Consider the following 57671-nt stretch of genomic DNA (forward strand, 5'->3'; position numbering starts at 1 on the left):
TGTCGGGCAGCCGCAGGCCATGCTTGTGGGGTGGCCTTTCGGGATGGGAGGGGCCTTTGGCCACACAAAGGCCCTTTCCCCGCCGTGCGGAAGCGGCAGGAAAATCATCATCCGCGTCAGCGGATACAGAACCTATGTGTTCTTTAAGATAGCCATGCGCAAGGTCGCGCAAATTGTGAAGATGATGGGGATTGGTCAGACAGGGCATCGGATCAGCACAGGACGGCTTCCCCTGCCCTACCACAGCGTAGACAAAAAAAGGGCCTGGGCAATATTGCCCAGGCCTGGCTTGATGCACGATTAAAGCCGCAGATTGCAACGGGACAGACTCACTCGCAAACCCGGCGCCACCGGGGATGCCCTATCCACTATGCAAACACCGTGCCAGCTTTTTTCCATTGATTTCCAGAGTATTTCCAGCCCATCGCCAGCCATTTCGTGCTGCATCGCACCAAAATCTGGCCGTAGCTGCACCGAATTCAGGATTTCCTGCACAACGCTGCAGCATGATTACGCTATGATTAGCGCATGAATACGCCTGCCAACACCAGCAAACCTGTGCCGCAGCCCGAAGCCGAACTGCGCGCCCCGGAAAACGAGAACACCCTCGCCACCCTGGCCATGCCGCTGGGTGAAACGGTATTGACGCTGACTGCCAGCGGGGTGCCCATTTACGGCATTCTGCACCGTAGCCGCGCCATGACAGGGCAGTCCGATTTCTTCCGCCTGCAGTTCCGTGGCTTTGCCCGTACCGAAGGCAACCAGTGGCTGCATTACGCCAATGACGACGCCCGTTTTCACACCAGCTACAACTGTGCCTGGGTGCGGGTGGACCATCCCAGCCGTTCGGTCACTTTCGGCCCGAAGAGCGGTGTCAACTGCGTGGAAGCCTTTACCGGACTGGGACTGGATACCTTTCTGTTTGCCCAGACCATCAGCTGGGTCAAGGGTGCCTACCCAGACTACGCCATCAGCCCGGGCCTGATCGCCATGACCGGTAATGTCAGCGAAGAAGAAAAGCTGCGGCGCAATGCCTTCTATGCCAGCCAGGGTTTTCAGTTCGACTGGCAGGATGCCGCACAGCGTACCGGCCTGTATTTCAAGGACAAGGTCAGCCGCCTGCTGGGCGTGTGGGACAAGGAACACATTCAGGAAGTGGGTGGCGAAGCCATGCTGCAATCGCTGGCACTGCAGGATGAAACCCGCGCCGCACTGGAAGAGAAGGTCAACCGGCTGGAGTCGTCCTGCAGCAGCATGAAGTCGGCCTTGCAAAGAGAGCGCAATACCTCGCAAATCCTGATGGGCGTACTGATTATTGGCGTGATGCTAGCCTTATGGGCCTTGATTTAAGCTGATTACCGTTTAATCCCTACCGGTTTTTTAAGTTAAATTCTATAAAAAGACATAGGCATGCCCTAAATCAAACTTCGATCAGGGGCCTGCCCTTACCATTCCGGCATGGCGGGATGGCCGATGAAGCCACAGTCAGCGGCAAGGGGTGTTCAGCGTGGCAAAGAGATCATGCAGCAGGCACTCCCCTGCCGGCGGCCAGCTTCGCGGCCAATAACAAAGAATAAAGACAGGGCTGTTTCTACGGGCAGAAGCAGCAAGCGGGGCAAAGATGAAACAAGAGAAACAAGGTATTGCCGGGCTGTTCCAGCACGGTCTGGGCAGATTGAGCCTGGAATGGGTGATTCCCTTATTCAGCCTATTCCTGATCGCCATGATCTGGAGTGCGGTGCTGTGGCAGGTCAACACTGACCAAGTCCGCAGCCGACTGGAAATGCAGCGGCAAAGTGAAAACATGGTGCGGGTGTTCGAAGAACACATCTCGCGCACCATTCGCGCCGTCGACCAGTCGGTGCTCTTCCTGAAATACCAGTACGAGTCCGAAGGCAGCAAGATGGACATTCGCAGCTATCTGGACAAGGGCATTATCCAGAGCCAGCTGTTTGTCGGGCTGTACATCATTGGTCCGGACGGCATGCTGGAGCTGTCCAGCGTACCCAATAGCAAGCGCATGAACCTGGGCGACCGCGAGCACTTCAAGGTGCATATTGCCAAGGATAGCGGGCAGCTGTTCATCAGCAAGCCGGTGCATGGGCGGGCCTCGAAAAAATGGTCGCTACAGTTCACCCGGCGTATCAACAAGCCGGACGGCAGCTTTGGCGGCGTAGTGGTGGTGTCGGTCGATCCGTTTTACTTCACCAGCTTTTACAAAGACCTCGATCTGGGCAAGACCGGCGTGGTGACGCTGGTAGGCCAGGACGGCATCGTGCGCGCCCGTACCAGTGCCAAGGATACCGGCATCGGCATGGACATCAGCAGCAGCGGGCTGTTCAAGCAATGGCCCGGACATGACCACGGCGCCTACCAGCAGCTGAGCAGTATCGACAAGGTGCAACGCACTGTCAGCTTCCGTGCGGTGGAAGGCTACCCGCTGGCAGTGCTGATGGGCGTGGGCGAACAGGAAGCCATGGCGGACTATTACGAACACCGCAATGCCTACTTCACCGTCGCGGCCATCATGTCACTGCTGGTATGCCTGGCCGGCTACGTGATGTACCACATGGCGGCCAACCTGAAAAACAGCAAGGCGCAGGCCGAATCGGCCAACCGCATGAAATCGGAATTCCTCGCCCATATGTCGCACGAGCTGCGCACGCCGCTGAACGGCATTCTGGGCTGCTCGGAATTCCTGCAGGCCACGCTGAGCGATCCGGCCGATCTGGAAACTGCCGGCATGATCCACAAGAGCGGCCAGCATTTGCTCAAGCTGGTCAACTCCATTCTCGACATGGCGCGCATTGAGGCCGGCCGCATGCCAATGGAAATTGTCGAGGTACAATTGGCCGCGATGCTGCGCGATGCGGTGGAACTGTACCGGCCCAAGGCCGAAGGCAAGGGCCTGCAGCTGACACTGGACTACCAGCAGGCAGCAGATAGCCCGGAGAGTTGCCGCCTGGATCGCACCAAGCTGACCCAGGTACTGAACAATCTGCTGGACAATGCGGTGAAGTTTACCGAGCACGGCAGCATACAGGTCGAGGCGCGGGTCAGCGCACAGGAATTACAACTGGACATCCGCGACAGCGGCTGCGGCATTCCGCTGGAACAACAACAACTGGTCTTCGAACAGTTCCGTCAAGCGGATGCCTTCCTCACCCGCGCCCAGAGCGGCTCCGGCCTGGGGCTGGCACTGGTGAAGGAACTGGTCCGGCTGATGTCCGGCAAGGTCGGTTTTGAATCACAAGTCGGCGTGGGTACGGTATTCCACGTCAGCATCCCCCTGGAAGGAAAGCAAGAATGAGCGCGCTGGACACCATTCTTGTCGTGGACGACGACGAGATCAATCGCAAGGTGGCGGGCCTGTTCCTGCAGCGCATGGGCTGGAAAACCGATCAGGCCTCCAGCGCGTTCGAGGCTCTGGAACAGCTGCAGCAACATGAATACCACTGCGTGCTGCTGGACATCAGCATGCCCGGCATGAGCGGCATCGAACTGTGCCTGCACCTGCGCGGCAACCCGCGCTGGCATGACTTGCGGCTGATTGCCTATACCGCCCATGCCATGAGCGACGAGCAGGAAGCCATATTGCAGGCCGGCTTTGACGCCATCGTCACCAAGCCGCTGACTCGCGACAGCCTGGTCGCCGCACTGGCCACCCCTGCGGGCTGAGCCAGCAGCCACTGTTGCTGACCCTAACCGAAATGCGGAACCCACGCACCATGCATGCACCACGCCACACCACATCCTCCGCGGAGCACAGTTAACGGTGCAACAGCAAGATCAAGCGACAAACAGGCAGGCCGCCGCGACGGCCGGCGACAACAACAACACCAGCCAGTACATGGATGGCGCACTGCTGCAGCAGCTGGAACAGCTGGGTGACCTGCTGCAAGACTGCGACAGTACCGGACAGCTGCTGTATGCCAACCCGATGTGGCTGCACACGCTGGGTTATGCCGCCAGCGAGCTGGCTACGCTGAATGTATTCCAGCTGCTGGCGGAAGACAGCCAAGCCGCCTTCCGTGAGCAGGCAGCACTGATCGCCCGCGGCCAGCGCCCGCCGGCCATCGAACTGCTCATGTGCGATCGCAGCGGCCAGGCCTTATCGGTACTGGCCAGCTTCAGCCCGCTGCACCGCGAAAACGCGGCAGACGGACTACGCCTGCTGCTGCGCGACATCACCCAGCAGAAAAAGCAGGAACAGTGGCTCTCTACCCTGCTGGACAATATGGACGACGGCATCATCGCCATGGACATGCAGGGCCGGCTCACTTACATGAACCAGGAGGCTGAACGCCTGCTGGGCTGGAGCTTCGCCGAGCTGCATGGCCGCAACGTGCACCAGTACATCCATCACCATCGTGCCGATGGCAGCGAACTGCCGCTGGAAGATTGCCCCATCTATCAATCGGTACAGCAAAAAGCCAGCTACCGCTCAAGCGAAGAAGTGTTTTTCCGCAAGGATGGCCAGCCGCTGGAAGTGCGGGTCAGCAATAGCCCGCTGCTGCTGCGCCAGCAGCTGGCCGGCAGCGTCACCACTTTTTCCGACATCAGCGCCAGCCGGCTGCGCGAACAGCAGATGCTGCAGGCCACCCGCGCCGCAGAAGCGGCCGCCCGCGCCAAGAGCGAGTTCCTGGCCACCATGAGCCATGAAATCCGCACCCCGCTCAATGGCGTCATCGGCATGATAGACCTGCTGATGGATACCCCGCTGGATGCCGAGCAATCCGACTTCGCCCGCACCATCAAGATGTCGGCCGACACCCTGCTGTCCATCATCAACGACATCCTGGATTTTTCCAAAATTGAAGCCGACGGGCTGGAAATCGAATGCATCGATTTTTCGCTGCGCCAGCTACTGGAAGGCACGGTCGACATCGTCGCCAACAAGGCCCATGGCAAGGGCCTGACCCTGGCCAGCTTCGCCACGGCCGAAGTACCGGACAGCCTGCAAGGCGACCCCACCCGGCTACGGCAGATCCTGCTGAACCTGCTGTCCAATGCCATCAAGTTCACCGAGCAGGGCATGGTGCTGGTTTCCGCCACGCTGGAACAGCCCCAGCAACAAGGCGTACAGCTGCGCCTGTGCGTCAAGGACACCGGCATCGGTCTTACCGAGCAGGCCAAGAGCCGCTTGTTCCAGCCCTTCTCCCAGGCAGACAGCTCCACCACGCGCAAATACGGCGGCACCGGCCTGGGGCTGGCCATTTGCAAGCGACTGGCCGAAGCCATGGGCGGCAGCGTGGGGGTGGAGAGCACCCCGGATGTCGGTTCGGAATTCTGGGTCAGCATCCCCTTGCAAGCCACGGCTAGCGACAGCTGCCTGCACACCACCGCCACGCCCAGCCAGCATCTGGTCTTGCTGGCGGGCGACAGCGCCAGCAACCAGCAGCTATGGAGCGATTACCTCAACAGCTGGGCCCTGCCCCACCAGCGGGCCGCAGGCCTCGCCAGCATGCTGGAAACCCTGCGTCAGCTGGATGCCAGCGGCAACAAGCCCGACATCCTGCTGCTGGTGGAGCCGCTGGCGGATGCCACGCTGGAACAGGCCATCCAGACCCTGAGCCTGGAAGGCATTCCCATGGTGGTCTGCCTGCAGGAGCAGGATGGCATGCGCAAGACTGGCTTCGCCCAGCAGGGCATTGCGGTCTTGCACAAGCCGATGAAACAGTCGGCGCTACTGGACGCACTGGCCGTGCAATGGACACCGGGCAGCATCCGCCTGCACACACCGGAAGCCGCCACGGCGCCGGTCGGCCTGCGCCCGGTACAGCATTACCGCCTGCTACTGGCCGAGGACAATGCGGTCAACCAGCGCGTGGCGGCCAGCATGCTGCACAAGCTGGGCTACCGGGTGGATGTGGTCAGCCACGGCGGCGAAGTGCTGCAAGCAGTGGCGCAACAACAGTACGACGCCATCCTGATGGACTGCCAGATGCCGGAAATGGATGGCTACCAGGCCACCCAGGCCATACGCCGCCAGGAAAGCGAAACCGGGCAAGGTGGACACCTGCCCATCATCGCCATGACTGCCAATGCCATGGAGGGCGACCGCGCCATCTGCCTTGAAGCCGGCATGGACGACTATCTGGCCAAACCCATCGAATTCGCCCGGCTCAAGGCCCTGCTGTTGCAATGGCTGCCACAGCAGACGGCCAGCAGCCACCCGCCAGCGGCCAGCCGCGACAACAGCACGCCAGGCAGCTTCACCGTGCAGCGCCTGACCGAATTTCTGGGCGACGACCCGGCCAGCATCGGTGAAATGCTGGACATCTTCCGCGATTCACTGCTGCGCTGGCGCGAACGGCTGCGGCTGGACATCTACACCGGCGGCCAGGGCCTGAAACAGCTGGCGCACGAGCTAAAAGGCAGTGCTGCCAATGTCGGCGCCGATGCCTTGGCCGCCCTGGCCGGCCAGCTGCACGCGGCAGCAGCCGACAACAAGCAGGACAGCATACGCAGCATTGCCGCGCAGATTGAAAGCGAAATGCAGGCGCTGCTTGCCTTCATCGCCGCTTACGGAAAGGACTAAGCCATGTCGCACGTCATCGTGGTGGACGACAACGACACCAACCTGCTGCTGCTGCGTCACATTCTGCAGAAGCTGGACGGCGTCACGGTAGACACCTTTGCCGATCCGCTGCAGGCGCTGGAATGGTGCCGGCAAAACGAGCCCGATCTCATCCTGCTGGATTACATGATGCCGGAGATGGATGGCCTGGAATTCATGCGCCGTTTCTTTGCCCTGCCGCAACGGCAGGATGTGCCGGTGGTGATGGTTACCGCCGATACCGAGCGCGATGTGCGCCATCTGGCACTGCAACAGGGAGCGCGTGATTTCCTCACCAAGCCGGTCGACAAGGTGGAGCTCACGGTGCGGGTCAGCAACCTGCTGGCACTGCGCAAAAGCACCCAGCAACTGGCCAACCGTGCGGCCTGGCTGCTGGAAGAGGTGAAACAGGCCACGTCGGAAATCCGTGCCCGTGAAAAGGAAGCCATCCTGCGCCTGTCGCGGGCGGCCGAATACCGCGATCCGGAAACCGGTGCCCACCTGCTGCGCATGTCGGCCTATACCCGGCTGATCGCCCGCCAGCTGGGACTGCCGCTGCCGGAACAGGAAATGCTGCAGGAAGCCGCCCCCATGCACGACATCGGCAAAGTGGGCATTCCCGATGCCATCCTGCTCAAACCGGGACGGCTGACCGAGCAGGAAATGGCGGTCATGCGCCAGCACCCGCTATTCGGACATGAAATCCTGGCCGGCTCGGTATCGCCGCTGTTGCAATGCGCGGCCGTGGTGGCACTGAGCCATCACGAAAAATTCGACGGCAGCGGCTATCCGCACGGCCTCACCGGCCAGGACATCCCGCTATGGGGCCGCATCGTGGCCGTTGCCGACGTGTTTGATGCCCTTACCTCGGCCCGACCCTACAAGCAGGCCTGGCCGCTGGAGCGTGCCAGACAGCATCTGGAAACCCAGAGGGGACGGCATTTCGACCCGGACTGCGTCGATGCCCTGTTTGCCCTCTGGCCCGAAGTCATGATCATTCGCCAACGCCATGCGGATGAGCAGGATCCACCCTCGCCACCGGCCGACAGCCGGGGAGCTGGCCATGCTTGAAACCGCAACCTTCAACGAACTCAAGATCAGCGGCAACCTGCCCTCGCCCAAGGGCAGCGTGCTCAAGGTCATGCAATTGAGCGAGCACAACAATGTGCCGCTGCCGGAACTGATCGCCGTCCTCAATACCGACCCGGTGATGATAGGCCGCCTGCTCAAGGTGGCCAATTCCGCCGCCTTCCTGCGCAGCCGGCCTGCGGTGGCGCTCACCCCCGATGTGCTGATGGCCATTGGCCTGAACGCGGTATACCAGGTGGCCCTCACCTTTGCCCTGGTAGCCGAGCATCGCCGTGGCCAGTGCGCGCAATTCAACTATGACCACTACTGGTCGCGCGCGCTGGCTTGCGGTACGGCCATGCAGTTGCTGGGCAGCCAGCAGCGGCTGGCCCCACCCGGCGAACTGTTTACCATCGGCATGCTGTCGTCCATCGGCCAACTGGCCATGGCCACCCTGCACCCGTCGGCCTACGGCGAGCTGATCGCCAGCCACGGCGGCCCTTACGCCCCGGTGCTGACACGGCTGGAAACCGAGCAGTTCGGCTATCACCACCTGGACATCGCTGGCGCACTGCTGCGCGACTGGGGCCTGCCCAAGATGTTCTGCGATGCTGTCGCCCTGCATGAAGAAGCCGATTTCGCCAGCGCCGGCGACGGCACGCGTGCCGCCCGGCTGGCGCTGTGCCTGCGCCTGGCCGCGCAAGTGGCCGACCTGTGTTTTCTGGATGGCGAAGCCCGCCTGCATGCCTATGAAACGGTAAAAAAACAGGCGGAGCGCATGGAAATCGACCCCAGTCATTTCCCGCGCCTGTGCGACGAGGTGGTGCGTGAATGGCGCGAATGGAATGCCCAGCTGGCCATTAACACGCCGGAAGTCGAATCCTTTACCCTGCTGGAACGCCGCAACAGCATGACGCCACGCCTGCCGGAAGCCGAAGCCGAGCAGGAAGCGCTGCATATCCTGGTGGTGGAAGACGAGGCCAGCCAGCGCATGATGCTGCAACGCCTGCTGCAACTACTGGGGCATAAGGTTGAAGTGGCCGCCGATGGCCAGGAAGCCTTCGACATCGTGCTCGACAAGCGCCCACAGCTGGTGATTACCGATCTGGCCATGCCCGGCCTGGACGGCCTGCAGCTGATCCGCCGCCTGCGCGCCATTCCGGAAGGCCGTCAGCTTTACATCATCGTGCTGACCATTCTGGACGATGAAGACAATCTGGCCGAGGTGTTCAGCAGCGGTGCCGACGACTTCATCAGCAAGCCGATTCCGCCGCGCATCCTGCAGGCCAGGCTGAAAGCTGGCCAGCGCATCATCCAGGAACAGCGCAGCCTGCGCCAGGAACAGGAGCTGCTGCGCCGTCATCTGGAAGAACTGTCCATCGACAACCAGCTGGCCCAGGAAGCCGCCCAGACCGATGGCCTGACCGGCCTGTACAACCGGCGCTATGCCATGCGCTACCTGCCGCAGATCTGGGACGAGGCCAAACTCAGCCAGCAGCCGCTGGCCGCGCTGATGCTGGACATCGACCACTTCAAGGTGGTGAACGACGAGCACGGCCACGATGTCGGCGACATCATCCTGCAGGAATTTGCCGGCATCCTGCGACTGTTCTGCCGCCGCTCCGACATCATCTGCCGTTTTGGTGGCGAGGAATTTCTCATCATCCTGCCGGATACCCGGCTATCCACCGCCATCCAGGTGGCCGAGCGCATTCGCGCCACCCTGGCCAACCGCAGCATGGTGGCGTCCGGGCTGGCACTGTGCCTGACAGTCAGCATCGGCGTGGCGGAGAAAAAACCGGCGCATGCCAATGTCGAAGCCTTGATCAAGGCAGCCGACCAGGCGCTGTATCAGGCCAAGCGCACCGGGCGTAACCGGGTGGAGGCTGCACTCTGAGCCGGTGCTTAGCCCAGCGGGAGCAGACAAACGCACAAGGCCGGCACCCCATACGGGCTGCCGGCCTTGTGCTGCGCCATGCACTGCCTGGCGCGCAGGAGCTGTTGATGATCGACGAAACGCTCAGAGATCGTCGCTATCCGCCCAGCCGTCCTGGTTACCGATATGGAACACCTTGTCGGCAGCCTCCACATCACCTGCGCCCAGCGTGGGCAAGGCCTGCAGCGCCTGGTAGATCGGCGTGAAATCGACAGCGGTGGCCTCAAACAGCTGCTGGAAGCTGTCGATGACAAAGTAGGTTTTCTGGAAAGTATCGATGCGGTAGCGGGTACGCATCAGCCGCTGCAAATCAAAACCGATGCGGTTGGGACTGGCGCTGTCCAGGCAGTACAGCGACTCCGATTTGCTGGAGAGAATACCGGCGCCGTAAATGCGCATGCCCTGCGGCGTATTGATCAGGCCAAACTCCACGGTGTACCAGTACAAGCGCGCCAGTACCGGCAGAAAACCCAGGTTCTTTGCCTTCATGCCACCCTGGCCATACGCCTGCAGGTAGTCGGCAAACACCGGGTTGATCAACAGCGGCACATGGCCGAACAGGTCGTGAAACACATCCGGCTCTTGCAGGTAATCCAGCTGATGCGGCTCGCGCAGCCACCAGGTTACCGGGAAACGACGATTGGCCAGATGCTCGAAAAACACATCGTCCGGGATCAGGCCTGGCACTGCCACCATGCGCCAGCCGGTGGCAGCCAGCAGCTTTTCATTCAGCCGGGCGAAGTCCGGCACGCGGTCGGCGTCCACCTCCAGCTGTTGCAGGCCCTGCATGAACTCGTCACAGGCGCGGCCCGGTAGCATGGCACACTGGCGGCGGTACAGCGTGGCCCAGGTGGCGTGGTCTTCGGCGCTATAGCGCTCCAGCGGCTGCGGCAGGGTGTAGTCGACAGGATCGTGGCGCAGTCCCTGGTTTTTGCGGGTGGTGATATCGGGGACGACAAAATCGCTGCGGTCGTTCATGGCGGCAAATCCGGCGGGTGGGGATGCTTTCAGTGTAGAGGCGGCAGCATGCGGCGGGTCCGCAAGTTTTGCCTTGTCAGCAAAATATTTGCATACTTGCCGCATCAAACAGCAAATTCACGCGGAGAATCTGCATTAATGGAACTGGATCGCTTTGACTGGCAAATTTTGCAGGCTTTGCAGCAGGATGCCCGCAGTACCCATCAGAAGCTGGCGCAGCAGATTGCCCTGTCCGCCTCGCAGATAGGCCGGCGCATCCAGCGCATGGAAGAACATGGCGTGGTACAGGGGTATCAGGTGAGCATCCTGCCGGAGAAAATCGGCCTGTCAGTGATGGCCTTTGCCCATGTCAGCCTAGAGCGCCACAGCGAAAGCTCGCTGCGCGAATTCGCCCAGGCCATCGATGCGCTGCCCGAGGTACTGGAATGCTATGCCACCGCCGGCGAGGCGGATTACCTGCTGCGCATCGTGGTGGAAGACCTGCCCTCGCTATCGCGCTTCGTGATGAACCGGCTGATGCAGCTGTCGCTGGTGCGCAGCGTCAAGTCCACCATCATCCTGGATGCGATCAAGCACAGCAGCAAGCTGCCGCTCCGCCAGGACAGGCCCTAGCGGCGCAGCCGCTGCCAGCCCGATAGCAGACCCAGCGCCAGGGTGCCTGCCACCATGCCCACCAGCACATCCAGCAGGGCCGGTACCAGCAAGCGCGCCAGCGCAGCGACTGCCGGCAGGTGCGACAAGGGGTGCAACAGGGCTTCGATGGCATGGTGCAGCGCCGGCCAGCCGTGGCTGATGATGCCGCCCCCCACCATGAACATGGCCACGGTGCCGACCACGGCCAGCGCCTTCATCAAGCAGGGCATGCCACGAATCAGCCCGCGCCCCAGCATGCTGCGCAGCGGTCCACCCTGGCGCAGCAGGTAAAGGCCGATATCGTCCAGCTTCACCAGCAGGGCGACAAAACCGTATACCCCCACGGTCATGATCAGTGCCACGGCCACCAGCACCACCAGCTGCGTACTCAGGCTGGCAGCAGCCACGGTGCCCAGGGTGATGGCGATGATTTCCGCCGACAGCACAAAATCGGTACGCACGGCCCCCTTGATCTTGTCACGCTCCAGCGCCTGCAAATCGCCGGCCTGATCCGCCAGCTCGGCAGCCAGTTCCGCCTCGCGGGCGGCAGCATCGGCCTTGTCGTGCAACAAGGGGTGTGCCAGCTTTTCCATGCCCTCCAGGCAGAGGTAAACACCCCCCAGCATCAATAGCGGCATCACCGCCCATGGCGCAAAGGCGCTCAGGGCAAGGGCAAGCGGCACCAGGATGGCCTTGTTGCGCAAGGATCCCCTGGCCACCGCCCACACTACCGGCAACTCCCGTTCGGCACGCACTCCGGACACTTGTTGCGCATTGAGCGCCAGGTCATCCCCCAATACACCGGCCGTCTTGCGCGCCGCCACCTTGGTCATCACTGCTACATCGTCCAGCACGCTGGCGATATCATCCAGCAAGGTAAGCAGGCTGGCTCCCGCCATGGTTTTTCCTTCATGTCTTGTTGCAGCTGGCCCGGTGGGCCGCCGCTGTTATTGGCCACCGGCAGCGCGGCCGGCTGGTCTTGAACGACAGGCTGGGTATTGTAACGGATGGCGCCGGCAGCGGCTCAGCCGCTGGCTTGCTCCTCGCCCTGGATGCGCTCCGGCATGGGCGAGATTTCGTGCAGCAGGCCGAAGTCGACATGGTCTTCGCCGTGCTCATCGGTATACAGCAAGTCCTTGTACTGGTAGTTCCAGCGGATGTCCTCGTGCTGGAAGATATGGCGTGATGCCATGGCCTGACGGGTGATCTCATCGCTACCGCTGATCGACAGGATGAATCCGGCCTGCAGCTGCGCCAGCTCCTCGACGCTACGGCCATACAGCGGGCTGTGCGCATCGATGACATGCATCAGCGTCCAGCTGAGCACGAACATGGGGTGGTGCTGGCGCTGTAGCTTGAGATCGTGCAGCCGGCGCAGGCGGGTGCCTTCGCTGCTGACCGTATTCAGCAGCATGTGCAGCTGGGCCTGGGCATCGACAATCACGTTCTGCCGGGCATTGGCCGCCCGTAGCATCAGCACCTGCTGGCCATCCATGGGGCGGATCACCGGGTGGCGCGAAAACACGATGCGCGAGCGTGGCAAGGAAAAGCGGGCGAAAGTCACCCCGGTCACCAAGGCCAGGCTCATCATGCCGATGAAGATTTCCAGCATGCTCACTACATGGGCGTATACCGTCTGCGGATGCATGTCGCCATAACCCACCGTGGCCAGCGTTTCCACGCTGAAGAAAAACGCGCCGCGAAAATCGGCCGGAAACTGGTTGGCAATGCTGCCGGGCATTAGCTGGTACAGGCTGGCAAACAGCAGGTTCAGCACGCAAAACAGCAAGCCGATGGCCACATAGAATTGCGGCCAGCTCATGGTCATGCTCACGTGATAGATATCGTGCGCCAGCCGCAGCGGCAATCTGTGCACATGAATGATGCGCCCGCCCACTTCCAGCTGCCTTACCCTGCTGCCCTGCTGTTTCATCTGTCTGCCTCTCTGACCGGTTGCGGCCATTGTGTGCAGGCCGTCAGCCAGCGTCAATGCACGGCTGGCCGCCGTATTTGGACGCAGCCATCACCGCTCTGGCATGATGCCAGCCATGAGCGCCACTTCTGCCCTGATCCTGCTGCTACACATCAGCCTGCAATTGCTGCTGATCGTGCGCGTACTGCTGCGCCCCTACCGCGACCCGGCCGCCCGCATCGCCTGGACGGTGGTGGTGGCCACCCTGCCCTTTATCGGCATCACCGCTTATGTGCTGCTGGGTGAAGTCAGCATTGGCCGCCGCCGCATGGCCAGGCTGGCCCGTATCCAGCAACAACTGCCGCCACTGCCGGCGCTGGAGCGAACATGGCCGGAGCTGCCGCTGCCAGCGGATCAGGCCCAGCTGTTTCATGTGGGCCAGTCCATCAGCGGCTTCGCACCCTGCAGCGGCAATCAGGCACAGCTGCTGGCCGATTCCAATGCGGTCATCGACAGCATGGTGGCGGACATCGATGCCGCCCGCTCCCATGTGCATCTGCTGTTTTACATCTGGCTGCCCGACCACAACGGCAGCAAGATCGCACAGGCACTGATGCGCGCTGCCGCCCGTGGCGTGCACTGCCGCGCCCTGGCGGATGATGTCGGCTCGCGCGATCTGCTGCACTCGCCGCTCTGGCAGCAGATGCAAGCCGCCGGCGTGCATCTGGCCGTTGCCCTGCCGGTGGGCAATCCGCTGCTGCGCCCGTTCAGCGGCCGTATCGACCTGCGCGATCACCGCAAGATCGTGGTCATCGACCACTTCACCGGCTACTGCGGCAGCCAGAACTGTGCCGACCCGGAATTCCGCATCAAGCCGCGCTTTGCCCCGTGGGTGGATGCCGTCATCCGCATTTGCGGGCCGGTGGTGCAGCAGAACCAGCGCCTGTTCGCCACCGACTGGATGCTGGCCTGTCAGGAAGATCTCGGCCCGCTGCTGGCCGCCGCACCGCCACCGCCGCTGGCCACGGACGGGCCGCCACTGCTGGCCCAGGCCATCGGCACCGGCCCCACCGCCCGTCACTCGGCCATGCCGGAACTGTTTGTGGCACTGATGTACAGCGCACGCCGCCAGCTCACCATCACCACGCCCTACTATGTCCCCAACGAAGCCCTGCAAAGCGCGCTGTGCGCCGCCGCCCAGCGCGGTGTGGCCACCACCCTGCTGCTGCCGGCACGCAATGACTCGCTGGTGGTGAGTGCTGCCAGCCGCAGCTATTACGCCGAGCTGCTGGATGCCGGCGTGGTGATTGCCGAATTCCACGGTGGCCTGCTGCACAGCAAGCTGATGACGGTGGACGAGGACATCTGCCTGATCGGCTCGGCCAATCTAGACCGCCGCAGCTTCGAGCTGAATTACGAAAACAATCTGCTCTGCCACAGCCGCGAGCTGACCGCCAGCTTGCGCGCACGCCAGCAAGCTTATCTGACGCATTGCAGCCTGGTCAGCCCGGCCGAAGTCGCCGCCTGGCCGCTGTGGCGCCGGCTGTGGAACAACACCGTAGCCATGCTGGGGCCATTGCTGTAAAGCATTGCGACACACCCAGCCCAGCCCTGCAGAATAACTCGCCATCATCACCGTTGCCGGAAACCACCATGAGCCAGCCACTGCATTTCCACTCCCTCCACTACACCACGCCGGACAAGGGCCCCAAGCTGATTGTGCTGGGTGCGGTACATGGCAATGAAACCTGCGGCAGTGCCGGCATCCGGCGCATCCAGGCCGAGCTGGAACAAGGACAGCTGCGGCTGCAATGCGGCAGCCTGACGCTGGTGCCGGTGGTCAACACCCTCGCCTACCAGCTGGGACAGCGCGGAGCCGACCGCAACCTGAACCGCAATCTGGCACCGGTGGCCGCACCGCAGGATTTCGAAGACCACGTCGCCAACTGGCTGTGCCCGCTGCTGGCCAGCCATGAAGTGCTGCTGGACCTGCACTCCTTCCAGTCGCCCGGCCAGCCCTTTGTCTTTATCGGCCCGCGCGACAATCAGGACAGCCTGGAGCCCTTTGCCCATGCCGCACAGGAAGAAGCCCTGGCCGCACGCTTGGGCGTAGGCCGGCTGGTGGATGGCTGGCTATCGACCTATGCGCTGGGGGTGCAACGGCGGCTGGAGCTGTTCGGCCACAGTGAAAACCGCCAGCGACAGCTGAATACCGACGCCCGCTACGGCATGGGCACTACCGAATTCATGCGAGCCAACGGCGGCTGGGCAGTGACACTGGAGTGCGGCCAGCATCAGGACCCGGCAGCGCCCGATGTAGCCTATCAGGCCATCCGCAACACGCTGGACCATCTGGGCATGGCCGCCGCAGCGACACCGGCAGCGCCGGCAGCCATGGAAACGCTGAGTCTGTACGAGGTAGTGGACAAGCTGCATGACGACGACTGTTTCAGCCGCCCCTTTGCCAGCTTTGACCCAGTCGGCAAGGGCGAGCTGATCGGCAGCCGCCATGATGGCAGCCCGGTACTGGCGCTGGATGATGGCTGCATCGTGTTTCCCAACCCGGCCGCGCAGAGCGGGCAGGAGTGGTTTTATCTGGCACGGCCCAGCCAGCGGCTGGGATAGTACCCGCGACTCAAACCTGGCCAGCCGCGCCAAACAGCCCCGGCACGGTGTTTTCCTGCTCGAAGCGCAGCAGCGCCGACTTGAGCGGCAAACCGCCGGCATAGCCGGTAAGGCTGCCATCGGCCCCCAGCACGCGGTGGCAGGGCACGATCAGTGCAATCGGGTTGGTGGCATTGGCCCGCCCCACCGCACGGGCAGCACCGGGCTTGCCCAGTGCCAGCGCCAGTTCGCCATAACTCATGGTTTCGCCATAGGGAATGCAGCACAAGGCCGCCCACACCTGTTGCTGGAAGGCGCTGCCGCGTGCTGCCAGCGGGATATCAAAACTGCGTCGTTCACCACGCTCGTACTCGTGCAACTGGCGTGCCACCTCGGCCACGGCGGCATCATCGCGCCGGCTGCCCGATAGCTGTGCCCGCTGCAACTCCTGCTCCAGATGAAAATCCAGCCGCAATAGCCGGCCCTGCAAATCCAGCCACACCATGGCCGGGCCAAAGCGGGTGGCCACCACGCCATGGCAGGCGGCATGCTGCGGAGCCTGCAATACCGGCTGGGCAGCTTCATCGCGAGTGGACAGTACCGCAGGCGGTGTGTCACTCCACAAGCCACCCTGGGCAAACAGCGGCGCAGACGGTGCGGCGTGGTGGGTGGCCTGGTCGGTGGCCTGGGCCACACCCTCCGGCGCGGGCGCACTAAACAGATCGGGAGCGGAATATTTCATGTGTTCTCCGACAGGCTGGCCCACAAATGCAGGGTGGCCAGACTGCGACAAGGGGCGAATGCCTGCATCAGCTGCTCGGTCTGGCGGGCATCAGGCCGCTGTGGCAGGGCATGAAAACGTTGCAGGGCGGTAGCCAGGCCGCTGTCACCAATAGGCGCGCAATCGGCAAAACCCAGCCCGCGCAGCATGACATAGCGCGCCGTCCACGGCCCCACTCCATGCAGCGCCAGCAACTGGCGCTCGGCCTCGCTGGCACTCTGCCCGGCCAGCGCCGCCAAAGGCAGGCTGCCATCCAGCACGGCACGCGCCGCGCCCAGCAGATAGGCCGCCTTGGAACGGGAAAAGCGCAGAGCAGTGAGCTGCTCCGGCTGCAGCGCCGCCACCTCGGCCGGGCCGGGATGGGCCAGCAGCGCGCTGCCGGCAATCGGCAGGCCGGCCAGCTGAATCAGGCTGCGCCGCAGTGCAGTAGCAAAGGAAAGATTGATTTGCTGGCCGATGATGGCCCAGCACAAGGCTTCGAACGGCTCCGCCGTCAGCGGCAGCCACAAGGCCGGCCGGCCCCCCAGCAGCCGCGCCACGGCGGGCCGGCTCTCCACCAGCGCCTGCCAGTTTTCACGCTGGCCATCCAGCCCCAGCATGCGGCGCACCGCCGGTTCTGCTGCCGGCAGCAGCGCCGGCCAGTCCAGCAGGGCTGACCCGCTCAACACGGCATGCACCTGCCCGGCGTCAAACTCCAGCTGCAGCGATAGCGGCGCACCATGCAACAACAAGCCTTTGTCCAGGCGATTGCCCTGCCAGCGTTCGGCCGGCCCGGCCGGATCGCGACCGTGATAGGCCAGCGCCGTGGCGGCGTGATAGTCCGCCGGCAAGGACAGGGTAAAACCGTGCTGCGCCACCACCTGTTGCATAAAGCCTCCAGCCTTGCGGCCAGAATGGCCGACGACCCGGCATTATCGCGCAGAAGCGGTCCGACCACACCTTGCGGCTTGCGCTGAAATTCATCAACGCGGCGCTCCGCTGCCGCCATGGAAGAATGACGTCATATTGAAGTACCAGGAAAGGCCATCTAGTATGTCAGACATAGACTGACTACCCGGCCTTTAGCATAGCTTGCTGCCATGAACCCATTTGCATTGCTTGACAAGCTCAAGACGCCGGTATGGATTATTCGTCCTTCGACCGAAGAAGTGCTGCACGCCAATCCGGCGGCACTGGCACTTGCAGCCGGACTGAGCCTTGCCGATATGCGCCACGGCAGCCTGTCCGCCTGCCCACACCCGGCTTTGTCCGACTACACCCCGGCCATTCTGGCCCGCGAACAGGTAGTGGAAATCTGGACCATACGGCAGCAAGACCAGCCGCAGCCACTGTGCTGCCACCTGTGCTGGCTGGACATGGCCGGAACAGCCGACGCCATTCTGGTCGAGGCCAGTTCACCCGCCGCCAGCATGCCGTCTGCCAGCGCGGCGACCATCACCGACACGCGGCCGGAAGACGATTTTCACCGCATGCTGATGCAAACCAATAGCGCACCCATGTTGTTGATCGACCCGGCAGACGAAGGCCGTATCGTCAATGTGAATGAAGCCGCAATGCGCTTTTACGGTTATTCCCGTGCCGAGTTCGCCGCCAAGCACACCTGGGAGATCAACGCCCAGGGCCGCGCCATCCTGCCGGTGATGCAGCAGATAGCCCAGCTGCCAGGCGGCCACAAGCCCTTGAGCTTTGTCCACCGGCTGGCGGATGGCAGCCTGCGGGATGTACAGACCTACGCCGGCCCGGTGGTGATGCATGGCAAGCGACTGATGCTGTGCGTGATTCACGACATCACCGAGCAGCAAAGACTGAAATCCGAGCTGGAACAGGCTGCGCTGCGCGACCCGCTCACCGGATTGTGGAACCGCCGTTACCTGCTGCAACAGCTGGAACGCGCCATTCTGGAAAAACAGCATTACGGCCACAGCTTCAGTCTGATCCTGCTGGACGCCGACAACTTCAAGCGCATCAACGATCAGTTTGGTCACTTCACTGGCGACGAAGTGCTGGTCTGGCTGGCCCACACCTTGCAATCCCGGGTGCGGGCCGCCGACAGCGTATGCCGCTGGGGTGGCGAGGAGTTCATCATCCTGCTGCCGCAAACCAGTCAGCACAATGCGCTGCATCTGGCCGAATGCCTGCGCGAAACCGTGGCCAGCGGCCAGACCACACCGCTGCCGGCCATCACCATCAGCATGGGTGTCGCACAGCACCTGGACGAGGAAAGCGTGGAAAGCCTGATCATGCGTGTGGACAATGCGCTGTATCAGGCCAAGTCATCCGGCCGCAACTGTGTCATTGCGGCCTGAAGCCCTGGCCTCCCGCTGGGAGCACACGCCGACTCAGGCTAGAATGCGCCAGCGATGGCCGCCGCAGCGGCTGTTTTCCCTACCTGCATAGCGAAGATGACGATGGATCAACAACTGAAAATGGAAGACCTGCAATTGGGCGAGGGCAAGGAAGTGGTACGTGGTGCGCTGATTACCACCCACTATACCGGCTGGCTGGAAGATGGCAGCCAGTTTGACTCCTCGCACGACAAGGGCCGCCCCTTCCAGTGCGTCATCGGCACCGGCCGCGTCATCAAGGGCTGGGATATCGGACTGATGGGCATGCGCGTGGGCGGCAAGCGCCGGCTGTGGGTTCCGGCGGTACTGGCCTATGGCGAGCGGCAGATCGGCACGCGCATTCCGCCCCATTCCAATCTGCTGTTTGAAATCGAAGTGCTAGAAGTGCTGACCCGCGACGACTGAGTCCGCCGCGCCATCGGCCACCGCCAGCTGCGCGTCGGTGAGTCTGCGCTAGCAACGCCTGTGCAATGCACATTGACTCTGGCTCACTGCCCTTTTCCACGGGTTTGCTGCCGTTTTCGCCTTGTCGCCCTTGGGGCGCGAACCTGCAAGCAGGCGGTCCAAACCTCTGACAAAAATCCTGCCGCGCTGTTGCGCCTGCTGGCTTTGCCTTTGCGGCAGGCAGGCGCTGCCTATTGCGACCCGGGCTAAAGCCGCATGCCCAGGCTGAGGGAAAACAGGCTGCGGTCACGCAGCAGGTTGTAATCGCCGCCACCGGTTTTCAGGTAATTGATGTCTAGCTGGTAGCGGCGGCGCATTTCCAGGCTGAGGCCCAGCATGGCAGTGAAGCGCCCCTGCGAGTACAGGCCATCATAGGAATAACCCCGCACATCCTGCCCCAGCGTCAACGCCGGGGTGAGCGTGAGTTCCGGCCAGAGGCCGCTATAGCGGCTTTCCAGCCGGGCACGCAGGCCCCAGGCATGGCTGGTGACAAACCCATCCAGCCGGCAGCTGGCTGCATCACTCGTGCAGACCGGATTGTTCTGACTGGGTGCCATGCCCCAGCCACCACGGCCATAACGCATCACCGAGGGGTCTGGCAGAGCAATCACATATTTCGACCCCAGTTCGGCCGACAGCTTGGCTGCCCCACCCCATACCTGGCCCAGTTCATGGCTGGCACCCAGGCTGAGATTCAGCACCCGAAACCGATCATAGCCATCTGCCGAGGCCCCTGCCGGCAGCTGGAGCAGCCGCGCCAGCGGTCCGCGCCCCAGCAACAGGCCATTGAGAAAGTCGGCACCATTCCAGGCCAGTGGCTGATCCGGGATGTAGGCCAGTTCGGCATAGGCTGCGCCACGCCCAGCCTGGCCGGTCTTGAAATTGACGGCAAACAAGTGCAGATCCGCCGGAAAGCTGCGGTAATACTGGCTGCTCAGTCCAGTCGGCTGCGCTTGCCCGGTATTGGCCAGCAAGGGCGTGAGCACCCCGGCGCTATTATGCTGCACCCCGGTATAGCCCACCTTGCTGTCGATATTGGCCGCGTAAAAGCCGAACTGGCCCACGCCATCCAGCAGGTAATGCATGCCAAGACCGTATTGCCCGCCGCTAGGCAGCCGGTCTGCCGCACGGCTGACCGAGTCCAGCGCATTGCCCAGCGACTGTGCATCGGTGGTGCTGATGCTGCGGTGGTAAAGGGCCGACAACAAGCTGCCGTTCAGCGTCAGCGCATTGCAACCCGGCTGCACATAATCGCCCGTAGAGTAAAAAGTGCCGCACCCCGGATAGACATTGGGGGCAAAGGCAAACTGGTAAAAACCATCCAGGCTGAGCCGCTGGTTGAGCTCCAGCTTGCCATACAGCGCCCAATCCGGAATGCCCGCCTCGGCAGACACCGAACTGGCGCGGCTGAGCGCGGCGTAATCGGTAGCGTTGACTTGCGACAGCACGCCACCAGAGGTGGGGCTGCCCCAGGGAAGGGTCTGGCGCCCTGCGCGCAACAACAACGGCAGCCCTGCCAGGCTGGTTGTGCCATACAGGTAGGCATCATCCAGCACCACATTGCCAAAGCGTCCCAGTGGGACAAAGCCCTCATCGCTCAGCGGCGCGCCGGCCTGGTAATGATTGGGGACATTGCCATGCGCCACCCCTTGCTGTGACAGGGCGTAGTCATACCAAGCCTTGCCGGCCAGCCGCAGGCCCAGGCCGCGATACTGCAGATCGGCCTGCAGATAGCCCTCCAGCGCCGTGGACACCGCATCGCCGCTACGATAATTCAGATCACCGTCATTCAGGCTCTTCATATTGGTGCCGCTGGTCAGTTGCGGATCGGGGTTAGCCGCACGCAGCACCGTCCCGACGCCCAGCCAGCCCCGCAAATCCAGCGTGGCGGCATCCAGTTCCAGCTGCACACCCGGCCCCAACGCCGGCTTGACCGCGCCCAGGCCATTGCTGATTTCGGCAGCCAGCAGCGGCGCGGCACAACATGCCAGCCACAGCCCCGCCAACCCGCTTGTGCTACACCCCCGCCCCGGGGCTTGCCGGTATGCCCTGGCAGCCCATTGTTTGTTTTTGTGCATGACTGATGGTTTCAAGCTGTTTTCGACGACATCCGCTCAGTGCCGCCACACCTGACGCCGGCTCCCCCGAGCACGACCTCATGGCAATACTGAGCAAACGCAGCCGGCATTCTAGCCGCTCATGCAAACCAACAACCAGCATATCCATATTAAATTAAACATTTGCCCCAAACGGCAGGACCGGCCATCAGGAAGTCGCCACCGAGGAGCGCAGTGCTGGCAAGGCATGCACGCGCCCCACCCACCACAGCGCCACCCCGACCAGCAGCACCGCACACCAGCCATTGCTGCCATAGCCGATGATCTGTCCGCCGCTGCCGGCACTGAGCAGCAAGCCACCCAGCCAGGCACCGCAACCATTGCCCAGCGACTGAATGGCGCTGTTGACGCTGAGAAAGGCACCGCGCCGCTGTGGTTCCGGCACCGTGGTCAATAGCGCCTGCAAGGGAATCATGCGGCCGGACAAGGCCACCATGAACACGGGAAAGAACGCCACGATGGCCAGGAAGGGAATCGTCGGCAAATGGGTGACAAACAGGATGGGCAGCATGGAAAACAAGGCCATGATGCGGAACAGCTGATGCTTGCCATAGCGGTCGGCCAGCCGGCCGATGCGCCGCGAGGTAAAGAAAGTGGCCGCGCCACCGGCCATGTAAATCCAGGCAATCTGCTGCGGTGCGATGCCGTGATTGGCCACCAGTACCGGCGAAATAAACGGAATCACCATCATGTGCGACACCATCATGATGAAGGTGAGGCCAAAAGCCCGCACATGGCGCGCATCGCTCAGCAAACGCCACAGTTCCGGCAGCACCTGACGCAGCGGAGGCGGAGCCACTTGCAGATGCAGCCTGAGTGAAGGCACCAGCCAGGCTGCAGCCAGCCAGATCAGCAGCGACAGCACCACCAGCAGGTAGAAGGGCGAGGACCAGCCCAGATGCGCCCCCAGCACGATGCCAGCCGGTACCCCGGCGATGGCCGCCAGCGAAAACGCTGTCATGATCACCCCGGTGGCCGCACCGCGGCGTGTCACCGGAATGATGTCGCTGACAATGGTCATGATGATGGAGGCCAGCACACCGCCACTGAGGCCGGCAAAAGCGCGGGCCAGCAGCAACATGTGGAAATTGCTGGCCGTGGCGCACACCAGGTTCGACAAGGCAAACAGGCCGTAAATCACCAGCAGCAGGCGACGGCGGTCGAAGCGGTCGATATAGGTGGCCGCGAACAGACCAGACAGGCCGGAACACCAGGAATAGGCCGATACGGCCGTGGCAAAGGCCGCCGGACTGATGGCAAAAGCATGCATGATCTGTGGCCCCAGCGGCATCATCACCATGAAATCCATGATGATGGTGAACTGGGTCAGCGCCAGCAGCCAGAGCAGGCCACGTTCACGGGCAGGGCTTAATTCGGCCATCCGGGTTTTCCTTGTAGTGGCCAGCAAGCAGCGTCGCCACGTTTTAATCAATTGACAATATCAACTAATATGCAAAATATAGACGAGCTTGTCAAGAATGCTTTCTGGCAAACGCACGGCGCCCATAGCACCAGGCAGCCCCACACTCACGCGACTGCAGTCTGCCTGGCAGACTGCAAATAATCATGCAAAGCCCGCAGTGCAGGCTTTTCCAGCGCTTGCGCCGCATAGCACAGGCCCAGCCGGCGGGTGAGTCCGGGGCCATTCAGCGGCCGCCCCACTACGCTGGCATTGCCTTCCAGCAAGGAAGGAGGCAATAGCGCCACGCCATAGCCGGCCTCCACCATGCGCAGCGCCAGCCGCAATGAACCGGCATGCGCCGCCAGCATCAGCCCGGCGCCCCCTTCGCCATGCATGGCCAGCAGCCGCTGATGCGAGGCATGCTGCGGACAGGTGATCCAGTCCTGCTGGCTCAGCTCGGCCATGGCCAGTTCGCTGCGCTGCGCCAGCGGGTGCTCGCGCGGCAAGGCCAGCACGAAGGTCTCCTCCCACAACGGTAGAAACAGCTCGTCCTCGCAGCGCAATTCTTCCGCGGCCAGCCTGGCATCGCCGGCACAACCATCCACCACACTGAGCAATAGCCCCGGAATGGCTGCCCGTGCCGCACGCAGCAGCGTCGCCACCTGCACGGCACCCAGATCAGCCTCGATACCCAGTTGCAGCGGCTGGCAATGATGGCGCTGGCGAAACAGCCGTAGCAGTCCATCGGCCTGATCAACCAGCTGCCGTGCCTGCGGATAAAACAGCCGGGCATCCTCGGTGACTGCCACCCCACGCGCCAGCCGCTCGAACAAGGTGGTCGCCAGGTCCTGCTCCAGCTGGCGGATGGTCACCGACAAGGTGGGCTGGGTAATGCATAGCCGCTGCGCCGCCGCCGTGATGCTGCGCTCCTCGAATACCGCGATAAAAGCCTTTAGCTGCCGTATATCCATAGATAAAACCGATACCAACCAGAGAAATTAAGCATTTTTCAGCCTGAAAATTAATTCTTACACTATATCCAGCTTTTATCCATGCAAATTATCTATAGAAGGAAAAATCATGCGTCCTCCGCTCATCATCATTACCGGGGCCAGCTCCGGCATCGGTGCCGCCACTGCGCGCCTGCTATCCAGCCACGGCCATCCGTTGCTGCTGCTGGCACGCCGGCTGGAGCGGCTGCAAGCCCTGCAATTGCCGCACACCCTGTGCCGCGCCGTGGACATCACCGACCGCGCCGCCGTCCTGCAAGCAGTGGCAGAGGCCGAACAGCAATTCGGCCCGGCCGATGCCATCATCAACAATGCTGGCGTGATGTTGTTGGGCACGATGACTCAGCAAGACCCGACCGAGTGGGAGCGCATGCTGGAAGTCAACGTCAAGGGCTTGCTCAATGGCATTCATGCCGTACTACAAGGCATGGTGGCACGCCGTCACGGCACCATCATCAATGTCAGCTCGATTGCCGGACGCAAAACCTTCCCAGGCCATGTGGCCTACTGCGGCAGCAAGTTTGCCGTACATGCCATTTCGGAGAATCTGCGCGAAGAAGTGGCCGGCCATCATGTAAGAGTGATCACCATTGCCCCCGGCGCGGTGGAAACCGAATTGCTCAGCCACACCAGCGACGAAGCCATCAAGCAGGGTTATCAGCAGTGGAAGCAGGAAATGGGCGGGGTGCTGGCGGCGGAGGATGTGGCGGAAACCATTCGCTTTGCCTATCAGCAGCCACAAAGAGTGGCAATTCGCGAAATCGTGCTAGCTGCTACCGGTCAGCAAGCCTGAGCTGAGCGGCTAACAAAATGGCATCGCGTCCCGGCGGCAAGCCGCACCGATGCCGCTAGTACAAGCTTACGGCAAGGCGGTGCAAGGCCGCCGCCGGATTTGTGTTAGCCGCGCCAAACGGCGCGCTAGGCCGTACTCATGCCGCGCCGGCCACCGATGAACTGCGCCAGGCTGGCGGACGGCATGGGCTCGGCCAGCAGGAAACCCTGCACCAGGTCGACGCGCAGCTGTTTGACCAGATCAAAATCCTGCTGCCGGCTCACGCCCTCCACCACCACCGCAACATTCTGGCTTTGCAGCATGCGCACGGCAAAACCCAGCAGCTTTTCTGCCGTGGGATCACCCGCCGCATGATGGACCAGCGTGCGGTCTATCTTGACTGAATTGGCCGGAATTTCCCGCAAATGGTGAAAGCCCGAATAACCTGCACCAAAATCATCCAGTGCCAGATTAAAACCCATCACCCGCAGCCGAATGGCATTTTCCAGCGAGCAGCTTAAATTATCCAATGGCTGCGTTTCCGTTAATTCAATAGTAATACGTGACGGTGGCAAATTACCGCCCTGCATTATCTTTTGCAATTTGTCCGGCATCCCTGGCTGATCAAATTCACGCATATTGATATTAACGGCCACCCCGAGTTTTAACTCCGGGAATTGCACATCCCAATCGTGACAATCGCGCACCCCATGTTCCAGCATGCTGCAAAGCAGCTGCTCGCTCAGCCCGGTTTCATCGATACGCGGCAGGAACAAGGCCGGGCCCAACAGGCCCAGATCCGGATGCTGCCAGCGCGCCAGCGCCTCGACCGAGGTCACACGCGAGGTTTGCGGGTCGATCTTGGGCTGATACCACGGCTGGATCTGCCCGGCATGCAAGGCATGCTGCAGCTCCTTGCGGGAAAAATGGTAACGTCCGGCAGCGCCACCATGGCCAGCTGCCTTTGACTGCAACACCCGCAGCAGCAGCGGCGACAGTTGCGCGCGCGACAGCGGCTTTGCCAGGCAGTCCAGTACCGGTAACTCATGGTAGCCACTGACACGCTGCACGCTTTGCAAAATATCTGCCGCCTGTACGCTGCAGAAAATCAGCTGCGGCAAATTACTTATCGTGCGTAAATAGCGCATCAGCTGAATGCCATCCAGATTTGGCATATCCAGATCACAAATCACCAAATCATAATTATTCGACTCCAGGCAAGACAAGGCCTGATAACCATCGACGGCCTCGTCAACCAGGAGGGCACCCAATGCACGCAGCAATTGGTGTAATACCATGCGCTGAATGGCATGATCTTCTACAATCAATATTTTGAGCGGGAAGGATGTATTTCCGCAGGACTGGCTGGACATTCAAATCACCTGAAATGCAATACTTGGGTTTTTATAATTGTTACATTATCCTTATCAACATACTGATTGCTGATGGGAAATTTCTGATTGAATACTAGATTTTTCTTATGACTTTTTTAAGAAAAAATAATTACTCTCCATCAGTCGAATGCTAGAAAAATATTACTTCAATTGATACATCCTGGAGATTAATCATGAAAAGCGTCATCATTGTTGATGATCATCCGGCCATATGCTTGGCCGTGCGTTCGGTGCTGGAGAAGTCAGGGCGGTATTCAATCATCGGGGAAACCGACAATGGGCAGTCTGTGATCGAGCTGGTCAGGGAACACAAGGCTGATCTCATCATCATCGACCTCAACATTCCGCGTATCAGCGGTCTGGAACTGATCAAGCGCATCAAGGGCCAGCACCCGGCGATCAAGCTGCTGGTCTTGTCGGCACAGGACGAAATGGTATATGCCTCGCGTTCAATGCAGGCCGGGGCCGATGGTTTTGTCAGCAAAAGCAAGGACTTGAACGCCATCTTGTCCGCCTCGGATGCCATCATGGCCGGCTACAGCTTTTTCCCGCGCGATGTGGTGTCCGGGGCCAAACTCAATGGCGAAAGCCAGCTGGACAGCCGCATCGACAAGCTGTCAGACCGCGAGCTGGCTGTGCTGCAGCATCTGGCTCAGGGGCTGTCCAACAAGGACATCGCCGACCGGCTGTTCATCAGCAACAAGACAGTCAGCACCTACAAGGTGAATATCTTCGAAAAGCTGGGTATTTCCAATGTGGTGGATCTGACTGACTTTGCCCGCACCAACAAGCTGGTCTGAGTACGCGTCATGTCACCTTCCTGTTAACTGAACACCCCCACGCTGACAGCCCGCCGGGTGGCATATGCACCACCCTCACCTGGACGATACAAAGCAAAACGCCGATCCTGAACAGATCGGCGTTTGCTTGATCAGACTACGGCAGGCTTCAGCCGCAGGCTCCCACATGGCCGCAGGCGGTGCAGAACTCGCAGCCATCCTTCTTGATCAAGGCATGGTTGCCACACTCGGGGCAGGGCTTGCCCGACAGCGGCTTGAGCAGCGGCTGGGCGGTGGTTTCCGGGCTGAACAGATCGCTTTGCTCCGGCACCATCACCCCCATTTCCTCCAGCGGTACGCCATCGCGGGTCAACACCCCCAGCATGGCGTAGCGGTGAATCATCAGCTGCGCCATATAGGCCACGGTGGACGGCCAGCTTTGTGATTTTTCCACTCCGGGGATACGGGCAAAGAAATCGCCCTGCGGCTCGGCATAGGTCAAGAGCTTGCGCAGCTTCATGCCGATCCAGGCCGGATCAATCACGCGCATATCCAGCGACAGCATCTTGCACAGGCCGTCCAGTTCGCGCGGGTAATTGCCCGCCAGCCATACCGAGTAGGGACGGCGCTGGCCATTGGGCAAGACCAGTTCCTTGAGGAAGAGCACGAAGTCGTCACCGGTTTGCGGGTTCGCCACATCCACCGACCAGCTCATGGTGCCGTCGGTGCCGGACTTGGGCTCCTTGCGGGCAAACAGCGCGTCCATCACCGGGGTCGGCTCGTGCTGCTCGGCCGTCAGTGCACCCAGTTGCTCCACGCGGTGGCGCACCACCTGGCCGAGCGCCGCTGCCGCCGAGGTGGCATAGACGGTACGCTCGCCCAGCTCGAAGGCATAGCGCTTGTCGCCATTGGTATGCGACAGCGCCTCCAGCTTGGCCGACAGCCAGGCGTGATCGCGGCAGCGCATGTCCATGGACAGGGTTTTGGCAATGGCGCCCAGGCCACGCTGCTCTTCCGTCGCATTCACCCAGCACTCAAACGGGGTGATACGGCCATTTTCCACATGCCCCACCACCACGGCAAAATCACCAGCCGGGCCTTCCACCATATAGGTCCAGGACGGGTTGCCCTCTTTCAGCTTGGGCCGGTTCGGCCACTTCAGGCTGGCCAGCGCCGGGCTGGGCGCGGTGTTCAGTGTAATGCGGCGGTCCGGATCGCCATCCTGGCTGGCCGACAGGTCTTGCGGCGCTTCCTTGGCGCTTTCCTTTGCCGGCTCGATGGACAAGACCGAACCGAGCACGCTGTTGGGGCGATAGGTGGTAATGCCCTTCAGGCCATTGCGCCAGGCTTCCAGATACAGGCTTTCGAAATCGGCAAAAGGATAATCAGCCGGTACGTTCACCGTTTTGGAAATGGCGGTATCGATATAGGGGGCAACGGCGGCCACCATGCGCATATGGTCCAGCGCGCTCATTTCCAGCGCCGAGACAAAATAATCCGGCAGCGCCTGGGTGTCGCCACCCTGCATGCGGTAAACACGGTAGGCGTGGTCTTCCACCAGGTATTCCTGGGTGCTGCCATCGGCCATGCGCTTTTTACGGGTATAGAACCAGGAGAACGGCGGCTCGATACCGTTACTGGCATTGTCGGCAAAGGCCAGCGAAATGGTGCCGGTGGGGGCGATGGACAGCAGGTGGGAATTGCGGATGCCGTGCTTGCGGATGCGGGCCTTGATGGACTCCGGCAGGCGGCTGGCGCAATGCGGCTCGGCCAGGTACTGCTCGGCATCGAACAGCGGGAAAGCGCCCTTCTCGATGGCCAGATCCACCGAGGCATCGTAGGCTGCATCGCGCATGGCTTCCGAGATACGCGCAGCAAAGCGACGGCCCTCTTCGCTGTCGTAGCGGATTTTCAGCATGATCAAGGCATCGCCCAAGCCGGTGAAACCCAGCCCGACGCGGCGCTTGGACTGCGCTTCGCGCTCTTGCTCCTTGAGCGGCCACACCGTCAGGTCCAGCACATTGTCCAGCATACGGATGGACATGCGTACCACGCTGTCGAAAGCGGCAAAATCGAAGCTGGGCTTGCCGCCAAAGGGCTGACGCACGTATTTGCACAGATTCACCGAACCCAGATCGCAGCAGCCGTAATCCGGCAGCGGCTGTTCGCCGCAGGGGTTGGTGGACTCGATCACTTCGCAATAGGACAGATTGTTGTCCTGGTTGATCTTGGACATGAACAGCACGCCCGGCTCGGCATGGTCATAGGTGGACGCCATGATCTGCTGCCACAGCTCGCGTGCCGGAATGGTGCGATACACCCACAGACCGTCTGCGCGCTGGTAGTGGCCGGGGAAGGCTTCGGTGGCGGGCTCCACGCTGTGGGTCAACTCCCACTCGGCACCGGCCTCCACCGCGCGCATGAAGTCGTCCGAGACGCCTACCGAAATATTGAAATTGCGCAGATCGCCCTTGTCCTTGGCATGGATGAAGTCTTCCACATCCGGGTGGCTGACATCCAGCACCCCCATTTGCGCGCCACGGCGGGCACCGGCCGACTCTACGGTTTCGCAGCTGCGATCAAACACCCGCATATAGGACACGGGGCCGGAAGCGCGGCTATTGGTGCCCTTCACCCTTGCCCCCTTGGGGCGGATACGCGAAAAATTGTAGCCGACACCACCGCCACGACGCATGGTTTCGGCCGCCTGCAACAACGCCTCGTAGATGCCGACCTTGCCATTGGAGGGCTCGGATACCGAGTCGCCCACCGGTTGCACAAAGCAGTTGATCAGGGTGGCGCGCAGGTCGGTGCCGGCGGCGGAATTGATGCGGCCACCGGGAATGAAGCCATTGTCCAGCGCCTGGAAGAACAGCGGTTCGAAGCGGGCCGGGTCCTGCTCCAGCGCCGCCAGTGCGCGCGCTACCCGTTGTCTGACCTCGCTGACACTCTGCTCATCGCCCTTGGCATACTTTTCCAGCAATACCTCACGCGAGATATCCTGCTCCAGCATGACCGCACTGTTTTCACGCTTCATTCCGGCCCCTCGATTCCTGATTTATTTGAGAATTGTCCTGATTACCGCAGTCGCATCGACTAGACAGTTTAACCGCTGCCAGGGCATTACGCCGCCCCTTCGCCCACGGGTCTGCCGATGAGGCGGCTGCCCATTCTTACGCAAAACTCACAATATGTGGCAAAAGAAAACGGCGTACTACACCATATGTAGTTACGCCGTTTATTGATGGACATCAAGCCGAATTAGCGTCTACTTGCTGCCCAGCTTGATGCCGATGGCGATGCCGTCCCGTTCGGCGCGGGTTTTGGCCACTTCGCCCAGGGTGATGCGCTCAGCCAAAGTGTTGTCAATCCGCATCATCACCTTGCGGGCATTTTCGGCTCGCTGGCGTGCCAGTGCCTGCAGGGCGGCATCGTCCACTTTTTCGGCCGCAATCAGCTCGCCACGCAACAGCTTGGCCAGTGCACTGCCCGCCGGACCACCCGGATTGAGAGTGTGTCCCATCAGCTTGAGGCGACCCAGCCGCTTGGCGTACACCGTCTTGATGGCATCCAGCATGCTTGGGTCGGCCAGATCCGGAACCGGCAGCGGCTCGCCCGGCAACAGGCTACGCCCGGCTGCCTGCAGGATGGCGCTGTCGATACGGGCACGGGCCAGTTCCTTGCTGTCGACCGCGGGATCAAAACTGCCGGCAATCTGCAACTGCATCTTGGGCCGCTTGGCCATTACCGCAGCCACCTTTTCCAGCTTCTCGCGCTCCGGCGGCGCCACATTGGCCTCACCTGGGATGAAGTAGACATTGTCGAAGCCATCGCCCCCCAGCAACGCACCCAGGGCACGGAACGGGGCGGTCACCACCTTGGTCAGCACATTCACCAGCGCCTTCCACACGATCTGGCCATAGCTGAACTGCGGGTCGTCCAGGCTACCGGCCACCGGCAAGTCCAGATCGATCTTGCCATCGCTGTCTTCCAGCAAGGCCACGGCCAGCCGCAGCGGCAGGCGCGTGCCCTTGTAGTCCGGCACCTCGTCGCCCAGCTGGATGGTATTGATCACCACCCGGTTCTGCCCCTTCATCTGACGATGGTCGAGCAGGTAGTGCAGGTCGACAGTGAGCCGGCCGTCATTGATGCGCCAGCCGGCAAAGTTGGTGGAATAGGGATTGAGGTTGTTCAGCGGAATATTGCGGAAAGACAGGGTGACATCGGTATTGTCGGTCACCGCCAGCGGTGCCAGCGCGCCGCGCACCCGTACATCGCCATACTGATCGACATCGCCATCCAGGGTGATGGTGCCGGTGCGCCCTGGGCGGGTGGACAAGCCCTGGATCGAGCCGCGCAGATGGTGCATCTGGGTGGCAAAGTTCGGTTTCATGCTCTGGTCGGCAAACTGCACCTTGCTGCGATTCAGATGAATGCTGCGGATTTCCACCGGCGGAATGCTGCTGGCAGCTGACGGTTTGACGGTCGCTGCGGTTTTCGGCGTGGCAGCCGCCTTGGCCGCAAAAATGCGCTGCCAGTTGAGCTGGCGCTGAGCATCCAGAATCAGCCGGGCAGACAGCTCTTCCAGCTGCACATCCTGTACCGCCACGCTGAGCGGCAAGGCCTGGGTGCTCTGGGCACGAATACCGTTGACCCGCAGATTGCGCCAGCCCAACAGCGGCAGCTTCTCACCCGGCTCCATGATGGCCAGGCTGCTGATGCCGGCAGTACCGGCCACTTTCCAGCCTTTGCTGGCTGACTCCACATCCAGCTGGGCATTCAGCTGGCCGCCACTCATGCGCAGCGGCGTACCGGACAAACCATACGGTGCAAACGGCGCCAGCGGCAGCGCCTGGGCATTTACCTTGCCCTTGACGGCGGCCGTGGCCGGGTCCAGTTGCAGCGCAGCCTTGAGCTGGCCGGACTCCAGCTGACCGGCCAGTTCCAGCGCCAGCTGGCCGGCAGCATCAGGCTGCAAGGTGGCGTTCAGCGCGCGCAGCGTGGCAGTCACCGGACGTGGCAGGGTCTGGTCGGTCCAGCCCAACTGGCCATCCGTCAGTTTGACTGCGGGGTAATGCAACTGCCAGCCCGGCTGGCTCTTGCTGTCGGCACTTGCCGGCTGGCTGGCTGGCGGATTGGTCTTGCCACGTGCAAACAGCCGGGCCAGGTTTAATTGCCCCTGCTTGTTGCGTTCCACAGCCACGCGCAGGCCCTGCAAATCCAGCGCGCCCGGCTCGATCAGCAGGCCGTGCTGCACAATGCGCGAAGGCTGCAGCGTGGCCTTGGCCAGGCTGATCTGCTCTTCCCGCTCGCCATTACCCAGCTTGATGTCAGCCAGCTCGGCCGCCAGCCGGTCGACGCTGAAGCCCTGTTTGGGGTCTAGCACAAAACGGGCATGCAATAGCGGCAAGGAGGCCGACAGCTGCAAGGGGGAGGCAAAACCGGCATCGGTCAGCCGATATTGCCAGTTGGCCAGCTTGATATCGTCCACCGCAATCGACCATGGCGACGCGGCCTGCTGGTGCGCAGGCGTGGCCGGTGCTGCGGCTGGCTTTTGCGGCAGCGCCATCATCCAGTCGATCAAACCATTCTGCATGCGCATTGCATCCAGGCTGCCGCCTTCCAGCGCCACTTGCTTGATAGCCAGGCGGCTGCCCTGCAGATCAAAGCTGCCACCACTGACATTGAGAGTGGGCAGGGAAAAATGGTGCTGGCTGGCCGGCGCCTGCATCAGCAAGCCCTTGAGCTGGGCATTGAAGGGGCTGATCTGCAGCTGGGCGCGCTTGCCGCTCATATCGAAGTGATAACTGGCCTGGGCCGACAGCTCGCCTTGCGGCTTGGCAATATTGAACTGCGGCTTGATGTAGTCCCACACGCTGGCCAGGGTAAAGCCGCGGATGCTGGCTTGACCGGTCGATTGCAAAGGCTGCAATTGCAGGCTGCCCTTCCAGTCCAGCTGGGTGCCATCCCCCAGGGCGGCATGCAGGCGATAGCCACCGGCTTCCGGCAGGGTGGAAATGTCCGTCAGCGACAGATTCAGCGGCGATACCTTGAACTGCTCGTTACTGCCTGCCAGCTGGTCATTGACCATGATCTGGCCATTGCGGATGGCCAGTGCCTGCAGCAGGAATTTTGGTGTGGTGCTGTCCTGTTTTTTCGGCTGGGGCGGGCCGCTGGCATCGCTGATGAAGCGCGCCCAGTTCCACTGCCCTTGCCCGTCACGCTTGACCCACAGCTTGGGTGCGTCCACTGCGAATTCCGACAGCTGCCAGCGCCCCAGCAGCAGCGCAGTGGGATCGAAATTGACATAGACACGGTCGGCGGCGAACAGTGGTTCGCCCTTGCCCTCGGCCAGTTGCAGCCGGCGGATTTCCACCGCCATTTTCCACGGATTGATGGAAACTTCGCCCAGGCTCAACTGGCGACCAATGCTGGCAGCCCATTTGCTGGCCTGGCTTTGAACGATGCCCGGCGCAATACCCGCCAGAAAGCCCCAGGCCAGCACGATGATGCCAAGCAGGCCGGCCAGCCAGCGCCGCCAGCGCGATGATTTGCCCGGCAAGGGGGGATTTCCAGAATTCTGATCAGTTGTGCTCATGACACTCTTCTTGTAGGCATTAGCTTTTATTTTAACTGTTTTATCAAATAGTGTTACCCGCAGTTGTTAGCAAAGTTGTTCGCGCAGCCCGAGCAGCAGCCCCACCAGCACAGTGCAAAGCGGCCCGTGCTATGCTGCGCCTGCCTTCATATCATCACGCCGCCATGCCACATACCGCTCGCCTCAGCTGGGATATTTTCTGTACCGTCATCGACAACTACGGTGATATCGGGGTGGCCTGGCGACTGGCCCGCCGACTGGCCCACGACTTTGGCCAGCCGGTGCGGCTGTGGGTGGATGATCTGGCCAGTTTTTCCCGCATCGCCCCCTTGCTGGACCCGGCCAGCCCACTACAGCAGGTGGACGACATCGAAATCCGCCGCTGGAGTCAGGACGACGGCTTTGCCGGCTATCAGCCGGCACAGGTCGTCATCGAAGCCTTCGGCTGCCGTCTGCCAGAGGCTGTTGAGCAGGCCATGGCCGCGTCAGCCACCGTGCCGGTGTGGATCAATCTGGAATACCTGTCGGCGGAAGACTGGGTGGAGGGCTGCCATGGCATGGCCTCGCCCCACCCGCGGCTGCCCTTGACCAAGTACTTTTTCTTTCCCGGCTTTAGCGACCGCACCGGCGGCCTGCTGTGCGAGGACGGCCTGATCGCCACCCGTCAGCGCTGGCAACAAGACAAACTGGCACAACGCGCCTTCTGGCAGATGTTCGACATCCCGGAAAAGCAGCCGGAGGAATGGCGTGTCAGCCTGTTTGCCTATGAAAACCCGGCCGCACGCGAGCTGCTGGAGTACTGGACCAGCAGCCCGATGCCGGTGCACTGCATGGTGCCGGAGGGCAAGGTGCTGGCTGATGTCGAAGCCGTACTGGGACAGCCGCTACAGGCCGGGCAACATGCCACGCGTGGGGCCTTGACCGTGCATGTGCTGCCGATGACCGATCAGGACAGTTACGATCTGACGCTGTGGTCGTGTGATATCAACTTTGTGCGCGGCGAAGATAGCTTTGTGCGGGCACAATGGGCTGGTCGACCCTTCATCTGGCACATCTATCCGCAGGAAGATGCCGCGCACATGGTGAAGCTTGATGCCTTTTTGTCACACTACTGTCGAGGTATTGACGCAGAAACCGCCAGTGCCCTGCAGGCGGCAAGCCATGCCTGGAACCATGGCCAGGGCATGGTGGCAGCCTGGCAGCAGCTGGAAAACTGCCTGCCACAATGGCACCAGCACAGTCGCAATTGGCCGGACAAGTTGCTCAAGCAAGGAGACTTGGGGATGCGGCTGGTGCAATTCATACAAAACCGGCTAAAATAGCCCGTTTTTCGGAAACCGATTTCCGAGTTCAATCAAGAGTTTGGGACTTTACAAGCAATGAAAACCGCACAAGAACTCCGCGCTGGCAACGTATTCATGGTAGGCAACGACCCGATGGTCGTGCAAAAAGCCGAATTCAGCAAATCCGGCCGCAACGCATCCGTTGTGAAAATGAAGATGAAGAACCTGCTGACCGGCACCGGCTCCGAAGCCGTTTACCGCGCTGACGACAAGTTCGACGTCGTGGTTCTGGATCGCAAGGATTGCACCTACTCCTACTTTGCTGACCCGATGTATGTCTTCATGGACAGCGAATTCAACCAGTACGAAGTTGAAGCCGACAACCTGGGCGATGCACTCAACTACATCGTTGATGGCATGGAAGACGTTTGCCAGGTTACCTTCTACGATGGCAAGGCCATTTCCGTAGAACTGCCGACCACCGTGGTTCGCGAAGTGGAATACACCGAACCGGCCGTACGTGGCGACACTTCGGGCAAGGTTCTGAAGCCGGCTCGCCTGGTTGGCACCACTTTCGAAGTACAGGTTCCGGCCTTCGTCGTCACCGGCGAAAAGATCGAAATCGACAGCCGTACCGGCGAATTCAAGAAGCGCGCCTGATCGCCTGCTTGATGTCATGCAAAAAGCGGCCCACGGGCCGCTTTTGTTTTGCCTGTCATTCTCGCAGAGGCTGCGGTATGGTGCTGTTTTCAGGAGAAACGCATGACGCGCTGCAGCCAACTGGCCTTGCTGGCCCGCTACAACCAGTGGATGAACGACAAGCTGTATGCTGCGGCAGCAAGCTTGCCGCCCGAGGCAATCACTCGCGACACCGGTGCATTTTTCGGATCCCTGCTTGGCACGCTCAACCATATCGTGGTGGGTGACACCCTATGGCTGCAGCGTTTTGCCGGCCATCCGGCCGCCTTTGCCGCCTTGCAGCCGGTGCTGGAGATTCCCCGCCCGGCCTCGCTGGACGGCCTGCTGTTTGCCGGGCTGCCTGCCCTGCAGGCACGCCGCCAGTTGCTGGACCACAGCATCATTAGCCTGGGTGCAGAACTACAGGAAGAGCACCTCGACTTCGCCCTGTCCTATCACAACACCAAGGGCGTGGCGCAGCGCAAGAACTTTCACGCCGTACTGCTGCATTTCTTCAATCACCAGACCCATCATCGCGGCCAGGCAACAACCCTGCTCAGCCAACTGGGCGCCGAGGTGGGTGTGACCGACCTGCTGGCGCTGATCGACGACATTCCGGCCTCCTGATAGCAAAACGGCCAGACAAAGTCTGGCCGTGGACAGCAAAGCATAGTGGTTCAGATCACCACGCCCGGCGGCGGCTGGTCGTGGGTCTGACCGGCACTCTGGTGCGGCAGCTCCAGATAGCTCTTGGACTGCATCTCGGTCAGCCGGCTGGCGGTACGGAAAAACTCGCTGGCCTGCACCCCATCGGTGTAGATATCGTCGATTTCCACTGCGGCCGAGGCAATCAGCTTGACGCGGTTGTCGTAGAACACATCCACCAGCCAGGTAAAGCGCCGCGCAATGGAAGCATCCTTGGCCTGCAGCTTGGGAATGCCGCTGATGAACACCGTGTGGAATTCGGTAGCAATTTCCAGGTAATCGGTCTGGGCGCGCGGGCCGTCGCAGATGGCCGGAAAATCAAACCAGATCATGCCCGGTGCCAGCTTCCGCACCGGAATATGCCGGCCCAGAATCTCGATTTCCTGCTTGGCAATCAGCGTCTCGCTGCTCAGCCGGGTAAACATGGCCTCCATGCGTGCCTCGGCAGCGGCATCGTCCGGCACCATGAACAGAGGTTCGCGTGTCAGCTCACGCAGGCGATAGTCATTGCCGCCATCCACGTTCAGCACATTCAGTTCGCGCTTGATCAATTCGATGGTGGGCAGGAAGTTTTGTCGCTGCAAGCCGTTGGGATAAAGATTATCCGGCGGATAGTTGGAAGTCGTCACCAGTACCACGCCACGCTCGAACAAGGCACTGAGCAGGCGCCCCAGCATCATGGCATCGGCAATGTCGCTGACGTGGAATTCGTCAAAACAAAGCAGCCGGGTATCGCGGGCAATCTTGTCAGCATAGGCCAGCAAGGGGTCTTTGCTGCCGGCCAGCAGGCGTAGCTCGCGGTGCACCTCGGCCATGAAGTTGTGAAAATGAATGCGGCGCTTGCGGCGGTAAGGCACGCAGGCATAGAAGGCATCCATCAGAAAACTCTTGCCACGCCCCACGCCGCCCCAGAAATACAGGCCACGCGGCACATCCGGACTGCGCAGGCTGCGGCCCAGAAAGCGGTTGCGCTTGTCCTTGAACTCCAGCAGCTGATGCCACAATGCATCAAGCTCTTCGATGGCAGCTGCCTGTGCTGCGTCATGAATGAAACCGGGCTTTTCACTGGCGGCCTGATACCAGGCCTTGGGGCTGGTCAGGGCGTTGCCCTCCGGGGAAAAGGTATGCTGAGACATGATGTGTGCTGTTCTGTTGTTGGTGTTGTGGCGCAGGCGGGCACCCGCGCAATGAAGCCATGCCGCGAGCCCTGCCCGTCCGGCGATTAATAGCGCATGATAACCCGAATCGACAGGCTGCCGGTCAAGTGAAAAACAATGCCGGACACGCAGTTGCAATCAATCATCCCTGACAATTAGGCCGGCCATCACCATCTGGTTATGCCCCGCCTCACCAGACATTCTTAACAGGCTGTTGCCGAACAGTCACGGCGGCATGCATTCCAGCAACGCACGACACCCTTACCGGGAGGTCCATGAATATCGAACAGATTCGTCGGCAAGCGTTTGCCATGCCCTTTAGCAGCCCGGCCTTTCCACCCGGCCCCTACCGCTTTTACCAGCGGGAATTCTTCATCATCAGCTATCGTACCGATCCGGAAAAACTGCGAGCGGTGATTCCCGAACCACTGCAAATGGTCGAGCCGGTGGTCAATTTCGAATTCATCCGCATGCCGGACTCCACCGGCTTTGGCGACTACACCGAAAGCGGCCAGGTGATTCCGGTTTCCTACCAGGGCAAACCGGGCAACTACACCCATGCCATGTACCTGAATGACCACCCGCCAACCGCCGGCGGCCGTGAGCTGTGGGGCTTTCCCAAGAAGATGGCCAGCCCGCGCCTGCAAGTACACACCGACACCCTGGTGGGTGAGCTGAACTACGGTCCGGTGCGCGTGGCCACCGGCACCATGGGTTACAAGCACCGGGAACTGGACGGGCAGGCCATTGCCGAAAGTCTGCGCACGACACCGAACTACCTGCTGAAAATCATCCCTCATGTCGATGGTACGGCGCGCATCTGTGAGCTGGTCAGCTTCCCCATGCTGGATGTCACCGTACACGGCGCGTGGAGCGGCCCGGCAGCGCTGTCACTGTTTGCCCATGCCCTGGCTCCGGTAGCGGAACTGCCGGTGCTGGAAATACTGGGTGCCAAGCATTATGTTGCCGACCTGACGCTGGGTCTGGGCAAGGTCGAGTTTGATTATCTGGTCTGACACAGGAGAAGCCCCATGAAACTGCAAGGAAAAGTTGCCCTGATTACCGGCGCCGCCAGCGGCATCGGCCGCGCCATTGCCGAAACCTATGCCCGTGAAGGCGCGGCGGTGGCCATCGCCGACATCAATCTGGCAGCGGCCCAGGCCACGGCCAGTGAAATCGAAGCGGCTGGAGGCAAAGCCATGGGCGTAGCCATGGATGTCACCAACGAGGAAGCCGTCATCGCCGGCACCCAGGCGGTAGTGGATGCCTTTGGCCAGCTGGATATCCTGATTTCCAATGCCGGCATCCAGATCATCAGCCCGCTGGTCGACTTCAGCTTTGCCGACTGGAAAAAAATGCAGGCCATCCATGTGGACGGTGCCTTCCTCACCACCCGCGCCGCCCTGCCCCACATGTATAAGGACAAGCGCGGTGGCACCGTCATCTACATGGGTTCGGTGCACTCGCATGAAGGGTCCAAGCTGAAATCCGCCTATGTTGCGGCCAAGCACGCGCTGCTGGGCTTAAGCAAGGTGCTGGCCAAGGAAGGGGCTGAGTTCAATGTCCGTTCGCATGTGATCTGCCCTGGTTTTGTGCGCACCCCGCTGGTGGAAAAGCAGATTCCTGAACAGGCCAAGACACTGGGCATCAGCGAAGAGGACGTCATCAAGCACGTGATGCTGGGCGACACGGTGGATGGCGTGTTCACCACGGTGGACGATATCGCCCAGACGGCGCTGTTCCTGGCAGCCTTCCCCAGCGCCGCACTGACCGGCCAGTCGGTGGTGGTCAGCCACGGCTGGTATATGCAATAAGCGGTAATGCATGGGCCGCCAGCGCCATGGCAAGGGCGCGACAGGCGGCCCCCTCCTTTCGCAGACCAGCAACAAGCGCACAGGAATGTGCAAACGGAGTATTGCATGAGCGTTGGCTATGATCCGCAACACCACCTTTATCACAGCGCCAGCCTGCCGGCCGGCCATCAATACCATGTCGTCGCCCTGCTGCTGCAGGGCGGTGGCGCGCTGGGTTCCTACCAGCCCGGGGTGTATCAGGGACTGGCCGAAGCCGAACTACACCCCAACTGGGTGGCCGGCATTTCCATTGGCGCACTGAACGCCGCCATCATTGCCGGCAATCCACCCAATAAACGTGTCGACCAATTGCGCCGCTTCTGGGAAACCATCTGCCAGCCGCCGCTGCTGCCCGCCACCCCGCTCAACCAGCTGGATACCAGCCGCTGGCCAGACCCGCTACAGCACATGCTGGCCGGCTGGGAAGCCTGGCGCTCGATGCTGGAAGGGCAAAACGGCTTTTACCGGCCGCGCCTGCCCTGGGCCTTGCAACAGGCCAGCAAGCCATCCGAGATCAGTTTTTACGATACCAGCCCGCTCAAGCAAACGCTGGAACAGCTGGCTGACTTCGACCGTATCAATGACAGCCGTCAGATGCGGGTATCGGTTGGAGCAGTCAATGTCCGCAGCGGCAATTTCGTCTATTTCGACAATACCCGGCAAAAGCTGCGACCGGAGCACTTCATTGCCTCGGGAGCCTTGCCGCCCGGCTTTCCGGCAGTGGAAATCGACGGCGAGTTCTACTGGGATGGTGGCGTGGTGTCCAATACGCCGCTAAGCCAGCTGATCAGCAAGGAAAACCGCCACAACACCCTGGCCTTCCAGGTGGACCTGTGGAGTGCACGCGGCAACTTGCCCGGCAATATGAAAGAAGTGGCGATGCGGCAAAAGGACATCCAGTATTCCAGCCGCACGCGCATGGTGACCGATGTGCTGCGCCAGGAATTACAGTACCGCGAACTGCTATCTGAGTTGATGACACTGGTTCCGGAGAGCGAACATGGCTCGCCTGCCTATCTGGCCGCCCGGCACGCCGCCAACTGCCAGCGCCTGAACGTGGTGCATCTGATCTATCAGGACAAGATTTACGATGATCACTACAAGGACTACCAGTTTGGCCTGCAAACCATGCGCCAGCATTGGCATAGCGGCTATCAGGACATACGCAACAGCCTGCGCCGTCCCGGCTGGCTGAACATGCCCAGCGCCGAGCAGCCTTTTGTCAGCCACGATATTCACCGCTGACACATCTGGCAGAAAAAACAAAAGCCGCTCCCCCGAGGAACGGCTTTTTATTGCCCTGATGGCATTGCGTTATAAGGGAAACAGCCCGGTCGACAGATAGCGGTCGCCACGGTCACACACAATGGACACGATGACCGCGTTTTCCAGTTGCTGGTTCAATCGCAGCGCCACCGCCAATGCGCCACCGGAGGACGGCCCGGCCAGAATGCCTTCTTCTCGCGCCAGCCGGCGCGCGGTCTCTTCCGCCTCTTGCTGTGATACATGAATCAGCTGATCGATACGGCTAAAGTCGCAGATCTTGGGCAAGTACTCGTCTTCCCATTTGCGAATGCCGGGAATCTGGCTACCGGTTTCCGGCTGTACCCCGATGATCTGGATGGCCGGGTTCTGCTCCTTCAGATAGCGGCTATTGCCCATGATGGTGCCAGTGGTCCCCATGCTGGAAACAAAATGGGTGACCCGGCCCTGGGTGTCCGCCCAGATTTCCGGCCCGGTACTTTCGTAGTGCGCCAGCGGGTTATCCGGGTTGGCAAACTGGTCGAGAATCACTCCCAGCCCGGCACGCTGCATGCGGTGGGCTTCGTCGATGGCACCCGGCATGGAGGTTTCTTTCGGGGTCAGAATCACCTCGGCACCATAGGCGCGCATGGTTTGCACGCGCTCGGCACTGGAGCCTTCCGGCATCAGCAAGATCATCTTGTAGCCCATCATCGCCGCTGCCATGGCCAGCGCAATGCCGGTATTGCCACTGGTCGGCTCAATCAGGGTGTCGCCCGGTTTGATGTCGCCACGCGCTTCGGCGCGGCGGATCATCGACAGCGCAGGGCGGTCCTTGACCGAACCGGCCGGATTATTGCCTTCCAGCTTGAGCAGCACCACATTGCTGCTGTCCCCCGGCATGCGCTTGAGCCGAACCAGCGGCGTATGGCCGACGAAGTCTTCCAGATACTTGTACACGAGTGAGTCTCCTTGGCAGAGCGCCATTATACGACCTGGTGCTAAGAGGCAGTCGAACCGTTATTTCTAATCAAATAACCAAGCGGCAACTGGCTGGCAATAAAAAAGCCGCCAGCACTAAGGCATGGCGGCTGGTGCAGGTGGCAAGCGGCTTAACGGCTGATCAGCCAGTCGACATAACGATCCACTCCCTGCTCCACCGTCAGCATCGGTGCGCTGTAGCCGACATCGCGCAGCTTGCCGATATCAGCCTGGGTAAAGCTCTGGTACTTGCCCTTGAGCGCCTCGGGGAATTCGATGTACTCGATGATGCCCTGGGCCACCAGCTCGTCCAGGCTCAGTGCCGGCTTGCCTTCGTGGCGACGGCAGGCATTGACGGTGGATACCGCCACATCATTGAAGGGCTGGGCACGGCCGGAACCCAGATTGAAAATGCCGCTCTTGCCCGGATTGTCCAGGAAGTACAGATTGACCTTGACCACGTCTTCCACCGAGACAAAATCGCGGCTTTGCATGCCATTGCCCCAGCCATCGTTGCTGCCGAACAGCTTGACCTTGCCGTGTTCACGGTACTGGTTGAAGTTGTGGAAGGCTACTGAAGCCATGCGGCCCTTGTGCTGTTCCTGCGGGCCATAAACATTGAAGTAGCGGAAACCAACGGCCTGGGCAGACAGGCCTTCCTTCATGCGCTGTCTCAGCACCTGGTCGAACAGGAATTTGGAATAACCGTAGACGTTGAGCGGGCCTTCGTACTGGCGCTCTTCCTTGAAGATAGTGCCCTTGCCATAAGTAGCCGCGCTGGAGGCAAACAGGAACTGGATTTCCTCGTGCTGGCAGTAATCGAACAAGGCCAGGGTGTACTGATAGTTGTTATCCATCATGTACTTGCCGTCGTGGTTCATGGTGTCGGAGCAGGCACCCTGATGCAGGATGGCGCTGATCTCACCCTCGAACTCGCCTTCCAGCAGCAGATTCAGAAAATCGTGCTTGTCCAGATAGTGGGCGATTTCACAGTCGACCAGATTGCGGAATTTGTCACCGGAGGTGAGGTTGTCCACGGCAATGATGTCAGTGATGCCGCGCGCATTCAGCGCCTTGACGATATTGGAACCGATAAAGCCGGCAGCGCCGGTAACCACGATAGTCATGATTCATCCTTTTTCTGTTTGCAGTCGGCAGGGCTGAACCCTGACACCGGCTGCATGATGCGGTGTAGCGCAGTTCAGCTGGCAAACAGCTCCTGCTGGGTACAAACGGCGGTACCCAGCTTGCCCACCACGATGCCAGCAGCAGCATTGGCCAGACTCATGGCCAGCGGCAACGACAACCCCGCCGCCAGAGCCAGACCCATGGTGCCGATGACGGTATCACCCGCACCGGACACGTCGTATACCTCGCGGGCGAAGGTGGGCTGATGCAAAGCGCCTTCGGCACGGAACAGGGTCATGCCCTCTTCGCTACGGGTAACCAGCAGGGCATCCAGCTGCAGTTCGGCACGCAGCGCCTGGGCCTTGGCGATCAGCTGTTCTTCGTTTTGCCAGCTGCCGGCCACCTCTTTGAACTCGCTGCGGTTCGGTGTCAGCAGAGTGGCACCAGCATACTTGGCATAATCATCGCCCTTGGGGTCGATCAGCACCGGTTTGCCCGCGGCACGCGCCAGTTCGATCATGCGTGTCACATGGGTGAGGCCACCCTTGCCATAGTCGGAAAGAATGACCACATCGTGCTCGGCCAGTACGGCCTGGTATTGTTCCAGCTTGTCTGCCAGGATTTCGCGGCTGGGTGCATCTTCGAAATCCAGCCGGATCAATTGCTGCTGCCGCGCCACCACACGCAGCTTGATGGTGGTGGAAATGGCAGCATCACGCTTGAGCAAGGTGGTGATGCCGTCTTCCAGCATCAGTCGCTCCAGTGCAGTGGCTGCTTCGTCATCGCCCACCACCGACAGGATGGAGGCTTTGCCTCCCAGACTGGCGATATTGCGCGCCACATTGGCCGCGCCGCCGGCGCGTTCTTCCATGCGACCGATACGGGCTACCGGCACCGGTGCTTCCGGTGAAATGCGCGAGACATCACCAAACCAGTAACGGTCCAGCATCACGTCCCCCACCACCAGCACACGAGCACGGGCCAGATCTGCGCTCAGCGCGGCGCGGTCCAACCCCAGTTCTTGCAACAGATTCATACGGTTCTAGCGTCCTATCGCCTGATAGTCGAAACCCAGCTCGCGCAGCCAGGCCGGATCATACATATTGCGGCCATCCAGAATCACCGGATGCTTGAGGCTGGCCTTGATGGCGTCAAAGTCCGGCGCCCGGAACATCTTCCACTCGGTGACCACCAGCAAGGCATCCGCCCCTTGCAGGGCAGCCATCATGTCGTCGGCAAAGCGCAAGCCCGGCAGATCACCCATGACGCGGCGTGCTTCGTCGGCGGCAACCGGATCATAAGCGGCAACCGTAGCGCCACGGCGGGTCAGTTCGGCGACGATGACGCGGCTGGAGGCTTCACGCATATCGTCGGTATTCGGCTTGAAGGCCAGCCCCCACAAGGCAAAATGGTGACCGCTGAGATCCTCGCCAAAGCGCTTGACCAGCTTGTCCACCAGCCGGCGCTTTTGCGCTTCGTTGGCCTCTTCCACTGCCGTCAGCACGCGCATGGCGTGGCCTTGCTCGCGACCACTGGCCACCAGCGCCTTGACGTCTTTCGGGAAGCAGGAGCCGCCATAGCCGGCCCCCGGGTACAGGAAGTGGTAGCCGATGCGCGGATCAGAGCCAATACCGCGCCGCACCAGCTCGATATCGGCACCGAGATCTTCCGCCAGATTGGCCAGCTCGTTCATGAAGGAAATACGGGTAGCCAGCATGGCGTTGGCAGCGTACTTGGTCAGCTCGGCCGAGCGCACATCCATGAACAGGATACGGTCGTGATTACGCTGGAACGGTGCGTACAGGCGGCGCATCAGCTCGATGGCTCGTTCATCCTCGGCACCGACCACGATGCGGTCGGGCTTCATGAAGTCCTCGATGGCCGCGCCTTCCTTCAGGAACTCGGGGTTGGACACCACGCTATAAGCAATGTCGGCACCGCGTTCCGCCAGGGTGGCGGCGATCTGCGCCTTGACCTTGTCGGCCGTGCCGACCGGTACGGTGGACTTATCCACCACCACCTTGGGCTCGCTCATGTAGAGGCCGATATTGCGCGCAGCGGCCAGCACGTATTGCAGGTCGGCGGAGCCATCTTCGTCCGGCGGGGTGCCTACGGCGATGAACTGCACTTCACCAAAGGCCACGGCGGCGGGGATGTCTGTGGTAAAGGACAGACGGCCGGCCTCGACATTACGCCGCACCATGTCGTCCAGACCGGGTTCGTAAATGGGAATGCCGCCTTGCTGGAGGGTAGCAATCTTGGCCGGGTCCACATCCAGACACAGCACATGGTTGCCCACTTCGGCAAGGCAGGTACCGGTCACCAGACCGACATAGCCGGAACCGACAACGGTAATTTTCATGCCTGCTCTGCCCGGTAAAGCGCGATATCGCGGTTGATCTTGTGCAGCACATCCAGCGGCACATCGGCGCGGGTGATAGGGCGACCGATCACCAGATAATCGGCACCGGCCTCCAGTGCTGCCACCGGGGTCATCACCCGGCGCTGATCATCGGCAGCGCTATCTGCCAGGCGGATGCCCGGCGTAACCAGCTGGAATTCCTTACCCAGCGCGGCCTTGAGCATCGGCGCTTCCTGTGCCGAGCACACCACACCATCCAGGCCACAGTCGCGGGTCAGGGTAGCCAGCCGCAATACATGCTCCTGCGGCGAGGCGGTGATGCCGATTTCCGCCAGATCGGCCGCTTCCATGCTGGTGAGCACGGTGACAGCAATCAACAGCGGACGCTGACTGTATTGCGCCAGCCCTTCGCGCGCCGCTTCCATCATGCGGCGGCCACCGGAGGCATGCACATTCACCATCCATACCCCGGCCTCGGCAGCAGCCTTGCAGGCATGGGCCACGGTGTTGGGAATGTCATGGAATTTCAGATCAAGAAATACCTGAAAGCCTCGCGCGGCAAGGCTTTCCACCAGGCCACGCCCGGTCGAGGTAAACAATTCCTTGCCCACTTTGAGCCGGCACTGCTGCGGATCGAGGCGGGCTGCAAATTCGAGAGCCGACGGCGCATCGGCAAAATCCAGCGCCACGACGACAGGAGATGCCGGTTGCAGGTCCTGACCGGCGGCAATTAGCGGATTCATGTCTTCTCCTGAATACGATCAATGAGTTTCCGAGCGGTTGGGCGTAAAGCTTTCCCACTCGCCGCAGGCGGGGCAATGCCAGAAGAAGGCCCGCGAGCGGAAATTGCAACACTTGCAGCGGTGCACCGTCAGGCGCGCCGCGTGTTTCTGGATCAGGGCACGGGCCACTTCGGCATCCATGCGCCCTTCTGGCGACAGCTCGTCCATCTGCGCTTCGATCAGGCGGTAAACGCCCATCAGATTAGGACGGGCATGTACCGACTGGCGAGCTACTTCCAACGCCCGCTCCTCGCCCTCGTAGGCCGACAGTTTCTGATACAGCAGGTCGGTCAGCTCGAGTTGCGGGAAAGTCTTCTGGTAGCCCTGCAGCAGGGCAATACCTTCCTGCGGCTTGTCCAGTTTCTCGTAGGCGTCGAACAAGCGTTCTGCCGCCATCGACAAGTATTCGTAATTCTGTTTCTCGATGTTTTGCCATGCCGCAATCGCCGCCTCGATTTTGCCTTCGGCAAATTCGATATCGCCCAGAATCAGACTGGCACGCACACATTTGCGATTGGCCTGCATGGCTTCGGCCACCAGGGTGCGGGCCGCCGGATAATTGGAGCGGTACAGCTCGCCCTGCGCCAGTTCGCAGAAAAACTGCGCCACTTCGTGCTGAAACGAGTGGGCATCGCTGCGCAGTTCCTTGGCGGTTTCAATGGCTTTTTTCCAGTCACGATCCTGCTGGTAGATATCCAGCAACTGGCGTCGCGCTGCCAGTGCCATATTGCCGCCCAACAGTTTCAGCAAGATTTCTTCGGCCCTATCCACCAGACCGGCCTTGCGGAAATCCTGCGCCAGCTCGTTGCGCACGATGTCGCGCTGTTCGGCAGGCAGGTCGGACGATTCCAGCATGCGCTGATGCAGACGAATGGCACGATCATTCTCGCCACGCTTGCGATACAGCTTGCCCAGGGTCAGTTGCAGTTCCGGTGCGGAACCCTGCTGGCGCGATACCTCGGCCAAAGCACGCGCCGCGATGTCGGTCTTGTCATCCACGAGAGCATCCAGACCACGGAAAAAGCCGGTGGGCACCGACTTGGCCTGCTTCAATACGGTACGCATGTCAACCCGCGCTGCCAGCCAGCCCAGACCGAAGAAGGCCGGGAATAACAGCAGCCACCACAAATCCAGTTCCAAAGAATGCTTCCTTCAAGGAGAGTAAGAGGCCGACCCCGCGCGCATGGCAGCAGGGTCTGAACGGAGCAGGCCTAGTCGGCCAGTGCGTCGCTGGGATCGACGGCGACCTTGCTGCTGGGCGGACGGTTGCGCAATTCCTTCTTGAGCTGGGACAGCTCCTTGCGCATGCGCAGATAGTAGGAGAAGGTGGCCAGCAATCCGACAGCAGCGCCTGCAACAAAGAACACCAGCAGGAAGACAATCAGCGGTGCCGACCAGGACTGGCCGAAGAACAGCTTGAACTCGACCATGTGGCTGTTTTGCACGGTGACGGCAATCAGGAAAACCAGCAGGGCCAATTCGATGATACGCACGATGTAGCGCATGCTCTTTACTCGGAGAGGGTTACCGGAGTGCAAGTTTAAACGATAGTGTGCTGCAACCCAAGCAAGAGGAGGGTCAAACAAAGAAAAAGCGCCGCAAAAGCGGCGCTTTGATTTGGCTTGCTAGACCGGGATTCGCGGCAATCAGGCCTGGGTCTGCTCCAAGAGGGACAGATCCACCCGTTCGCGCAATTCCTTGCCGGCCTTGAAATGCGGCACATATTTCTCAGGAACCGAGACACTGCTACCTGATTTCGGGTTACGGCCCACACGGGGCGGACGGTAGTTCAGGTCGAAGCTACCGAAGCCGCGGATTTCAATGCGGCTACCCTGTGCCAGGTTGCTGGCCATCGCATCCAGAATGGTTTTGACAGCCAGCTCAGCATCTTTGTAGACCAACTGAGAATTGCGCTCGGCAAGACGTTCTGCCAGCCGCGCGATCAGCTCAGACTTGGTCATGATGCAATTACTCGTTGGAGCCGGACAGCTTGGCCTTCAACAGAGCACCCAGGTTGGTAGTACCAGCCGAAGCGCTGTCAACCGACAGGTTCTTCATGGCGGTGCTGTCTTCCTGAGCATCCTTGGCCTTGATGGACAGGCTGATATTGCGGGACTTGCGATCCACGGCAATGATCACGGCTTCCACTTCTTCGCCATCCTTCAGCAGGGTACGGGCATCTTCCACACGGTCGCGGGACAGCTCGGAAGCACGCAGGTAGCCTTCAACGTCCATGTCCAGGGAGATAACTGCACCCTTGGCATCAACAGCCTTCACGGTACCCTTGACCAGAGCGCCCTTGTCGTTCATGGCAACGTAGTTGTTGAACGGATCACCTTCCAGTTGCTTGATGCCCAGGGAGATGCGTTCTTTTTCCACGTCGATGGACAGAACAACGGCTTCAACCTCGTCACCCTTCTTGAACTTGCGCACGGCATCTTCGCCGGTTTCGTTCCAGGACAGGTCGGACAGGTGAACCAGGCCGTCGATACCGCCCGGCAGGCCAACGAACACACCGAAGTCGGTGATCGACTTGATGGCGCCCTTCAGCTTGTCACCCTTGTGGAAGTTGTCGGCAAACTCGTTCCACGGGTTAGCCAGGCACTGCTTCATGCCCAGGGAGATACGACGACGGTCTTCGTCGATTTCCAGGATCATGACTTCAACTTCGTCACCAACCTGAACTACCTTGGACGGGTGTACGTTCTTGTTGGTCCAGTCCATTTCGGACACGTGTACCAGACCTTCGATGCCTTGTTCGATTTCAACAAATGCGCCGTAGTCGGTCAGGTTGGTTACCTTGCCGAACAGACGGGTGCTGGCCGGGTAGCGACGGGACAGACCAACCCACGGATCTTCGCCCAGTTGCTTCAGGCCCAGGGATACACGGTTCTTCTCTTGGTCGAACTTCAGGACCTTGGCTTCTACTTCGTCGCCAACAGCCAGAACTTCGGACGGGTGCTTCACACGACGCCATGCCAGGTCGGTGATGTGCAGCAGGCCGTCGATGCCGCCCAGGTCAACAAACGCACCGTAGTCGGTGATGTTCTTGACGATACCCTTGATAACGGCGCCCTCTTTCAGGGTTTCCAGCAGAGCCTTGCGCTCTTCGCCCAGGGTTTCTTCCAGAACGGAACGACGCGAAACAACCACGTTGTTACGCTTGCGGTCCAGCTTGATAACCTTGAATTCGATGTTCTTGTTTTCGTACGGGGTGGTGTCTTTCACCGGGCGTACGTCAACCAGGGAACCCGGCAGGAAGGCGCGGATGCCGTTGACCATAACGGTCAGGCCACCCTTGACCTTGCCAGAGATCAGGCCGGACAGGATCTTGCCGGTTTCCAGCGCTTCTTCCAGCTCAACCCATGCAGCCAGACGCTTGGCTTTTTCACGGGACAGCTTGGTTTCGCCAAAGCCGTTTTCCAGCGCGTCGATGGCAACAGTCACGAAGTCGCCGATGGCAACTTCAACAACGCCTTCGTCGTTCTTGAATTCTTCGGCCGGAATCAGGGATTCGGATTTCAGGCCGGCATTTACAGTTACGAAGTTGGAATCAACTGCAACGACTTCAGCAGTGATCACCTCGCCCACGCGCATGTCGTGAAGGGTCAGGCTTTCTTCGAACAGCTGGGCAAAGTTTTCCATGGAGAGGGTAGTCATCAAGCTTACTCTCGGTGCACACCTTGCGGCGTGCGGGGTTAGGGTTGAACACAGGGCGCCTCTTGCAGTGCAGCAAGGATTGCCCCTTAAAAAATCATATGCCGGAGGCCTGGGACTGCCCGAAGCAGCGGAGTACCGTTTCGACCGCCTGGTCGATGGTGAGCTCCGTGGTGTCGAGCAGAAAGGCGTCCGGCTCTTGGCGCAGCGGCGCTACCGCCCGGGCCGCATCGCGCGTGTCCCGATCGATAATGTCCTGCAGAATCCGTGGGAGGTTAGCAGATTCCCCCTTGCCGATCAACTGCTTATGGCGGCGCGCTGCACGTTCATCGGCACTGGCGGTCAAAAAAATCTTGGTCGCAGCCTGCGGAAACACCACCGAACCCATGTCGCGGCCATCGGTCACCAGGCCTGGAAGCACGGCAAAATCACGCTGTCGCTGCAAAAGCGCGGCACGCACTGCGGGCAGAGCTGCCACTTTCGATGCGCCAATACCGATTTCTTCCGCCCGGATGTCTTCACTGACATCGTTGCCATCCAGCCACACCCGCCCCTGCTCGAAAGCCGCCGGCAAGGTAGTCGCCAGTGCGGCCAGCGGCAGTTCGGCATCCCATGCCACGTCCAGCTTGCGCGCATGCAAGGCGAGCAGGCGGTAGAGTGAGCCAGAGTCGAGATAATGAAAACCCAGGCGCTGGGCAACGATGGCGGCGACAGTACCCTTGCCGGAAGCGGAAGGGCCGTCGATGGTGATAACGGGAACTGACATGGGCTTGACTTGCATCCTGTAGCACACGACGACGGGCTGATCCGTCGCCAAACCGTTGATTTTAACGCAGCCGCTGAACGGCAGGAACGGCTTTGGCGGGATTTTCTGGCGCAACGCAGCAAACAAAGCGGCAAGACGACAATATTGTAGTTTGCACGTTACCCCGCTGGCCTTTACAGTGATAGGCCGCAACGCCCGCCAGCCCTGCCTGCCGCAGGCTGTGCCCGCGTGATGACAATACCCGGACAATTCACGACACCTACAGAGACTCGACGCAACGCCATGGAACAGCTCCGCCTTACTCCGACTCCGCACCTTGCCGGCACCATCAAGCTGCCCGGTTCCAAAAGCATTTCCAATCGCACCCTGCTGCTGGCTGCGCTGTCCAGCGGCACCACGCTGGTACGCGACCTGCTGGATTCGGATGACATCCGTCACATGCTGGCCGCACTGGGCCTGCTAGGCGTAAGCGTTGAACAGCTGGGCAATAGCCGTGACTTCCGGGTACAAGGCGTGGGTGGCGAGTTTCCGGTCAAGAGCGCCGACCTGTTCCTGGGCAATGCCGGCACCGCTTTTCGCCCACTGACCGCTGCATTGGCGCTGATGCAGGGTCATTACCAGTTGTCTGGCGTGGCGCGCATGCATGAGCGGCCGATTGGCGATCTGGTGGATGCCTTGCGTGCGGCCGGCGCAGAGATCAGTTACCGGGGCAATCCGGGCTACCCGCCACTGGCCATCGGCCCGGCCAGCTTGCGCGCTGGCGAGGTGATTCCGGTCAAGGGCAATGTCTCCAGCCAGTTCCTGACTGCCTTGCTGATGGCGCTGCCACTGACCGGTGAAACCGTCACCATTGAAGTGGTCGGCGAGCTGATTTCCAAACCCTATATAGAGATAACGCTCAACCTGATGGCACGTTTCGGCGTACAGGTAGAGCGACAGGGCTGGCAGCGTTTCGTCATTCCGGGTGGCCAGCACTATATTTCGCCAGGCGAAGTCCATGTTGAAGGCGATGCCTCCAGCGCCTCTTATTTCCTCGCCGCCGGCGCACTGGCTGGTGGTCCGGTACGGGTGGAGGGCGTGGGCAACAACAGCATTCAGGGCGATGTGAAATTTGCCGACACCCTGCGCCAGATGGGTGTGGCCATCACCATGGGGGACAACTGGATCGAAGCCTCTGCCAGCGGCAAGCTCAAGGCGATTGATGTGGACCTGAACCACATCCCGGATGCCGCCATGACCATTGCCGTGGCTGCCCTGGCAGCCGACGGCACCACCACCCTGCGCAATATCGAAAGCTGGCGCGTCAAGGAAACCGACCGCCTGTCGGCCATGGCCACCGAACTGCGCAAGGTTGGTGCCACCGTGGAGGAAGGCCAGGACTACATCCGCATCACCCCGCCCGAACAGCTGCTGGCCGATGCCGAGATCGACACCTACGACGATCACCGCATGGCCATGTGTTTCTCGCTGGTTTCCCTGCTGGGGGTGCCGGTGGTCATCAATGACCCCAAGTGCGTGGCCAAGACGTTCCCGGACTATTTCGAGGTGCTGGCCACCCTGACTGCCTGATACCGGTCATTGCTCCACCCATCATCACGCCCGCAATAGCGGGCGTTTTTCATTTACACAGCATAATCTTCTTGCCAAGCACTGCCAGATAAAACCACAATATCTGGCAATACAATCAAATAACATCACCACATAATGACAAACCTCTATCACTTGCGCCGTGATTTCATGCAGCGCTTTGACCTACCCGTACCCCAGCACCCCGGGCTTTATCCAGACGCGCTACCCATGTGGGAAAACATGCTGCAAGAAGAGATGGCCGAACTCCTGCATGCGCTACAAGAATTCAAGCAACTGGAAAACTGCGACCCCGTCGAAAAAGTGCGCCGCATGGCGGAGCTGACTGCCGAAGGTGTGGATGTACTGAATGTGCTGACCGGCCTGCTGCTGTCGCAAGGCATGCCGCTGGAAGCCATGACCGAGGCCATTCATCAGGCCAATCTGCGCAAGCAGGTAGCTGGTCAAGTGCGACGGCGTGCCGATGGCAAGGTACTGAAACCGGCAGGCTGGCAGCCGGCTGACAAATGTGGCGTCATTCGCGCTGCCTTGCACCATGACAAGAGCACGGCGCAAGATTAAGTCTGGTTTAATACTCTCTGGCTATGATGCGGCCAGATCAAACCGGACATTCCCGACGCGGAAGGGACCATCATGCTGAAAAATTCACAACACAGTTACGGCCGTCTGGCCCGTGCCTTTCACTGGCTGGGCGCACTGGCAGTCATCGCGGCGCTGGCCTTTATCGAATTCAAGGACATCGCGCCCAAGGGCAGTCCACTGCGTGACTTGCTGAAATCCGGCCATTTCCAGGCTGGCGTCATCGTCTTGCTGCTGGTGCTGCCGCGCCTGTTGTGGCGACTGGCCAACCGGATGCCGGACATCACCCCGGCGCCGCAACCGGCTGCCATGCTGCTGGCGCATGCTGCGCACTGGCTGTTGTATGGCCTGATGATCGCCCTGCCGCTGCTGGGCATTGCCATCGTGCAGGGCAATGGCAAGGATGTGGTGTTGCTGGGCAGCACGCTGCCGGTCTTGTTCAACATCGGCAAGGAAACCGCCCACAACCTCAAGGACATTCACGAAGCGCTGGGCAATCTGCTGCTGTGGCTGGCCATCTTCCATGCCGCTGCCGCGGTATGGCATCACCACTTCGTCAAGGATGACACCCTCACCCGCCTGACCGGGCCGCTGCGTCCCTGAACGATGCCACCCTACCAAACCCGGCCATGCCGGGTTTTTTATTGCCTGCGCTCTCAACGCAAATCGCGCTGCCACAGCGACAACAACAGGGCCAGGCCGGCCAGTGCCGCCAACGACAGCAAGGCATGGTCACAGGCAATCAACACCGTCTGCTGGGTGACTTGCGCGGATAGACGCGCCAGACTCGCCGCATCCACCCCTTCCCCCCACTGCCGCAGCGTCACCCCATCCAGTCGGCCCAGCAGCGCCAGCCGCGCCTCCGCCTCGCCAGCTTGCAGCTGCAGCGTAGCCAGGCCGGTTCCCAGCGCACCAGCCAGTTCACGCATGATGTTTTTCAGTTGATAGGCATGGGCGAAGTCTTCGACCTGCACCTCGGCATACGTCATGGCCGCAATCTGCAAGACCGACAATACCGGCACCAGCCCATGCAGCAGAATCGCCGGCAACAAGCTGGCCAGCGCCGCCCCCGGCATGGCCGCTCCGGCCAGCCACAGACAACACAACGCCAGCAAGGCAAAGCCGATGGCCAGCACATGGTGACGCCGCGTCAGCCAGCGGCTGGCATACAGATAGGCCAGCGCCATCGCTACCGTCACCATGCTGCCCATGCTCATGGCCCAGCCGGTAGTGACAAAATCAAAGCCCAGCCCGCGCTGCAGCAAGCTAGACAAAAGGTAGGACCAGATACCATTGCACAGGTAATACAGGACATAGAAAGCCAGCCCCATCAGATAGCGGCGGCGCAATAGCGCATGCAGTTGCAACCAGGGATCGGGATGGGTGTGACTGCGCCGCCAGGCCAGCCCCAGCAACAGTGCACCACCCAGCAAGGCCAGCCACATGCCGGGGCGGGCCGCAAAGCGCAAAAAGCGCAAATCCTCCAGCGTATGCAGCACCAGCAAAGCACCCAGCCCCACGGCCGCCACCGCCACCCAATCCAGCTCGCCAGCCTGGGCACGGGTGGGCGCACCGGCATGGCGCGGATAGCTCAGCTGCACCAGCAACAGTAATACCGGCACAAACGCCGCCTGCAACCAGAAAATGGCCTGCCAGCCCCAGTCCTCCACTAACAGGGCTGACAACCACGGCGATATACCGGACAGGGAAAACAGGCCTAACAAAAAGCCATACATCAACGGCTTGCGTTCCTTCGGCTGCGCCACCAACTGCAGCAGAATGCGTGAGGCGGTAAACAGCCCGCCGCCGCCCAAACCCTGCAACAGCCGCGCCAGCGCCAGACTGGTGATGTCCTCGGCCAGGGCACAGCCCACACTGCCGGCCATGAACAGCAGCAAAGCCCACTGGGTGTAGCGGCGATAGCTGATCAGCGTGGCAAAGCGCCCCAGCAGCAGATTGACCAGCACTGCCCCCACGGCAAAGCTGGTCAGCGCCCACAGATACTCCTGCGGCGCGGCAGCCACCCCGCCCTGAATGGCAGCGCCGGCCACCCCCATCATGCTGACCGCGACAAAGTCAGCCCCGGTGACCAGACCCAGCGTCAGGCCGAACAATCTCACCTGCCAGGGGCGGCACTCGGGGTGGGCTTGCAATAACACGGGATAGGCATTCATTCGGCTAGGCGCTTTGAGCTGGGATGGATCACGCTGACTATAAAGACCATGGTATTTTGAATAAACCGTCTAAATTGAAATGATTATTCAATGTCACGTACAAACGACTGGAATGACTGGTATCTGTTTAATTGCGTGGCGCAGCTGGGCAGCTTCAGCCGGGCGGCCGAACGACTGCAACTGCCGAAATCGACAGTCAGCACCAGTCTGGCCCGCCTGGAACAAAAGCTGGGTAGCCGTTTGCTGGAACGCAGCACCCGCCGTCTGCGCCTGACTGAAGCTGGCTTTCGTTTGCTGGCAGAAATCAGCCCCTTGTTTGCCAGGCTGGAAGATGTAGCCGACCACTTGCAAGGCCAGACCGAAGCACCACTCAGCGGCACGCTGCGCATTGCCGCGCCATACGAATTCGCCAGCCTGCATCTGAGTCCGGTGCTGTGCGACATCATGCAGGCACATCCGGGCCTGCATATCGAGGTGGACGTCATCAGCAATCAGACCGACCCACTGAGCAGCGGACATGACCTGAGCTTTGTCATGACCAGCCAGCCCTTGCCCGACTCAAGTCAACTGGGCAAGCGCTTGTACACCCTGCAGCAGGGCCTGTTTGCGGCACCGTCCTTGCTGGCTGAACGCGGTCAGCCGCAACATCCATCAGCACTGGAGGCCTGGCCGCTGCTGGGCGCGGCCAGCGCCCTGCCCTGGCGCTTGCAACATGCCGATGGCAGGCAGTACGCACTGCAACAGGACTTGCACCTGCAAACAGCCAATGCCGGGCTGCGATTGCAAGCCGCCATTGCCGGACGCGGGGTGTGCCTGGTGTCCTGCAATTTTTCCGCTACGGCGCTGGCGGCCGGACAGCTGCAACGCATCCTCACCGACTGGACACTGCCCCCGCTGAAAACCTATGCGCTGGTGCCCAATCGCAGCTTGCTGCCCACCAAGACCCGACTGTTGCTCGATGGGCTGGAACAGCATTTTGCCGCAACAGAACGGCAAGCCGTTCAAGCCGGCAGCCGGTGACGGCAAGAAAAAAGGACGTCTCCCGACGTCCTCCGTGGCGGTAGATGCGGCCTGCAATCAGCGCGGCGCACCATCCTGCCCGGCATCCGCCGCCATGGTGTACGCGGTCGAACCACGGGCAATCAGCCGCCCGGACAGCACCACCTTGCGTGCGCTGCGTGCCGGGTCTTCCAGCCGTTCCAGCAGCATTTTCATGGCGGTGCGGCCGATGTCGTACACCGGCTGCTCGATTACCGTCAGGCCGGGGCCGGCCAGCTCGGTCCAGTTGTCATTGTCAAAACCGGCCAGCGCCAGCTGTTGCGGAATGGCAATGCCAGCGGCACGGGCGCCGCGCAACATGCCCAGCAGCACCAGGCCATTGCTGGCGATCAGCGCCTGCGGCACGGCAGGCTCGGCCAGCCAGGCGCGCATGGCCTGCTCGGCGGCCTCCGGCGTGGGGGCAATAAAGCGCGCTTCGGCCTGCAAACCATGCCGCTGCATGGCTGCCAGCACCCCGGCATGGCGCTCGGCCCCGGTGGTACTGGTATTGCCAAACAAACCACCAATACGCTGATAGCCCTGCGCCAGCAGATGCTCCACCAGCAGGCTGGCCGCCTCGGCATTGTCCAGCACCACGGCATCCGCCTGTCCGGGTGGGGCGGCGCGATCGATCAGCACTACCGGAAAGCCCAGTTGCTGCGGGTCCAGCTTCTGCGCCGTGGCACGGGTGGGGGCAAAAATCACCCCGGTTACCCGCTCCTCCTGCATCAGCCGCAGATACATGGCTTCTTTTTGCGGGTTCTCGTCGGTATTGCACAGGATGACGCGCATGCCCACCGCGTAGGCCGCGTCTTCCACGGCACGGCTGACCGCGGTAAAGAAGGGGTTGCGGATGTCCGACACAATCAGCCCGATGGTGTGGCTGTGCTGCGAGCGCAGCCGTCGCGCCGACAGATTGGGCAGATAGCCGGTGGCGGCCACGGCGGCTTCCACCTTCTTGCGCAGTTCATCGCTGACCGGGCCATCGCCCAGCGCACGTGACACCGTGGCTACCGAAACACCTGCGGCCAGGGCAACATCCTTGATGCGTACGGTCATTTTGCAATCGTTTTCAGTCAGATTGTCGTGATCCTGCATCAAGTCAAAAAGCTTTGCAAGCCTTTAATTACAAGGATCATTAGCAAGTCAGATGTTGTTTGATCAAGATGATCTACGATCAATATTGACAGGTGTTGTGTAATCGATTTCAATGCCATCAACGCAACACCAGACAATAGCCAGCACCGCCCCTTTTTGGGTGCAATGCAGCAAAATAACAGTACCAGGAGACCACTCCCGATGTCGCACGACCTGATCCATCCGGAACTGATTTGCCTTGCCACGGCACCTGCCAGCAAGGAAGACGCCATCCGCCAGGCCGGCCAGCTGCTGGCCCGCGCCGGCTGTATCGATGCCGCCTATATCGACAGCCTGCTGGCGCGTGAAGCCGTGGCCAACACCTTCCTGGGGCATGGCGTGTCCATTCCGCACGGTATGGTGGAAGACCGCCACCTGATCAAGCGTACCGGCATCGCCATCCTGCAGATTCCGCAGGGGCTGGAGTGGAACCCGGGTCAGGTCACCCACCTGCTGTTTGCCATTGCCGCCCAGTCGGACGAACACATCCAGCTGCTGCGTCGTCTTACCCGCCTGCTGCAGGACGAAACCCGCCTGCAGCAGCTGTTTGCCACCAGCGATCCGCAAGAGCTGATCGCCGCCCTGTCTGACAGCGCAGCGGCACCGGCGGCCCCTGCCGAACCGGCGGGCGATCTGGCAGAAAAATTTGAATGGGTGGTGGACTACCCCAACGGCCTGCACGCCCGTCCGGCCACCGCCTGGGTGGAAACCGCCCGTCAGTACGCCGCACAAGTGCAAGTGCGCCATGGCCACCATGTGGCCGATGGCAAGAACATGATTTCCCTGCTGCAACTTGGCCTGCAACGTGGCGACCGCCTGGTGGTATCGGCCGAAGGCAACGATGCCAGCGCCCTGCTGCAAGCCCTGCAAGGCATGATGAGCCGCCTGACCGCCCAGGAACAGACCGACGCTGCACTGGCCGCACAAAAAGCCCAGGCCCAGCGCAGCGAACACAACTGGCAGCCGCCGGGCCACCCGCTGGAAGTGGCCGGCATCAGCGCCAGCCCCGGTCTGGCGATTGGGCAGGTACATGTGCTGACCCACGGCCTGCCGGCCATTCCCGATCACCCGCTGGCCCTGGCCGAAGCCGGTGACAAGCTGCATGTCGCACTGGCGGAAACCCGCGCCGAACTGGCCAAGCTGGCCGAAGACACCGCCCAGCGCCTGGGTAATGCCGAAGCCGCCATTTTCAAGGCGCAGGCCGAGCTGCTGAGCGATACCGACCTGATC

The 57671-nt window shown here is 61.1% G+C and carries 49 protein-coding genes (1 of these 49 running past the window's edge); 25 read left to right on the plus strand and 24 right to left on the minus strand.

The genetic code is table 11. The features are described 5' to 3' along the window. The 7 genes from EAY64_RS20640 to EAY64_RS12785 all read left to right on the plus strand — a co-directional run. The coding region (locus tag EAY64_RS20640; RefSeq protein ID WP_233566489.1) for a hypothetical protein at positions 1–304 on the plus strand (304 nt) is incomplete at its 5' end. 224 nt (positions 305–528) lie between these two features. Further along, positions 529–1350 (plus strand): hypothetical protein, encoded by an 822-nt coding sequence (locus tag EAY64_RS12760; protein WP_103525134.1) that lies wholly within the window; start codon positions 529–531, stop codon positions 1348–1350. Positions 1351–1621: 271 nt separating this feature from the next. Then, positions 1622–3310 (plus strand): sensor histidine kinase, encoded by a 1689-nt coding sequence (locus tag EAY64_RS12765; RefSeq protein ID WP_103525135.1) that lies wholly within the window; start codon positions 1622–1624, stop codon positions 3308–3310. Beyond that, on the plus strand, positions 3307–3678 hold the full coding sequence (locus tag EAY64_RS12770) for a response regulator (protein ID WP_103525136.1): 372 nt from the start codon (positions 3307–3309) through the stop codon (positions 3676–3678). Before EAY64_RS12765 ends, EAY64_RS12770 begins: the two co-directional genes overlap by 4 nt. Positions 3679–3775: 97 nt before the next feature. Then, a complete protein-coding gene (locus EAY64_RS12775; protein ID WP_147456222.1) occupies positions 3776–6541 on the plus strand; it encodes a PAS domain-containing hybrid sensor histidine kinase/response regulator in 2766 nt (921 codons plus the stop codon). A gap of 3 nt (positions 6542–6544) precedes the next feature. Further along, positions 6545–7630, plus strand: a complete 1086-nt coding sequence (locus tag EAY64_RS12780; RefSeq protein WP_103525138.1) for an HD domain-containing phosphohydrolase — start codon at positions 6545–6547, stop codon at positions 7628–7630. Continuing rightward, positions 7623–9524, plus strand: a complete 1902-nt coding sequence (locus tag EAY64_RS12785) for a diguanylate cyclase (RefSeq protein ID WP_158604694.1) — start codon at positions 7623–7625, stop codon at positions 9522–9524. The genes EAY64_RS12780 and EAY64_RS12785 overlap by 8 nt, the downstream gene beginning before the upstream one ends. 123 nt (positions 9525–9647) lie before the next feature. Here the strand turns inward: EAY64_RS12785 and phhA are convergent, their stop codons facing one another. Then, positions 9648–10541 (minus strand): phenylalanine 4-monooxygenase, encoded by an 894-nt coding sequence (gene phhA / locus EAY64_RS12790; protein ID WP_103525208.1) that lies wholly within the window; start codon positions 10539–10541, stop codon positions 9648–9650. A gap of 138 nt (positions 10542–10679) precedes the next feature. On the opposite strand from phhA, the gene EAY64_RS12795 reads away from it, so the two are divergent. Further along, positions 10680–11153, plus strand: coding sequence for an Lrp/AsnC family transcriptional regulator (locus EAY64_RS12795; RefSeq protein ID WP_103525140.1), 474 nt, complete (start codon positions 10680–10682; stop codon positions 11151–11153). Here EAY64_RS12795 and EAY64_RS12800 read toward each other — a convergent pair. Together EAY64_RS12800 and EAY64_RS12805 are read right to left on the minus strand one after the other, a co-directional pair. Further along, complete coding sequence (locus EAY64_RS12800) at positions 11150–12073, minus strand: DUF808 domain-containing protein (RefSeq protein WP_103525141.1); 924 nt, start codon at positions 12071–12073, stop codon at positions 11150–11152. The genes EAY64_RS12795 and EAY64_RS12800 overlap by 4 nt on opposite strands. Positions 12074–12198: 125 nt before the next feature. Beyond that, entirely contained in the window at positions 12199–13107 is a 909-nt protein-coding gene (locus tag EAY64_RS12805; protein WP_103525142.1) for an ion channel, read from the minus strand. Positions 13108–13222: 115 nt separating this feature from the next. Here EAY64_RS12805 and cls point away from each other — a divergent pair, with 115 nt between their 5' ends. Both cls and EAY64_RS12815 read left to right on the plus strand, forming a co-directional pair. Then, a complete protein-coding gene (gene cls / locus EAY64_RS12810; RefSeq protein WP_199734442.1) occupies positions 13223–14671 on the plus strand; it encodes a cardiolipin synthase in 1449 nt (482 codons plus the stop codon). Positions 14672–14739: 68 nt separating this feature from the next. Beyond that, a complete protein-coding gene (locus EAY64_RS12815; RefSeq protein ID WP_103525209.1) occupies positions 14740–15711 on the plus strand; it encodes a M14 family metallopeptidase in 972 nt (323 codons plus the stop codon). Between the two features lie 10 nt (positions 15712–15721). Here EAY64_RS12815 and EAY64_RS20830 read toward each other — a convergent pair whose 3' ends face one another. Beyond that, positions 15722–16432, minus strand: coding sequence for a methylated-DNA--[protein]-cysteine S-methyltransferase (locus EAY64_RS20830; protein WP_304511172.1), 711 nt, complete (start codon positions 16430–16432; stop codon positions 15722–15724). Beyond that, a complete protein-coding gene (locus EAY64_RS12825) occupies positions 16429–17340 on the minus strand; it encodes a DNA-3-methyladenine glycosylase family protein (protein WP_103525144.1) in 912 nt (303 codons plus the stop codon). The genes EAY64_RS20830 and EAY64_RS12825 overlap by 4 nt, the downstream gene beginning before the upstream one ends. A gap of 210 nt (positions 17341–17550) precedes the next feature. Here EAY64_RS12825 and EAY64_RS12830 point away from each other — a divergent pair, with 210 nt between their 5' ends. Both EAY64_RS12830 and EAY64_RS12835 read left to right on the plus strand, forming a co-directional pair. Continuing rightward, on the plus strand, positions 17551–18777 hold the full coding sequence (locus tag EAY64_RS12830; RefSeq protein ID WP_103525145.1) for a GGDEF domain-containing protein: 1227 nt from the start codon (positions 17551–17553) through the stop codon (positions 18775–18777). 102 nt (positions 18778–18879) lie between these two features. Next, positions 18880–19221, plus strand: a complete 342-nt coding sequence (locus EAY64_RS12835; RefSeq protein ID WP_103525211.1) for an FKBP-type peptidyl-prolyl cis-trans isomerase — start codon at positions 18880–18882, stop codon at positions 19219–19221. A gap of 245 nt (positions 19222–19466) precedes the next feature. Here EAY64_RS12835 and EAY64_RS12840 read toward each other — a convergent pair whose 3' ends face one another. From EAY64_RS12840 to EAY64_RS12850, 3 genes are all read right to left on the minus strand, one after another. Further along, complete coding sequence (locus tag EAY64_RS12840; protein ID WP_199107480.1) at positions 19467–21266, minus strand: DUF1302 domain-containing protein; 1800 nt, start codon at positions 21264–21266, stop codon at positions 19467–19469. 259 nt (positions 21267–21525) lie between these two features. Beyond that, positions 21526–22758, minus strand: coding sequence for an MFS transporter (locus tag EAY64_RS12845; RefSeq protein WP_103525147.1), 1233 nt, complete (start codon positions 22756–22758; stop codon positions 21526–21528). Positions 22759–22904: 146 nt separating this feature from the next. Beyond that, positions 22905–23750 (minus strand): LysR family transcriptional regulator, encoded by an 846-nt coding sequence (locus tag EAY64_RS12850; RefSeq protein WP_103525148.1) that lies wholly within the window; start codon positions 23748–23750, stop codon positions 22905–22907. Positions 23751–23859: 109 nt separating this feature from the next. Here EAY64_RS12850 and EAY64_RS12855 point away from each other — a divergent pair, with 109 nt between their 5' ends. Beyond that, the gene (locus EAY64_RS12855) at positions 23860–24582 is read left to right on the plus strand and encodes an SDR family oxidoreductase (RefSeq protein ID WP_103525149.1); all 723 of its coding nucleotides are present in this window, start codon (positions 23860–23862) and stop codon (positions 24580–24582) included. Positions 24583–24707: 125 nt separating this feature from the next. Here the strand turns inward: EAY64_RS12855 and EAY64_RS12860 are convergent, their stop codons facing one another. Beyond that, the gene (locus EAY64_RS12860; protein WP_103525150.1) at positions 24708–25934 is read right to left on the minus strand and encodes an EAL domain-containing response regulator; all 1227 of its coding nucleotides are present in this window, start codon (positions 25932–25934) and stop codon (positions 24708–24710) included. Between the two features lie 194 nt (positions 25935–26128). Between EAY64_RS12860 and EAY64_RS12865 the strand changes: the two genes are divergently transcribed. Continuing rightward, positions 26129–26755: a response regulator transcription factor gene (locus tag EAY64_RS12865; RefSeq protein WP_059285066.1), complete on the plus strand. Its 627-nt coding sequence runs from the start codon at positions 26129–26131 to the stop codon at positions 26753–26755. 148 nt (positions 26756–26903) lie between these two features. On the opposite strand, the gene EAY64_RS12870 is transcribed toward EAY64_RS12865, so the two are convergent. Together EAY64_RS12870 and EAY64_RS12875 are read right to left on the minus strand one after the other, a co-directional pair. Beyond that, positions 26904–29771 carry an adenosylcobalamin-dependent ribonucleoside-diphosphate reductase gene (locus EAY64_RS12870; RefSeq protein ID WP_103525151.1) on the minus strand — a complete coding sequence of 956 codons (2868 nt, stop codon included), beginning with the start codon at positions 29769–29771 and terminating at the stop codon, positions 26904–26906. 231 nt (positions 29772–30002) lie between these two features. Further along, complete coding sequence (locus EAY64_RS12875; protein ID WP_103525152.1) at positions 30003–33332, minus strand: DUF748 domain-containing protein; 3330 nt, start codon at positions 33330–33332, stop codon at positions 30003–30005. A 164-nt stretch (positions 33333–33496) separates the two neighbouring features. Between EAY64_RS12875 and earP the strand changes: the two genes are divergently transcribed. The 3 genes from earP to EAY64_RS12890 all read left to right on the plus strand — a co-directional run bounded on the left by earP (position 33497) and on the right by EAY64_RS12890 (position 35920). Further along, on the plus strand, positions 33497–34654 hold the full coding sequence (gene earP / locus EAY64_RS12880) for an elongation factor P maturation arginine rhamnosyltransferase EarP (protein WP_103525212.1): 1158 nt from the start codon (positions 33497–33499) through the stop codon (positions 34652–34654). Between the two features lie 57 nt (positions 34655–34711). Continuing rightward, entirely contained in the window at positions 34712–35275 is a 564-nt protein-coding gene (efp, locus tag EAY64_RS12885; protein ID WP_103525153.1) for an elongation factor P, read from the plus strand. 102 nt (positions 35276–35377) lie between these two features. After that, on the plus strand, positions 35378–35920 hold the full coding sequence (locus EAY64_RS12890) for a DinB family protein (protein ID WP_103525154.1): 543 nt from the start codon (positions 35378–35380) through the stop codon (positions 35918–35920). 50 nt (positions 35921–35970) lie between these two features. Here the strand turns inward: EAY64_RS12890 and zapE are convergent, their stop codons facing one another. Continuing rightward, entirely contained in the window at positions 35971–37134 is a 1164-nt protein-coding gene (zapE, locus tag EAY64_RS12895; protein ID WP_103525155.1) for a cell division protein ZapE, read from the minus strand. A 296-nt stretch (positions 37135–37430) separates the two neighbouring features. Between zapE and EAY64_RS12900 the strand changes: the two genes are divergently transcribed. From EAY64_RS12900 to EAY64_RS12910, 3 genes are all read left to right on the plus strand, one after another. After that, positions 37431–38171, plus strand: coding sequence for an acetoacetate decarboxylase (locus EAY64_RS12900; RefSeq protein ID WP_103525156.1), 741 nt, complete (start codon positions 37431–37433; stop codon positions 38169–38171). 15 nt (positions 38172–38186) lie between these two features. Beyond that, a complete protein-coding gene (locus EAY64_RS12905; RefSeq protein WP_103525157.1) occupies positions 38187–38969 on the plus strand; it encodes a 3-hydroxybutyrate dehydrogenase in 783 nt (260 codons plus the stop codon). Between the two features lie 105 nt (positions 38970–39074). Continuing rightward, positions 39075–40253, plus strand: coding sequence for a DUF3734 domain-containing protein (locus EAY64_RS12910; RefSeq protein ID WP_199734443.1), 1179 nt, complete (start codon positions 39075–39077; stop codon positions 40251–40253). 69 nt (positions 40254–40322) lie between these two features. On the opposite strand, the gene cysM is transcribed toward EAY64_RS12910, so the two are convergent. The 10 genes from cysM to cmk form a co-directional block, all read right to left on the minus strand. Further along, positions 40323–41210, minus strand: coding sequence for a cysteine synthase CysM (cysM, locus tag EAY64_RS12915; protein WP_411267231.1), 888 nt, complete (start codon positions 41208–41210; stop codon positions 40323–40325). A gap of 152 nt (positions 41211–41362) precedes the next feature. Continuing rightward, on the minus strand, positions 41363–42358 hold the full coding sequence (gene rfaD / locus EAY64_RS12920; protein ID WP_103525160.1) for an ADP-glyceromanno-heptose 6-epimerase: 996 nt from the start codon (positions 42356–42358) through the stop codon (positions 41363–41365). A 74-nt stretch (positions 42359–42432) separates the two neighbouring features. Then, positions 42433–43395 carry a D-glycero-beta-D-manno-heptose-7-phosphate kinase gene (rfaE1, locus tag EAY64_RS12925; protein ID WP_103525161.1) on the minus strand — a complete coding sequence of 321 codons (963 nt, stop codon included), beginning with the start codon at positions 43393–43395 and terminating at the stop codon, positions 42433–42435. 6 nt (positions 43396–43401) lie between these two features. Beyond that, a complete protein-coding gene (locus EAY64_RS12930; protein WP_103525162.1) occupies positions 43402–44721 on the minus strand; it encodes a UDP-glucose dehydrogenase family protein in 1320 nt (439 codons plus the stop codon). Continuing rightward, positions 44718–45464 carry an orotidine-5'-phosphate decarboxylase gene (gene pyrF, locus EAY64_RS12935; RefSeq protein ID WP_103525163.1) on the minus strand — a complete coding sequence of 249 codons (747 nt, stop codon included), beginning with the start codon at positions 45462–45464 and terminating at the stop codon, positions 44718–44720. The genes EAY64_RS12930 and pyrF overlap by 4 nt, the downstream gene beginning before the upstream one ends. 18 nt (positions 45465–45482) lie before the next feature. After that, positions 45483–46643: a lipopolysaccharide assembly protein LapB gene (gene lapB, locus EAY64_RS12940; RefSeq protein ID WP_103525164.1), complete on the minus strand. Its 1161-nt coding sequence runs from the start codon at positions 46641–46643 to the stop codon at positions 45483–45485. Between the two features lie 71 nt (positions 46644–46714). After that, positions 46715–47008, minus strand: coding sequence for a LapA family protein (locus EAY64_RS12945; protein WP_103525165.1), 294 nt, complete (start codon positions 47006–47008; stop codon positions 46715–46717). A 141-nt stretch (positions 47009–47149) separates the two neighbouring features. After that, complete coding sequence (locus EAY64_RS12950; protein ID WP_045846200.1) at positions 47150–47464, minus strand: integration host factor subunit beta; 315 nt, start codon at positions 47462–47464, stop codon at positions 47150–47152. Between the two features lie 7 nt (positions 47465–47471). Further along, on the minus strand, positions 47472–49163 hold the full coding sequence (gene rpsA / locus EAY64_RS12955; protein WP_103525166.1) for a 30S ribosomal protein S1: 1692 nt from the start codon (positions 49161–49163) through the stop codon (positions 47472–47474). 94 nt (positions 49164–49257) lie between these two features. After that, positions 49258–49926 (minus strand): (d)CMP kinase, encoded by a 669-nt coding sequence (cmk, locus tag EAY64_RS12960; protein WP_103525167.1) that lies wholly within the window; start codon positions 49924–49926, stop codon positions 49258–49260. A gap of 282 nt (positions 49927–50208) precedes the next feature. Between cmk and aroA the strand changes: the two genes are divergently transcribed. The 3 genes from aroA (at position 50209) to EAY64_RS12975 (ending at position 52695) form a co-directional block, all read left to right on the plus strand. Then, a complete protein-coding gene (aroA, locus tag EAY64_RS12965) occupies positions 50209–51495 on the plus strand; it encodes a 3-phosphoshikimate 1-carboxyvinyltransferase (RefSeq protein WP_103525168.1) in 1287 nt (428 codons plus the stop codon). Between the two features lie 135 nt (positions 51496–51630). After that, entirely contained in the window at positions 51631–52074 is a 444-nt protein-coding gene (locus tag EAY64_RS12970; RefSeq protein WP_103525169.1) for a pyrophosphohydrolase domain-containing protein, read from the plus strand. A 72-nt stretch (positions 52075–52146) separates the two neighbouring features. Beyond that, the gene (locus tag EAY64_RS12975) at positions 52147–52695 is read left to right on the plus strand and encodes a cytochrome b (RefSeq protein WP_103525170.1); all 549 of its coding nucleotides are present in this window, start codon (positions 52147–52149) and stop codon (positions 52693–52695) included. A gap of 53 nt (positions 52696–52748) precedes the next feature. Here EAY64_RS12975 and EAY64_RS12980 read toward each other — a convergent pair whose 3' ends face one another. Then, positions 52749–54266 carry an MFS transporter gene (locus tag EAY64_RS12980; protein WP_103525171.1) on the minus strand — a complete coding sequence of 506 codons (1518 nt, stop codon included), beginning with the start codon at positions 54264–54266 and terminating at the stop codon, positions 52749–52751. Positions 54267–54356: 90 nt separating this feature from the next. On the opposite strand from EAY64_RS12980, the gene EAY64_RS12985 reads away from it, so the two are divergent. Beyond that, positions 54357–55286 (plus strand): LysR family transcriptional regulator, encoded by a 930-nt coding sequence (locus EAY64_RS12985; RefSeq protein WP_103525172.1) that lies wholly within the window; start codon positions 54357–54359, stop codon positions 55284–55286. A gap of 57 nt (positions 55287–55343) precedes the next feature. Here EAY64_RS12985 and EAY64_RS12990 read toward each other — a convergent pair whose 3' ends face one another. Next, positions 55344–56363, minus strand: a complete 1020-nt coding sequence (locus EAY64_RS12990; RefSeq protein WP_103525213.1) for a LacI family DNA-binding transcriptional regulator — start codon at positions 56361–56363, stop codon at positions 55344–55346. 240 nt (positions 56364–56603) lie between these two features. Between EAY64_RS12990 and ptsP the strand changes: the two genes are divergently transcribed. Continuing rightward, positions 56604–57671, plus strand: the 5' end (the start) of a protein-coding gene (gene ptsP, locus EAY64_RS12995) for a phosphoenolpyruvate--protein phosphotransferase (protein ID WP_103525173.1). Its footprint extends 1437 nt past the window's final position; the window shows 1068 of its 2505 coding nt (coding positions 1–1068); its start codon is at positions 56604–56606; its stop codon lies beyond the right edge, outside the window.

It is taken from the genome of Aquitalea palustris (genome assembly GCF_003693445.1).
In the GTDB taxonomy this organism is placed as follows: Bacteria; Pseudomonadota; Gammaproteobacteria; order Burkholderiales; family Chromobacteriaceae; genus Aquitalea; species Aquitalea palustris.

Excerpts from the sequence above, each read along its gene's own strand:
- EAY64_RS12805 (WP_103525142.1), bottom strand. The coding sequence starts at position 13,107 with ATGAAACAGCAGGGCAGCAGGGTAAGGCAGCTGGAAGTGGGCGGGCGC.
- EAY64_RS12785 (WP_158604694.1), top strand. The coding sequence starts at position 7,623 with ATGCTTGAAACCGCAACCTTCAACGAACTCAAGATCAGCGGCAACCTG.
- EAY64_RS12760 (WP_103525134.1), top strand. The coding sequence starts at position 529 with ATGAATACGCCTGCCAACACCAGCAAACCTGTGCCGCAGCCCGAAGCC.
- EAY64_RS12985 (WP_103525172.1), top strand. The coding sequence starts at position 54,357 with ATGTCACGTACAAACGACTGGAATGACTGGTATCTGTTTAATTGCGTG.
- rfaE1 (WP_103525161.1), bottom strand. The coding sequence starts at position 43,395 with ATGAATCTGTTGCAAGAACTGGGGTTGGACCGCGCCGCGCTGAGCGCA.
- EAY64_RS12900 (WP_103525156.1), top strand. The coding sequence starts at position 37,431 with ATGAATATCGAACAGATTCGTCGGCAAGCGTTTGCCATGCCCTTTAGC.
- EAY64_RS12990 (WP_103525213.1), bottom strand. The coding sequence starts at position 56,363 with ATGACCGTACGCATCAAGGATGTTGCCCTGGCCGCAGGTGTTTCGGTA.
- EAY64_RS12850 (WP_103525148.1), bottom strand. The coding sequence starts at position 23,750 with ATGGATATACGGCAGCTAAAGGCTTTTATCGCGGTATTCGAGGAGCGC.
- EAY64_RS12890 (WP_103525154.1), top strand. The coding sequence starts at position 35,378 with ATGACGCGCTGCAGCCAACTGGCCTTGCTGGCCCGCTACAACCAGTGG.
- EAY64_RS12795 (WP_103525140.1), top strand. The coding sequence starts at position 10,680 with ATGGAACTGGATCGCTTTGACTGGCAAATTTTGCAGGCTTTGCAGCAG.
- EAY64_RS12800 (WP_103525141.1), bottom strand. The coding sequence starts at position 12,073 with ATGGCGGGAGCCAGCCTGCTTACCTTGCTGGATGATATCGCCAGCGTG.
- cls (WP_199734442.1), top strand. The coding sequence starts at position 13,223 with ATGAGCGCCACTTCTGCCCTGATCCTGCTGCTACACATCAGCCTGCAA.
- EAY64_RS12945 (WP_103525165.1), bottom strand. The coding sequence starts at position 47,008 with ATGCGCTACATCGTGCGTATCATCGAATTGGCCCTGCTGGTTTTCCTG.
- EAY64_RS12975 (WP_103525170.1), top strand. The coding sequence starts at position 52,147 with ATGCTGAAAAATTCACAACACAGTTACGGCCGTCTGGCCCGTGCCTTT.
- EAY64_RS12815 (WP_103525209.1), top strand. The coding sequence starts at position 14,740 with ATGAGCCAGCCACTGCATTTCCACTCCCTCCACTACACCACGCCGGAC.
- rfaD (WP_103525160.1), bottom strand. The coding sequence starts at position 42,358 with ATGACTATCGTGGTTACCGGCGCTGCCGGCTTTATCGGTTCCAATATC.
- EAY64_RS12910 (WP_199734443.1), top strand. The coding sequence starts at position 39,075 with ATGAGCGTTGGCTATGATCCGCAACACCACCTTTATCACAGCGCCAGC.
- phhA (WP_103525208.1), bottom strand. The coding sequence starts at position 10,541 with ATGAACGACCGCAGCGATTTTGTCGTCCCCGATATCACCACCCGCAAA.
- aroA (WP_103525168.1), top strand. The coding sequence starts at position 50,209 with ATGGAACAGCTCCGCCTTACTCCGACTCCGCACCTTGCCGGCACCATC.
- pyrF (WP_103525163.1), bottom strand. The coding sequence starts at position 45,464 with ATGAATCCGCTAATTGCCGCCGGTCAGGACCTGCAACCGGCATCTCCT.
- EAY64_RS12980 (WP_103525171.1), bottom strand. The coding sequence starts at position 54,266 with ATGAATGCCTATCCCGTGTTATTGCAAGCCCACCCCGAGTGCCGCCCC.
- EAY64_RS12870 (WP_103525151.1), bottom strand. The coding sequence starts at position 29,771 with ATGAAGCGTGAAAACAGTGCGGTCATGCTGGAGCAGGATATCTCGCGT.
- EAY64_RS12875 (WP_103525152.1), bottom strand. The coding sequence starts at position 33,332 with ATGAGCACAACTGATCAGAATTCTGGAAATCCCCCCTTGCCGGGCAAA.
- EAY64_RS12860 (WP_103525150.1), bottom strand. The coding sequence starts at position 25,934 with ATGTCCAGCCAGTCCTGCGGAAATACATCCTTCCCGCTCAAAATATTG.
- EAY64_RS12770 (WP_103525136.1), top strand. The coding sequence starts at position 3,307 with ATGAGCGCGCTGGACACCATTCTTGTCGTGGACGACGACGAGATCAAT.
- EAY64_RS12970 (WP_103525169.1), top strand. The coding sequence starts at position 51,631 with ATGACAAACCTCTATCACTTGCGCCGTGATTTCATGCAGCGCTTTGAC.
- EAY64_RS12930 (WP_103525162.1), bottom strand. The coding sequence starts at position 44,721 with ATGAAAATTACCGTTGTCGGTTCCGGCTATGTCGGTCTGGTGACCGGT.
- EAY64_RS12825 (WP_103525144.1), bottom strand. The coding sequence starts at position 17,340 with ATGCAACAGGTGGTGGCGCAGCACGGTTTTACCCTGTCCTTGCCGGCG.
- EAY64_RS12780 (WP_103525138.1), top strand. The coding sequence starts at position 6,545 with ATGTCGCACGTCATCGTGGTGGACGACAACGACACCAACCTGCTGCTG.
- EAY64_RS12905 (WP_103525157.1), top strand. The coding sequence starts at position 38,187 with ATGAAACTGCAAGGAAAAGTTGCCCTGATTACCGGCGCCGCCAGCGGC.
- rpsA (WP_103525166.1), bottom strand. The coding sequence starts at position 49,163 with ATGACTACCCTCTCCATGGAAAACTTTGCCCAGCTGTTCGAAGAAAGC.
- EAY64_RS12830 (WP_103525145.1), top strand. The coding sequence starts at position 17,551 with ATGAACCCATTTGCATTGCTTGACAAGCTCAAGACGCCGGTATGGATT.
- EAY64_RS20830 (WP_304511172.1), bottom strand. The coding sequence starts at position 16,432 with ATGAAATATTCCGCTCCCGATCTGTTTAGTGCGCCCGCGCCGGAGGGT.
- zapE (WP_103525155.1), bottom strand. The coding sequence starts at position 37,134 with ATGTCTCAGCATACCTTTTCCCCGGAGGGCAACGCCCTGACCAGCCCC.
- EAY64_RS12845 (WP_103525147.1), bottom strand. The coding sequence starts at position 22,758 with ATGGCCGAATTAAGCCCTGCCCGTGAACGTGGCCTGCTCTGGCTGCTG.
- earP (WP_103525212.1), top strand. The coding sequence starts at position 33,497 with ATGCCACATACCGCTCGCCTCAGCTGGGATATTTTCTGTACCGTCATC.
- EAY64_RS12865 (WP_059285066.1), top strand. The coding sequence starts at position 26,129 with ATGAAAAGCGTCATCATTGTTGATGATCATCCGGCCATATGCTTGGCC.
- EAY64_RS12765 (WP_103525135.1), top strand. The coding sequence starts at position 1,622 with ATGAAACAAGAGAAACAAGGTATTGCCGGGCTGTTCCAGCACGGTCTG.
- EAY64_RS12950 (WP_045846200.1), bottom strand. The coding sequence starts at position 47,464 with ATGACCAAGTCTGAGCTGATCGCGCGGCTGGCAGAACGTCTTGCCGAG.
- EAY64_RS12855 (WP_103525149.1), top strand. The coding sequence starts at position 23,860 with ATGCGTCCTCCGCTCATCATCATTACCGGGGCCAGCTCCGGCATCGGT.
- EAY64_RS12835 (WP_103525211.1), top strand. The coding sequence starts at position 18,880 with ATGGATCAACAACTGAAAATGGAAGACCTGCAATTGGGCGAGGGCAAG.
- efp (WP_103525153.1), top strand. The coding sequence starts at position 34,712 with ATGAAAACCGCACAAGAACTCCGCGCTGGCAACGTATTCATGGTAGGC.
- cmk (WP_103525167.1), bottom strand. The coding sequence starts at position 49,926 with ATGTCAGTTCCCGTTATCACCATCGACGGCCCTTCCGCTTCCGGCAAG.